This window comes from Streptomyces sp. NPDC005141 (genome assembly GCF_053599975.1).
Genome location: NZ_JBSFYW010000064.1, coordinates 1 through 52,798, shown reverse-complemented (window position 1 = coordinate 52,798; position 52,798 = coordinate 1). Strand labels below are relative to the sequence as shown.

At 69.7% G+C, this 52,798-nt stretch carries 44 protein-coding genes, 1 tRNA gene and 4 pseudogenes; 23 read left to right on the top strand and 26 right to left on the bottom strand.

Going from position 1 to position 52,798, the window contains the following annotated elements; all coding sequences use genetic code 11:
• The coding region (locus ACWD68_RS34530) for a Ku protein (protein WP_451810400.1) at positions 1–558 on the top strand (558 nt) is incomplete at its 5' end.
• Between the two features lie 577 nt (positions 559–1,135).
• Here the strand turns inward: ACWD68_RS34530 and ACWD68_RS34525 are convergent.
• Positions 1,136–2,125 carry an aldo/keto reductase gene (locus ACWD68_RS34525; RefSeq protein ID WP_451810399.1) on the bottom strand — a complete coding sequence of 330 codons (990 nt, stop codon included), beginning with the start codon at positions 2,123–2,125 and terminating at the stop codon, positions 1,136–1,138.
• 166 nt (positions 2,126–2,291) lie between these two features.
• Between ACWD68_RS34525 and ACWD68_RS34520 the strand changes: the two are divergent.
• Positions 2,292–2,399: pseudogene (locus tag ACWD68_RS34520) on the top strand (IS5 family transposase); the annotation flags it as partial.
• Between the two features lie 14 nt (positions 2,400–2,413).
• Positions 2,414–2,626 carry a hypothetical protein gene (locus tag ACWD68_RS34515; protein WP_451810398.1) on the top strand — a complete coding sequence of 71 codons (213 nt, stop codon included), beginning with the start codon at positions 2,414–2,416 and terminating at the stop codon, positions 2,624–2,626.
• 266 nt (positions 2,627–2,892) lie between these two features.
• On the opposite strand, the gene ACWD68_RS34510 is transcribed toward ACWD68_RS34515, so the two are convergent.
• Positions 2,893–2,966: transfer RNA gene (locus tag ACWD68_RS34510), tRNA-Met, on the bottom strand.
• A gap of 134 nt (positions 2,967–3,100) precedes the next feature.
• Between ACWD68_RS34510 and ACWD68_RS34505 the strand changes: the two genes are divergently transcribed.
• On the top strand, positions 3,101–3,460 hold the full coding sequence (locus tag ACWD68_RS34505; protein WP_451810397.1) for an FAD-linked oxidase C-terminal domain-containing protein: 360 nt from the start codon (positions 3,101–3,103) through the stop codon (positions 3,458–3,460).
• A gap of 37 nt (positions 3,461–3,497) precedes the next feature.
• Here ACWD68_RS34505 and ACWD68_RS34500 read toward each other — a convergent pair whose 3' ends face one another.
• Positions 3,498–3,893, bottom strand: a complete 396-nt coding sequence (locus ACWD68_RS34500) for a hypothetical protein (protein WP_451810396.1) — start codon at positions 3,891–3,893, stop codon at positions 3,498–3,500.
• A gap of 1,562 nt (positions 3,894–5,455) precedes the next feature.
• Between ACWD68_RS34500 and ACWD68_RS34495 the strand changes: the two genes are divergently transcribed.
• The 12 genes and pseudogenes from ACWD68_RS34495 to ACWD68_RS34440 all read left to right on the top strand — a co-directional run bounded on the left by ACWD68_RS34495 (position 5,456) and on the right by ACWD68_RS34440 (position 17,659).
• The gene (locus tag ACWD68_RS34495) at positions 5,456–7,318 is read left to right on the top strand and encodes an ABC transporter ATP-binding protein (RefSeq protein ID WP_451810401.1); all 1,863 of its coding nucleotides are present in this window, start codon (positions 5,456–5,458) and stop codon (positions 7,316–7,318) included.
• A complete protein-coding gene (locus tag ACWD68_RS34490) occupies positions 7,315–7,761 on the top strand; it encodes an NUDIX domain-containing protein (RefSeq protein ID WP_451810395.1) in 447 nt (148 codons plus the stop codon). The genes ACWD68_RS34495 and ACWD68_RS34490 overlap by 4 nt, the downstream gene beginning before the upstream one ends.
• A 5-nt stretch (positions 7,762–7,766) precedes the next feature.
• Entirely contained in the window at positions 7,767–8,285 is a 519-nt protein-coding gene (locus tag ACWD68_RS34485) for an HIT family protein (RefSeq protein WP_451810394.1), read from the top strand.
• Complete coding sequence (locus tag ACWD68_RS34480; protein WP_451810393.1) at positions 8,285–9,319, top strand: phosphotransferase enzyme family protein; 1,035 nt, start codon at positions 8,285–8,287, stop codon at positions 9,317–9,319. Before ACWD68_RS34485 ends, ACWD68_RS34480 begins: the two co-directional genes overlap by 1 nt.
• On the top strand, positions 9,303–10,691 hold the full coding sequence (locus ACWD68_RS34475) for an MFS transporter (RefSeq protein WP_451810392.1): 1,389 nt from the start codon (positions 9,303–9,305) through the stop codon (positions 10,689–10,691). The genes ACWD68_RS34480 and ACWD68_RS34475 overlap by 17 nt, the downstream gene beginning before the upstream one ends.
• Before the next feature lie 55 nt (positions 10,692–10,746).
• Entirely contained in the window at positions 10,747–12,042 is a 1,296-nt protein-coding gene (locus tag ACWD68_RS34470) for a protein-L-isoaspartate O-methyltransferase family protein (protein WP_451810391.1), read from the top strand.
• Entirely contained in the window at positions 12,039–12,908 is an 870-nt protein-coding gene (locus tag ACWD68_RS34465) for a class I SAM-dependent methyltransferase (protein WP_451810390.1), read from the top strand. Before ACWD68_RS34470 ends, ACWD68_RS34465 begins: the two co-directional genes overlap by 4 nt.
• Positions 12,905–14,362, top strand: a complete 1,458-nt coding sequence (locus tag ACWD68_RS34460; protein ID WP_451810389.1) for a phosphotransferase — start codon at positions 12,905–12,907, stop codon at positions 14,360–14,362. Before ACWD68_RS34465 ends, ACWD68_RS34460 begins: the two co-directional genes overlap by 4 nt.
• Positions 14,359–15,435: a GNAT family N-acetyltransferase gene (locus ACWD68_RS34455; protein ID WP_451810388.1), complete on the top strand. Its 1,077-nt coding sequence runs from the start codon at positions 14,359–14,361 to the stop codon at positions 15,433–15,435. The genes ACWD68_RS34460 and ACWD68_RS34455 overlap by 4 nt, the downstream gene beginning before the upstream one ends.
• Positions 15,384–15,539: pseudogene (locus ACWD68_RS34450) on the top strand (M15 family metallopeptidase); the annotation flags it as partial. The gene ACWD68_RS34455 and the pseudogene ACWD68_RS34450, both read left to right, overlap by 52 nt.
• Positions 15,540–15,581: 42 nt before the next feature.
• Positions 15,582–16,265: a class I SAM-dependent methyltransferase gene (locus ACWD68_RS34445; protein ID WP_451810387.1), complete on the top strand. Its 684-nt coding sequence runs from the start codon at positions 15,582–15,584 to the stop codon at positions 16,263–16,265.
• Positions 16,266–16,954: 689 nt separating this feature from the next.
• On the top strand, positions 16,955–17,659 hold the full coding sequence (locus tag ACWD68_RS34440) for a DEAD/DEAH box helicase family protein (protein ID WP_451810386.1): 705 nt from the start codon (positions 16,955–16,957) through the stop codon (positions 17,657–17,659).
• On the opposite strand, the gene ACWD68_RS34435 is transcribed toward ACWD68_RS34440, so the two are convergent.
• The 7 genes and pseudogenes from ACWD68_RS34435 to ACWD68_RS34405 all read right to left on the bottom strand — a co-directional run bounded on the left by ACWD68_RS34435 (position 17,601) and on the right by ACWD68_RS34405 (position 25,321).
• Complete coding sequence (locus ACWD68_RS34435; RefSeq protein ID WP_451810385.1) at positions 17,601–17,933, bottom strand: histone-like nucleoid-structuring protein Lsr2; 333 nt, start codon at positions 17,931–17,933, stop codon at positions 17,601–17,603. The two genes, ACWD68_RS34440 and ACWD68_RS34435, sit on opposite strands and share 59 nt — an antisense overlap.
• Positions 17,934–18,955: 1,022 nt before the next feature.
• Positions 18,956–19,285 (bottom strand): NUDIX domain-containing protein, encoded by a 330-nt coding sequence (locus ACWD68_RS34430; RefSeq protein WP_451810384.1) that lies wholly within the window; start codon positions 19,283–19,285, stop codon positions 18,956–18,958.
• Positions 19,286–19,575: 290 nt separating this feature from the next.
• Complete coding sequence (locus ACWD68_RS34425; RefSeq protein WP_451810402.1) at positions 19,576–19,977, bottom strand: hypothetical protein; 402 nt, start codon at positions 19,975–19,977, stop codon at positions 19,576–19,578.
• A 133-nt stretch (positions 19,978–20,110) separates the two neighbouring features.
• Positions 20,111–20,617 (bottom strand): annotated as a pseudogene (locus tag ACWD68_RS34420) (methyltransferase domain-containing protein); the annotation flags it as partial.
• A gap of 41 nt (positions 20,618–20,658) precedes the next feature.
• Positions 20,659–20,976 (bottom strand): hypothetical protein, encoded by a 318-nt coding sequence (locus tag ACWD68_RS34415; RefSeq protein ID WP_451810383.1) that lies wholly within the window; start codon positions 20,974–20,976, stop codon positions 20,659–20,661.
• Positions 20,977–21,553: 577 nt separating this feature from the next.
• Positions 21,554–21,964, bottom strand: coding sequence for an NUDIX domain-containing protein (locus ACWD68_RS34410; protein ID WP_451810382.1), 411 nt, complete (start codon positions 21,962–21,964; stop codon positions 21,554–21,556).
• A gap of 234 nt (positions 21,965–22,198) precedes the next feature.
• Positions 22,199–25,321 carry an NACHT domain-containing protein gene (locus ACWD68_RS34405; protein ID WP_451810381.1) on the bottom strand — a complete coding sequence of 1,041 codons (3,123 nt, stop codon included), beginning with the start codon at positions 25,319–25,321 and terminating at the stop codon, positions 22,199–22,201.
• 183 nt (positions 25,322–25,504) lie between these two features.
• Between ACWD68_RS34405 and ACWD68_RS34400 the strand changes: the two genes are divergently transcribed.
• Complete coding sequence (locus ACWD68_RS34400; RefSeq protein WP_451810380.1) at positions 25,505–25,672, top strand: hypothetical protein; 168 nt, start codon at positions 25,505–25,507, stop codon at positions 25,670–25,672.
• 113 nt (positions 25,673–25,785) lie between these two features.
• Here the strand turns inward: ACWD68_RS34400 and ACWD68_RS34395 are convergent, their stop codons facing one another.
• Positions 25,786–26,058: a DUF4158 domain-containing protein gene (locus ACWD68_RS34395; protein ID WP_451810379.1), complete on the bottom strand. Its 273-nt coding sequence runs from the start codon at positions 26,056–26,058 to the stop codon at positions 25,786–25,788.
• A 369-nt stretch (positions 26,059–26,427) separates the two neighbouring features.
• Here ACWD68_RS34395 and ACWD68_RS34390 point away from each other — a divergent pair, with 369 nt between their 5' ends.
• On the top strand, positions 26,428–26,901 hold the full coding sequence (locus ACWD68_RS34390; protein WP_451810378.1) for a hypothetical protein: 474 nt from the start codon (positions 26,428–26,430) through the stop codon (positions 26,899–26,901).
• 325 nt (positions 26,902–27,226) lie between these two features.
• Here ACWD68_RS34390 and ACWD68_RS34385 read toward each other — a convergent pair whose 3' ends face one another.
• Positions 27,227–27,892, bottom strand: a complete 666-nt coding sequence (locus tag ACWD68_RS34385; RefSeq protein WP_451810377.1) for a hypothetical protein — start codon at positions 27,890–27,892, stop codon at positions 27,227–27,229.
• A gap of 727 nt (positions 27,893–28,619) precedes the next feature.
• Positions 28,620–30,281 carry a hypothetical protein gene (locus tag ACWD68_RS34380; protein ID WP_451810376.1) on the bottom strand — a complete coding sequence of 554 codons (1,662 nt, stop codon included), beginning with the start codon at positions 30,279–30,281 and terminating at the stop codon, positions 28,620–28,622.
• Positions 30,282–30,798: 517 nt separating this feature from the next.
• On the opposite strand from ACWD68_RS34380, the gene ACWD68_RS34375 reads away from it, so the two are divergent.
• Positions 30,799–31,218, top strand: coding sequence for a hypothetical protein (locus ACWD68_RS34375; RefSeq protein ID WP_451810375.1), 420 nt, complete (start codon positions 30,799–30,801; stop codon positions 31,216–31,218).
• 99 nt (positions 31,219–31,317) lie between these two features.
• Here ACWD68_RS34375 and ACWD68_RS34370 read toward each other — a convergent pair whose 3' ends face one another.
• Complete coding sequence (locus tag ACWD68_RS34370) at positions 31,318–33,744, bottom strand: hypothetical protein (RefSeq protein ID WP_451810374.1); 2,427 nt, start codon at positions 33,742–33,744, stop codon at positions 31,318–31,320.
• A gap of 171 nt (positions 33,745–33,915) precedes the next feature.
• On the opposite strand from ACWD68_RS34370, the gene ACWD68_RS34365 reads away from it, so the two are divergent.
• On the top strand, positions 33,916–34,098 hold the full coding sequence (locus ACWD68_RS34365; RefSeq protein WP_451810373.1) for a hypothetical protein: 183 nt from the start codon (positions 33,916–33,918) through the stop codon (positions 34,096–34,098).
• 250 nt (positions 34,099–34,348) lie between these two features.
• Here the strand turns inward: ACWD68_RS34365 and ACWD68_RS34360 are convergent, their stop codons facing one another.
• Genes ACWD68_RS34360 through dnaK form a run of 9 tightly spaced genes read right to left on the bottom strand, consistent with a single transcriptional unit; the run spans position 34,349 to position 43,617 of the window.
• Positions 34,349–34,615, bottom strand: a complete 267-nt coding sequence (locus tag ACWD68_RS34360; protein ID WP_451810372.1) for a hypothetical protein — start codon at positions 34,613–34,615, stop codon at positions 34,349–34,351.
• On the bottom strand, positions 34,603–36,390 hold the full coding sequence (locus tag ACWD68_RS34355) for an FAD-dependent oxidoreductase (protein ID WP_451810371.1): 1,788 nt from the start codon (positions 36,388–36,390) through the stop codon (positions 34,603–34,605). The genes ACWD68_RS34360 and ACWD68_RS34355 overlap by 13 nt, the downstream gene beginning before the upstream one ends.
• Complete coding sequence (locus ACWD68_RS34350) at positions 36,390–36,653, bottom strand: UBP-type zinc finger domain-containing protein (protein WP_067378125.1); 264 nt, start codon at positions 36,651–36,653, stop codon at positions 36,390–36,392. The genes ACWD68_RS34355 and ACWD68_RS34350 overlap by 1 nt, the downstream gene beginning before the upstream one ends.
• Complete coding sequence (trxA, locus tag ACWD68_RS34345) at positions 36,650–37,105, bottom strand: thioredoxin (RefSeq protein WP_451810370.1); 456 nt, start codon at positions 37,103–37,105, stop codon at positions 36,650–36,652. Before trxA ends, ACWD68_RS34350 begins: the two co-directional genes overlap by 4 nt.
• Positions 37,102–39,741, bottom strand: coding sequence for an ATP-dependent chaperone ClpB (gene clpB / locus ACWD68_RS34340; protein WP_451810369.1), 2,640 nt, complete (start codon positions 39,739–39,741; stop codon positions 37,102–37,104). The genes trxA and clpB overlap by 4 nt, the downstream gene beginning before the upstream one ends.
• Positions 39,732–40,139 carry a chaperone modulator CbpM gene (locus ACWD68_RS34335; RefSeq protein ID WP_451810368.1) on the bottom strand — a complete coding sequence of 136 codons (408 nt, stop codon included), beginning with the start codon at positions 40,137–40,139 and terminating at the stop codon, positions 39,732–39,734. The genes clpB and ACWD68_RS34335 overlap by 10 nt, the downstream gene beginning before the upstream one ends.
• Positions 40,136–41,089, bottom strand: coding sequence for a DnaJ C-terminal domain-containing protein (locus ACWD68_RS34330; RefSeq protein ID WP_451810367.1), 954 nt, complete (start codon positions 41,087–41,089; stop codon positions 40,136–40,138). Before ACWD68_RS34330 ends, ACWD68_RS34335 begins: the two co-directional genes overlap by 4 nt.
• A 6-nt stretch (positions 41,090–41,095) precedes the next feature.
• Positions 41,096–41,707: a nucleotide exchange factor GrpE gene (locus ACWD68_RS34325; RefSeq protein ID WP_451810366.1), complete on the bottom strand. Its 612-nt coding sequence runs from the start codon at positions 41,705–41,707 to the stop codon at positions 41,096–41,098.
• An 8-nt stretch (positions 41,708–41,715) separates the two neighbouring features.
• Positions 41,716–43,617 carry a molecular chaperone DnaK gene (gene dnaK / locus ACWD68_RS34320; RefSeq protein ID WP_451810365.1) on the bottom strand — a complete coding sequence of 634 codons (1,902 nt, stop codon included), beginning with the start codon at positions 43,615–43,617 and terminating at the stop codon, positions 41,716–41,718.
• A gap of 283 nt (positions 43,618–43,900) precedes the next feature.
• On the opposite strand from dnaK, the gene ACWD68_RS34315 reads away from it, so the two are divergent.
• Positions 43,901–45,667 carry a PucR family transcriptional regulator gene (locus tag ACWD68_RS34315; RefSeq protein WP_451810364.1) on the top strand — a complete coding sequence of 589 codons (1,767 nt, stop codon included), beginning with the start codon at positions 43,901–43,903 and terminating at the stop codon, positions 45,665–45,667.
• Here the strand turns inward: ACWD68_RS34315 and ACWD68_RS34310 are convergent.
• From ACWD68_RS34310 to ACWD68_RS34300, 3 genes are all read right to left on the bottom strand, one after another.
• Positions 45,550–46,248, bottom strand: coding sequence for a LysR substrate-binding domain-containing protein (locus ACWD68_RS34310; RefSeq protein ID WP_451810363.1), 699 nt, complete (start codon positions 46,246–46,248; stop codon positions 45,550–45,552). The two genes, ACWD68_RS34315 and ACWD68_RS34310, sit on opposite strands and share 118 nt — an antisense overlap.
• Before the next feature lie 111 nt (positions 46,249–46,359).
• The gene (gene uvrA, locus ACWD68_RS34305) at positions 46,360–48,828 is read right to left on the bottom strand and encodes an excinuclease ABC subunit UvrA (protein ID WP_451810362.1); all 2,469 of its coding nucleotides are present in this window, start codon (positions 48,826–48,828) and stop codon (positions 46,360–46,362) included.
• A 511-nt stretch (positions 48,829–49,339) separates the two neighbouring features.
• A complete protein-coding gene (locus ACWD68_RS34300; protein ID WP_451810361.1) occupies positions 49,340–50,455 on the bottom strand; it encodes a hypothetical protein in 1,116 nt (371 codons plus the stop codon).
• A gap of 513 nt (positions 50,456–50,968) precedes the next feature.
• On the opposite strand from ACWD68_RS34300, the pseudogene ACWD68_RS34295 reads away from it, so the two are divergent.
• Positions 50,969–51,157: pseudogene (locus tag ACWD68_RS34295) on the top strand (hypothetical protein); the annotation flags it as partial.
• 392 nt (positions 51,158–51,549) lie between these two features.
• Positions 51,550–52,671 (top strand): hypothetical protein, encoded by a 1,122-nt coding sequence (locus tag ACWD68_RS34290; RefSeq protein ID WP_451810360.1) that lies wholly within the window; start codon positions 51,550–51,552, stop codon positions 52,669–52,671.
• Positions 52,672–52,798: the final 127 nt, after the last annotated feature.

Sequence of the window (52,798 nt, the reverse complement as noted above, 5' to 3'; positions counted from 1 at the left end):
AAGCCCTACACCCTCCTGAGGCAGGCCCTGCAGCGGTCGTCGAAGGTGGCCGTCGCGAAGTACGCCTGGAGCGGCCGTGAACGGCTGGGCCTGCTCCGGGTCCGCGACAACGTCATCGTGCTGCACGCGATGCGTTGGGCCGACGAGATCCGCGACCCGTCCGAGCTGAAACCGGACGAGGTGGAGCTCACCGATGAGGAGATCGCCCAGGCGGCGCAGCTCATCGACCGGCTGACCCGCGACGACCTGGAAGGCGAGGAGTTCACCGACCGGTACACGCAGGCGGTGGAGCGGCTCATCGACGCGAAGCGGGAGAACCGCGAACCGCCCACGGCCGAGGAGCCCGAGGAGCCGGCACAGGTCGTCGACCTGATGGCCGCACTCAAGGAGTCCGTGGCCAAGGCCCGCAAGTCCCGAGGCGAGGACGCCACCGTCCACGACATACCCAAAAGGAAGACCACAGCCAAGAAGACGACGGCCAAGAAGACGGCAAAGAAGCAGCCCGCCAAGAAGGCAGCCAAGAAGACGACGGCACGGAAACCGCGCCGCAGCGCCTGAACCTGCTCACCCGGATCCACATCCCACACTGCGGCCGTCGGCAGCAGGGTGGCCGTGCGGCCGGAGGTCTTGCCGTCTCTCCTGCCGCGTGGACCGGAGAGACGGGGCCTGGGGACTGCTGCAACTACCATCGCCCCACGGCGACCTCGGCGGCCAGACGCCTTACGAACGCCTCAAGCAGAAGACCACGGCAAAGGCGTAATCGGTGATCGTCAGTGGCACACCGACAACGGTGTACGTCCCAGCCCGGGGCGAAGGTCGCGTTCTGCTGCGCCTGGAAGCCGACGCTGTAGTCGTTCATACCGAATCGGAAGTCGCCGTCATTCCTCGCCTGGTCGAGCCCGTGCCCGAAGTTCGCAGGCTGGCCGCCGAAACGGCAGCGGATTCGCGGGGTTCACGACACAGCCCCGGCTTGCGCGAGTTGAGGAACGGTGTGGGGCCGGAAACGCACGTGGTCCGGGCCCTCACCGCTTTCGTTCGTGCAGTCAGTGCTGCCCAAGCGGCCGTGCTTTTGGCGCTACCCGGATGCCGGTGCCCCCTGGCAGCCGCGTGCCCTCTATCCGGCCACACACCCGCTCTAACGATTGACGGCTCGCATCCCTGCCTCGTCGTACCGCTCACCCGCCGCCTCGGGCAGCTCCGCATCGATGCGGGCCAGGTCCTCCTCGGTCAGCGCGATGCCGACCGCAGCGGCGTTCTGTTCCAAGTAGGTGCGGCGCTTGGTGCCCGGGATCGGTACCAGGTCCTCGCCCTGGGCCAGCACCCAGGCGATCGCCAACTGGGCCGGGGTCACGTCCTTCTCGGCGGCGATCTCCTTCACCTTTGCCGCCAGCCGCAGGTTCGCTTCCAGGTTGGCGTCCTGGAAACGCGGGTTCTCCCGGCGCCAGTCGTTCGCGTCCAGCTCATCCGTCGAGGTGAACCGCCCCGCGAGGAAGCCGCGGCCGAGCGGCGAGTACGGCACGAAGCCGATGCCCAGCTCACGGCAGGCGGGCAGTACCTCGGCCTCCACGTCCCGTGACCACAGCGAGTACTCGCTCTGCACCGCAGTGATCGGATGCACCGCGTGGGCGCGCCGGATGGTCTCCGAGCCCGCCTCGCTCAGGCCGATGCACCGCACCTTGCCCTCGGCCACCAGTTCGCCCAGCGCGCCGACCGTCTCCTCGATGGGGACGTTCGGGTCGACCCGGTGCTGGTAGTACAGGTCGATGTGGTCGGTCCCCAGGCGTTTCAGGGAGCCGTGGACGGAGCTGCGGACGTGCTCGGCCGAACCGTCCTGCGGGCCGACCGTGCTGATGTCACCCGGCACGGCGTTGTCCATCCGGTAGTTGAACTTCGTCGCGACCACGTACTCCTCGCGATGTCCCCGGATCGCCTCGCCGACGAGCGACTCGTTGGTGAGCGGCCCGTACATCTGCGCGGTGTCGAGAAAGTTCACCCCGAGGTCGAGGGCGCGCCGGATGGTCGCGATGCTCTCCTGCCGGTCGGTGGATCCGTAGAAGGCAGACATGCCCATACATCCCAGGCCAATGGCCGATACCTGGAGATCCCGCAGAGTGCGTTTCTGCATGTCGTGTCCCAGCCTTTCCCTGTCGTTCGGGCGCACGAAGCCCCTCATCGATTCAAGCGGCGAATCCCAACGCCGGCATCCCGTGAGAGGCGGACGGCGCCACGGGCCTCGTGCGCGTAGTGGTGTCTGCGACGCTACGAGTTCGAGCGCACTCCAACGCAAGTCGATCGATGCGCAGAGCGTGAAGACCTCGGCGAACGTCGCTGAGGACAGGCAGGGCGTCGACGCAGACAGGAAAATCAAAGGACGCAAGCGTCACGTGACCACGGACACGCCGCGTTCCTGCGGATGCAGTGCCTGAAGAGGACCTGCGACATCCAGCTCGCCGCCCAGGCCGCCGGCGCCTCGCTCGTCGTCCCGCCGCACGAAGTGTGCGAACACATCGCCCGGCAGTTCGAGGGGAGGGCCGAAGGCGATCTGCACGACAATGCCGCGCTCGAAATCGCATGGACCACGATGCTCCGCCTGCCCGACCGGATCACCCCCGACTACCGGGACTGACCGGACCCCGCACGTCGTGCCGGCCCGGCCGGGACCGTCACGAGTCCGGCCCGCCGATGGAACCCCCACCATCAGCTGCTGCACGCCGGACTCACGACCGAACCTGCCGCCAAGGCCGCGCCGCGCCGGCACGACGCCGCACACCGCCCGCGAAGCCAGGCTGCGATGCCCAGCTGCCTGGCCTCGTACCAGACAGGAGCCAGAAGGGCGATCGCCCGGGAAAGCGAGAGGGCCCGGATCGTGTGGATCCGGGCCCTCTCCAGCAGTAGCGGGGACAGGATTTGAACCTGCGACCTCTGGGTTATGAGCCCAGCGAGCTACCGAGCTGCTCCACCCCGCGTCGGTATCCCCCACCGTACGCCATCACAGCAAGCACCGAAGACCACCATACGACGCAAGATCCTTTAAGCGGCGAAGCCGATGTTTCGCCCCTTGCCCGCCCGGGCCTACTCACCCGAAGACGATGTCCAGACGATGTCCGGGTCCAAGCGTCGGCGGACAGTGCCGCCCGGCTGGCACAAGTCAGTCGCGTGCCACGTAGTAGACGTTCATTGCCGCCTGACCCACGGCCACCCCGACGGCGCCCCCTACTTCACCGTGGCCGTGGCCGGCCGCCCCGGCGACGCAGTCCAGGTCTGGGACGACATCAAGGCCTCCGCGACCGACGTCCCGCACCGCCACCTCAGCACGATCACCCACCATTACGCCGTGGGCCGCGACCACCGCCCCGGCTGCGACCTCCAGCGTCCCGAACCCTTCGTGCTGGCGCTGCAAGCCGCCAACACCAGCCTCGACCCGCACCGCACCCTCAACCCGAGTGTCCTGCCCGACTGACGAGCCGAAACGCGGAAAGCGAGCGCCCCGAGCCTGATCAGGCGGAGGCGAAAGCCTCCGCGGGGACATCGTCGAGGACGAATCCGTTGTCGAGCCGGACGCGGACCGTGACGCGGAGCATCCGTCGCTGGTAGGCGACCCACTGCTCTTCCAAGGCCCCCACCTGCTCCTCCAGTTGCTCTCTGCTCGCCGGCGGCATCTGGTGGCCGAAGTCCTCGAGGAGCGACTTGAGGCGCAGGTACTCACGGACCTCCTGGCTCTGCTGCCGATGATGCTCGTCCACACGCTCGACAGCGCCCTCGATGCCTGCTGCCAGGGCCACAGAGGCGGCGAAGGCACCCGTCTCCTCCGGCGGCTCCCCGGCTGGGGTCACCGACCCGGCCAACCGGAGATCCGCCGCCAGCCGCACCCGTTGACCCACGTTCAGTGTCATCGATCCTTCGTCTTCCTCGTCCGTCACCGGCGATCCAGTACACGTGGGCTCGCCAGGCGTACCGGAGAGGACAGGATCATCCCACCCTCACCTCCGGTCCCGACACGATCGAAGCCCTCGCCGACGCTCGCCTGCGCGACAGCCGCACGACGGGCGAACAGGCCGGCTGTCCCCGACCAGCACAGAAGCTGGTCCCACACGGGAGGGGAGACAACCAGGGCTACACCCCGAGCGCCTGTGGCGCGCCCTGCCGCGGCCGCCCTGCCCGGGCCTTCCTGACGCGCGCCCGGCCCTGCCGGGCGCTGCACGTGCCGCCGAAAAGTCCACGACAGCAGAGGAAACCAGGAGGCTTCTCGCCTACTACCGGGAACGTGCAACGCGAGCCAACGACTGCGTAGTCGGGCTGACGGAGCCTACGCCTCGCGAGGGCTGGCGAGGGCCGGTCGACACGAGGAGTCGCTTGGGGTGTCTCAGCAAGCAATCCCTTGACGACTCGTCAACGATCTCGGACACGCCACTGGTTCCTTTCCATCGCCGCTGTCCATAAGGCGGCGGACGCAGCGGCCACTGGCTGGCAGGTCGCCCACTCTTGAGCCAGGTGCAGTTCCTCGTCACCTCGGCGCGGGCCCCTGAACGCGGACGCACGGTGCCACGGGGTCATCGCAAGCCGAATGCGTACCAAACGTACCGACGCATCTCCCGGGAACGGCTCGGATGTGCAAGCACGATCCGTGCAGGCGCCCGGCGTCGAAGGTGCTGATGCTAGCCGTCGGCGGGCCCGTTCACGGGACGCCGCTCCGGTCGACACCCCGGCCATAAGGCACTTCAAGCCACATTGCCGAGCGCCCAATTCCAGGCTGCGCCAGGGGAGTTCGAGAATCCTTTCTTCCGGCTTACCTCCAGGTCATTGGCCCGCAGCAGCACGGCCGGGCCGGGGAGCGCCGCCGATTCGGATTGTCCGGATCGCGGTGCCGTCCCCGCTGATTGTCGGTGCCATGGGCGAGGGTGCCGTCCGCAGAGCAGACCCACGCCCGCCGAAGGAGACCGGTGCCGTCGACGCCATGCAATCCCCCGCTTGGACTCTGGCCGTCCACTGTCCCCTTGACGAGTGAATCGAACGGGCAGGTGCCATGCACCTGAGCCGACAGCACTTGCCCTCCCCCGCGGCATCGAACTTGCACTCGACCAGTCGCCCGGGGCTGCCCGTATCCGCCCCGTGATCAGGGACGTTGTGCGGGTGCTCTGCTCATTCCCCGCTACCAAGGAGAATCCGTGAATCCCGTCCGCGTGTTTACCGCCCTTCAGCCCGTGTTCGAGAATCCCCCCGCTCAGGCCACTGCGTTCCGGCGTCCCGTCGACGTGCGTCGCGCCCTGTTCGCCTCCGCATCACGACCGTCATCAAGGTGGGCAGCATGAGCGAGCCCACCGATGCATCAGCCGACAGCGTCCCGGGGCCGCGCACCACCCCCGTGGCGATCCCAGACGCGACGCCGCCTCCCGAACCGCAGAACGAGGCGGACGCCCGACCCGAAACCGATCCGGGCGCCGCCTCAGAGCCGCAGATGCGCTATGTCGACCTGACCGGCAGCCGCGAAGCGGCCGGCCGCTCCATCCGGATGCGGGACATGGCCCGGCGCCTGCCCCAGCTGGTGCGCCGCTCACTGGCTCTCGCCTGGCGGGTCGACCGGAGAGCGACCACCGGTCTCCTGCTGTGCCAAGCTGCCGCGGGCGTGACGCAGGCCCTCGGCCTGGTCGCCATCAGCGGCACCCTCACCGCACTTTTCACCAGCGGAGACGTCTACCACCGGCTCCTCGAAGCCTGGCCGTCCGTAGCCCTTCTGGCCGGAGCCTCCGCAGCGCGCGCCCTTTTGGGGATCACCGTCGGCTGGCTGTCCTCCCGTCTTGGCCCGCTGATGTCGCGCGAGGCCGAGCAGATGCTGCTCACCGGCTGCGCCGAGGCCGAGCTGTGCGCCTACGACGAGCCCGACTTCAACCGCGACCGCGAGGCCGCGGACCGAGGAGCACAGGTCACTGGTGACCTGATCGACGAGGGCCAGGACCTGATCGCTTCGAGCGCCAGTTTCCTGGCCGGGGCGGTGGTCCTGGCCGGCGTGCACTGGGTTCTTCTCCCGCTCCTGGTGACGGCCAGCCTTCCCCAGGCCCTGGCCCAGGTCAGTGCCGCCAGGGTGCGCTACCTGGCGAACCTGCGCAGCAACGGTGACCAGCGCATGCTGACGGTGCTGCGCTGGCACATCTTCACGAAGGACGCCGCCGACCAGATCCGCGCCGGCACCATGGCCGGCTTCCTGTCCGGCCGGTACCGGCAGACGGTCGCCCGGATCAACGGTGAGGACCGGGCCGCGGCTGACAAGGCCGCCCGGATGGCCCTGTTGGGCGCGCTGTGCGGAGGGCTGGGATCGGCGGTCGTGTGGGCGGCGGTCGTGTGGCTGCTCGCGAGCGGCCATATCACCGTCGGGCGTGCCGGGACGGCCGTCTTCGCTCTGCAGACGGCAGGCATGTCGGTCCGCGGCCTGGTGTCTGTCGGCGCGCGCGCCGTGCGCACGGGCCTGTACATGGACGACTGGAGCGGCTTCCTGGACAAGGCCGGCGGCTTCCGTATGCGCCGGGGCCCGCACCGTCCTGAGCCGCCGACGACGATCGAGATCAAGTCGGTCACCCACCGGTATGCCGGCAAGGACCGCGAAGCGCTGTCCGACGTCTCGCTCACCTTGCGCCGCGGCGAGGTCACCGCCCTCGTCGGCTTCAACGGTTCGGGAAAGTCGACACTGTCGAAGCTGGTCAGCGGCCTGTACCTGCCCACGGACGGTCAGGTGTTGTGGGACGGCGTCCCCACCTGTGACGCCGACCCACAGGCACTGTGGCAGCAGGTCGCCCTGGTGCCACAGGACTACGCGCACTGGCCACTGACCGTGCGCGAGAACGTGACCCAGGGACAGTCCACGGCACGCGGCGACGCGGCAGTACGTGAGGCGTGCGAGGCGTCCGGTGCCGACGAGGTCGTCGACAAGCTCGGTGCCGGCCTGGATACCCTCCTGGCCCGCGAGTGGCTCAACGGGGAGGAACTCAGCGGCGGTCAGTGGCAGCGCATCGCCCTCGCGAGGGCCTTCTTCCGCCAGGCCGGACTGCTGGTCCTGGACGAGCCGACCGCGAACCTCGACCCCCGCGCCGAGTACTCCATCTTCCAGCGGCTGCGGGGTCTCGCCCGGGACCGCGTGGTGCTCCTGGTGACCCATCGCATCACCAATGTCGCTGTCGCCGACCGGATCGTGGTCCTCGACGAAGGCAGGATCGTCCAGGAGGGCACCTACGCGCAGCTCGCTCAACAGTCGGGCTTGTTCCGGCAGTTGCTGTCCTACCAGATCACGTCCGAGTCCAACGGCGAGAAGCACGGGACACCCGCATGAGCCGCCGCAGTGCCACCTCGGCGAGCCCCGCCGTGACGGCCGCGCCCATGGCCACGGACTTCTCCGCCCCTCTCATGCTGTCCCGAGGTGATGACGTGCCGCCCACCCGTCCCGACATCTGTGGGACCGCCGAGGCGTATCTGGCCCGGCATCCGCTTGAGCGGGAGGCCAAGCATGAGGGTGCTCTGATCATCGAGCCCGGCGACGTCGAGCTCGTGCACCTGGTCCACCTCACTGACTCGCGGGGCGCCCGGCCGCGGATCGGACTGGTTTTCTGGGCCCGGTCCTGGTCCGGTGCCCCGGAGTTCCTGGAACCCGACCAGTGCGTGGACTGGCAGTGGTGGGATCCGCAAGGTCTTCCGGCTGGGGTCGTGCCCTACGCCCTGCTGGCGACCGATGGCATTCTCGGCGGGCGCCGCCTGTACTCCGAGATGGGCTGGTGAGCCTCATGACGCTCCCGCAGCCGAGTGCGGCCTCCTGGCCTGAAGACTTCCTCGCACACCGCTCCGGCCACAACTGTGCGATGTGCGGCAACGACTGGCAGGCCGACGACATCGGGTGGGGATTGCTGCTGCACCGCAACGAGGTGTCCCAGTCCTACCTCTGGCGATCTGGCGAGGTCCGGGGCTACGCCATCGTGATCTTCACTGCCCGGCACATTGCCGAGCCCACCGAGCTGTCGGAAGAGGAAGCGGCCGCCTTCTGGCGCGACACCCTCGCCTTGGGCCGAGCCCTCGAGCAGCACTACAGGCTGGTGAAGATGAACTACTTGCTGCTCGGGAATGCGGTCCCGCATGCCCACTGGCACTGCGTTCCGCGACGCGAGGCCGGTACGGACCCGGCCCCGGGCGGACCGCTGCCCTTCGACGTGCTCGATCTCGGGTGCCAGAACGAAGAGCAACTACAGACGGATGCCCGAGCGCTGCGGCAGCTGCTGAACTACCCCGGTCGATCGGTGGTGCGGTGATGAGCGCGCCGTCGGACGTGATGGTCGTGGCGGAGATCCTGCCGCGGTTCTACCGGATCATCCCCACCGTGGTCGACAGAGGTCCCGTGGGGACCGCGACCCGCAACTACGTGGCCCGGGACAGCGACGCCAGCCGGTGGTTCGTGAAGGCCTACCGGGCGGGCGCCGATCTGGACGCGGAGCGCCAGGCGCTGGAGCTCTGCCAGTTCGCGCGGCTCGGCGGAGTCCCGGTGCCGGCTGTGCGGCGGACCCTGGACGGTGATCTCATCGCGACCGCCGAAGGGATGGCGGTGTCCGTCGCGGCGTACGTCGAGAACGCGGAGACAGCGGAAGGCGGCCTGTTCGGCGACCGGTGGGCCGCGGTGGGCGAGACGGTGGGCCGCCTGCACCGGACCCTGGCCCGTCACCCGGCCGGACCGCCGCGCCGCGTACCCGCCCGGGAGGTCTGCGACATGAAACGGGCCCGGCAGCGCCTCGAACGTCTGCTGGCCCGCTTCGCCAAGAGGCCACCCACCTCGGGGTTTCCCGCTTGGGCACGGGAGACCGCAACGCAGCGGCTCGACGCTCTGCCCGCCGTGGCCGCCGTACTCCAAGCGCTGCCGGCGGCCTTGACGGTGCAGACCATCCACGGCGACCTGGCCTCGCCCAACCTGCTCTTGCACGGACAGCATGTGGCGGCAGTGATCGACTTCCGGCCGCCGCGGCACCGCAGTCCCGTGTGGGAGCTCGGGCGGATCGCCCTCGACCCGCGCACGGTCCTGGCAGAGCCGGACTGGCCCACCGGCCTGGCCAGCGCGATCGCCGCCTACCAGGCAGCCAACCCGGCCCTGCCGGCCGAAGAACTGCTCGCCGTACCCCGGGTCGCAGCCGGGTACCTGGCCTGCTCTGTGTATCCCCTGTCCGAGGCCGTCGACGACCCGGCGGCTGTCACCCCAGACCTTCAGGCGTACGGCCGGAACCGGCAGGCGGCCGTGGTCGAGCTGTGCGAGCGCCTGGCGGAAGCCGAGGAGGTGCTCCATGACCTCATGCGCTGACCCCTCCTCACCCGGCAGCCGGCCCTCGCTGTGGCGACACCGCGACTTCCGCCGCTACCTGACGGGTCAGGCAGCCAGCGTGACCGGCAGCTCGATCAGCGCCATGGTGATCCCCGTGCTGGCGGTACTTGAGCTGGACGCGACCACCGCCGAGGTCGCCTGGCTGACCTTCCTGGGTCAACTGCCGCCCGCACTGCTGGCCTTGCACGCCGGGGCCCTCGCCGATCGCCACTCCAAGCGGAAGCAGATGATCATCGGCGATCTCGTCAGCGCCGCCGCGCTGGCCAGCATCCCGGCAGCGGCCGCACTGGACAGGCTGTCCCTGGCCCAACTGATGGTGGTCGCGGCCATACAGGGCGCAGCGGGCGTGCTGCACGATGCCGCCGCGATCAGCCTCCTGCCCAGCCTGGTCGACCGGTCCCTGATCCAGCGGAGCAACAGCCGGATCGGCGGGATCTTCGCCGTCGCCGCCACCGCGGGCAGCAACCTCGGCGCCGCCCTGACCGCACTCCTCGGCCCGGCCCGGGCACTTATCGGGGACGTCATCTCCTACCTCATCAGCGCCTGGTGCACCGCCCGCATCCTGGCCCCCGAGAGCCCCCTGGCACCCGCGCAGGGGCATCGGCTGCACACCGAGATCGGTGAGGGCCTGCGGTACGTGCACCGCGACCACCGGCTGCGCACCCTGACCCTGGTCAACGCCACAACGTCGGGCGCCCTGGCGCTCCTGAACACCCTGTGGGCGCTGTACCTGCTCCGGCCCCTCGCGATGGGGACGACCGTCTTCGGCGTGGTCCTGGGACTCGGAGCCCTGGGCGCGGCGGTCGGCGCGCTGGCTGCTCCGACACTCGCGGCGCGGTACGGGCCCGGCCCGATGATGCTCGCCGCTCTCGCAATCATCCCGCTCACCCAGATCCCTCTGCTGCTCGCCTCTCCCGGCCTCGCCTGGCAATTCGCCATCGGTACTGCCCTGTTCCTCCAGCTGGCCTGTGCCGCGGCCGCGGGAACGACCCAGCGCTCCATTCGCCAGGTCATCACCGCCGACGGCATGCAAGCCCGCATGCAAGCCGTGAGCACCTGGCTCACCTCCGGTGCGCGGCCGGTTGCCGCACTCCTCGCCGGCGGACTCGGCACCTGGACCGGCGTGCGTCCCACCCTGATCGTCGGCACCTGCCTCCTCGTCGCCCCCGTCGTGGTCCTCTACCGCTCGCCGCTGCGCAGCCTGCTGGAAATGCCCGGCTCGCGCTCTGCGCCTCCTCCTTCACCAGGCGCCCTCGCGCAACCGGCGCCATCACCGTTGGGGCCGATGGTGCCCAATCCCGCGGCCGCCGGAGATGCGCGGCACGACCGCTCCTCGGGAGGGAGCCCGTGAACACGGAACTGAACACAGCCGGTGAGCGAAGTGCCGAGATGGGCTGGGGCGAGCAATGAGCACTCTGGACCCATGCCCCGCCGCCGGCGACCAGGCACCGGGACGCTCAGCAGGCCCGGCCGGCGGCGCCGCACCGACAGATGCGGAAGCGGATCCGGCAGCCGCGCGGGCGGCGATGGCCGCCCGGCTCGAGGAGGAAGGGGCTCTGCGGCCGGGCCCGGTCCGCGACGCCCTGCTCATGCTGCCCCGTGAGGTACTGATGCCGCAGGCGTACGTACGGCGCACCGCCCCGGGCGAAGAACCGCCGCGGTGGGACCTGCTGGACTGGTCGGCGCCGCAGGACCGCCCCGAGCTGCTGGAGGTGCTGTACGGCGGGGCCAGTGTGCTCGTCCAGCACGACAGGGAACCGCTGCTGGGCCGGGCGCGTGGGACGCGGTCGGGTGCGTCGATCACGTCGATGTCGACGGTGATGGGCCTGACCGCCTCGTTGCTGGAGGAACTCGATCTGCGCCCCGGTCAGCGGGTGCTGGACGTCGGGACCGGCGCGGGGGTGACCGCCGCAGTGGTCTGCCAGGTCTGCGGAGACCAGGGGGTGGCCACCCTCGACCGGGACCGTCACCTCACCGGCGCGGCTGTGGCCCGGCTGGCCGACCTCGGCTTCCGGCCGGAGGTGGTGTGCGGATCGGGCGAACAGGGCCTACCAGAACGGGAGTTCGACCGGATCTTCGTGTCGTACACGGTGGAGTGTGTGCCGACGGCCCTCGTCGACCAGCTTGCTCCCGGGGGCCGGCTGCTGGCGCACGTCAGCAGCGCGTCCCCGTCATGGCCCGGCCTCGCCGTCGTCGAGCGCACCGCCGACGGGCAGATTCAGGCTGAGTTGCGGGCCGTGGAGTTCGCCCATCGTGCCGGGCACGGCATGGAGCGGATCTGGCTCAGCAAGGAGTTCCGGCAGCGCATCGCCACTGAGCCGGGCACTTGGACGCAGCTGAGCATGCTGGCGCCGCCGGCGGACGACGACCGGGGCCTGTGGCTGGCCACGGACCACCTCCTCGGCGGCGGCCTGGTGCGGGACTTCGGCGCCAAGCATCTGGTGATCGGTGCACCCGGCTGCGGGTCGTGGCTGCGGGTGGAGGCTGCGGAGCGCTGTCGCTGGAACGTCACCACCCACGGTCCGCGCAACATCTGGAAGGAGATCCAGGATCTGGCCGGTCGGTGGCGGGCGGCCAACAGCCCCAGCCGCTACCGCCTTGTCTTCGATCCCGACGGTGGCCAGCGGGCCGTATCGGCGTGCGGCCGTCTGTCCTGGCACCTGCCCACCCCCCGCCCGCTCGACGAGGGAGCATCCACGTGACCTGTCCCGGCGATCCCTTCCCGAGCCTGCCTCCGGGCAAAGGGGCCCTGTCTACGGCGGCAGCCGAGAAGTACGACCGCTACCGGCCGGGTGCGCCGACCGAGGTGGCCGAGCTGCTGGCCGACACTGTCCGGAATCTTCCCCATCCGACGCTGCTGGACCTGGGCACCAGCACCGGGCAGGCCCCCCGGGCTCCGCTGACGGCGCTCCCCTTCCTCGCGTACATCGAAGCGGTCGACTGGAGTCGGCCGATGCTCGACCAGGCCCGGGCCGCTCCCACGCGTGTGCTCAGGGAGTACACCCTCCAGCTCGTCCAGACCTCAACCGACCTCTACGAGCCCCTCGCCCCACGGCCCGGGGCGGACAGATGGACGCCGGACCTGGTCACCTGCTGTCGGGCCTACCACTGGATGGACGGTCCGGACGTCCTGGCGATGGCGCACCGGGTCGCCGCCCCGCAGGCCACGCTGGCGATCATGGGGGACGGAAGCCTGTGGACATACGAAGCCGACTGGACCCGGACGCTGCGCGACCTGATCCAGCGCTACCTGGGGCCCAGGCGTCGTGCCGGAGCGCTCGGCGACTACCCCGAGCCCGGCCGCCCTTTCCGCGAGGACCTCGCCGGCTCGGCGTGGAGCGACGTGACCGAGCACCGGGTCCCCGCCACACGGTCCTGGACGCCGGAGGTGGTGCTCGGCCATCTGCGCAGCACGTCCTTCGCCGGGGCCGACCTGTTCGGGGAGCGGCACGCATCGTTCGAGGATGAGGCCCGGGCGCTGCTTGCCGAGCTCGCGGCAGGCGGATCGCTGGTGGAGGAGGCCGTGTTCACGGTCCTGCCCGCCCGGCGTCCGGGTGGGGCGCAGTGAGCGGGCAGCGGCACACCGAGCCGGTGGACGTCCATCTGATCCTGCGCCGGGAGACCGCCAAGGGGCCGGAGGTTCTGCTCTCGCGGCGGGCCGGGCAGGTGTACGCGGCCGGCCTGTGGCACCTGCCGTCGGGGCATCTGGACGGTCCGCACGAGGACGTCGTCGCCGCCCTGGTACGTGAGGCGCAGGAAGAGACCGGTGTCGTCATCGACCCGGCCGACGTGCGGGCCGCGGTGACCGTGCACCATCGCAGCCCCGGCGGTTCCTCCCGCTCTGGATACTTCTTCGAGGTCCGACAGTGGCAGGGCGAGCCCCGGATCGCCGAGCCGGACGTCTGCGATGCGATGGAGTGGGCGCCCCTTAACGCTCTGCCCGCCGGGATGGTGGCGTACTGCCGTGCCGGCCTGGACGCCTACACCTCTGGCGCACACCTTGCCGTGCACTTCCAACTGCCCCGCGACCCCATCGCCTTCGACCCCGACACCGACCGACTGCGCCTCGTCCCGGACATGACCGGCCGGGCGTTAGCCCGCCGTCCCGACGCCCCGGTCGTGGAGTTCGCAGAGCAGGCGATCGGCCGGATCACCGAGTGGACGGATACGTCGTGGGCGCGCGAGGACAGCCGCGTGTGGCGGGCCCAAGGCGCGCAGGGCGGCACCTGGTACGTGAAGGTCCACCAGAACGACAAGTTCCACCGCAGGGAAGTACGCGGGCTACGCACGTGGGCACCGGCACTGGGGGAGGCGGCGCCCCGGCTGGTGGCCGCCGACGAGAAGCTGAGGACCGTGGTGCTCACCGCGGTGCTGGGCCGTCCGCTGCACGGCGCTGTGCTTGCCCCGCAGCAGGAGAGGGCTGTCTTCCACCGGATCGGCGCCCTGGCCCGCCGCATCCACCAGTCCTCTCCCCCACGGCCTGCTCCTGCCGGCAGCGGCCCGGCCGTTGCCAAGGCCGACCGGCATCTGGCCGGGGCGCGGTCTCATCTGCGTCCGGGCGATGAGGAGTTCGTCCGCGAGCTCGTCCGGCAGGCCAAGGACCTGCCGCCGCTGCAGTGGGTGGAGACCCACGGGGATTTCCAGCTCCGCAACATCCTCTGCATCGCCGACGCTGCCGTCCCCGACGCGGAGTACGCAGCGGACGATCCCGACGTCTTCGTCGCGGTGATCGACCTCGAGCGCAGTGAGCCCGGGCCGGCCGTACGGGATCTGGTCCGCCTGTCCGATGCCTGGGTCGGCCGCCCCGACCTGTTCGACGCGTTCCTGGCCGGGTACGGCAGGTCCCTGACCGATGCCGAGGAAGCACGGCTGGGCATCGACATGGCTCTCGATGCCATGAGCGGGATCTCGTTCGGCAGTGCCCACGGTGATCCCGAGTTGATCGAGCGCGGCCGGCGGACGCTGGCCCGGCTGCGCGCCGAGCACCACCCACCACTCTCTTCGACAGGAGATGCCCCGTGAACGCCAACACGGCACCCGTCGCCGCGACCGAACCGCAGGATGCCGCCGGGCGAACGCCGGTCCGCGCGGCAACACCCGCTGACGCCGAGGCCATCATCCGGATGCGCTCCGAGCACGTCCTGTCCGCACCCTTGAACGAGGAGTGGATCCGGCGGTGCACGGACGAGCTGGCACCGCGGCTGACCGAACAGGGGGACGCGCGGGCCTTCGTCATCGACACCCCGGACGGCACGATGGCCACCTGCGCCCTCGGCCTGATCCATCCCGTGCTCCCGGCACCGGCCTACCCCCGGGGCCTGGCAGCCCGCGTCCAAGTGGTCGCCACACAACCGGACTTCCGGCGTCGCGGCTACGCCCGGGCCGCGGTCTCGACACTGCTCGACCACCTCTCCGGCGTCGAGCACGTCACGCTGTTCGAGCTTCACGCCAGCATGGAAGCGCTACCGCTCTACCGTGAACTGGGCTTTACGGGCAGCCCGGCGCTGATGCGGATGACGCGGCTCGAACAACCGGCCGTCGCGAGCACCACGGAGAGCAGCCCCACCTGGCTGCCGCCCGCGCAGTACGCCGAGACAGTTCTCAAGGCCACCGCGTTCTCCTGCCTGTACTTCACCGACGAGGACGACCGGCTCCTCCAACTGCACTCCGTCTACTCCCCCGCGCACCCCTGGCAGCTGGTCGGCGGAACGATGGACAAGGGCGAGCGCCCCTGGGAGACGGCCGTGCGCGAAGGCCGGGAGGAGACCGGCCTGACCGTGTCCGGCCCACCCCGGCTGCTGGCCACCGTCTACGGACTGCCCGGCGCCAAGTGGCCCTACAGCACGATCGGGACGGTCTTCGACGGCGGCCGACTCACCGCGGCACAGATCCGCGGCATCACCCTGAATCCGCAGGAGCACGACGAAGTCCGCGTCCTGCCTCTGGCCGGGTGGAAGACCCTGATGCCGCCCCGCGACTTCGCGCGCCTGAGCGAGGTGCAGGAGGCCCGCCGCACCGGCGAGGCCGCGTACTTCGGCACCTGGCCCGCACGAACCGGGCCACGTTGGGCGGGGCGCTGTCCGCCGCAGACTTGATCAACTACGGCACGCAGTGGTGGCACTGGTCGTTCGGCGACCGGTACTGGGCACTGCAGACCAAGCAGCCGGCCGCCCTCTACGGCCCCGTCGAACTGCCCTAACACCGCACCGCCGGCCCGCCTTTCACCAACGAGGAGCGATCTGTGGGATCCACCCCAGCCAAATGGTCCGAGCATTACAACGACGGCCGCGGTTTCCGGCGGCTCGGGGACGAGGAGAAGGGCCTTCTCGTCGAGCACGCGCCGGCGCCCGAGGGCGGCCGCGCTCTCGACGTCGGCTGCGGGACCGGCGAGATGGCCGCGTACCTCGCCTCGCTCGGCTACACCGTCGACGGCGTGGACTTCGCCGAGGGCGCCCTGACGCGGGCCCGCGCCGAGCAGGCCGAGGGGGAGGGGGTGCGCTGGCTCTGCCTGGACGTGGAGCACGAAGACCTGGCCGACCTCGCCGAAGACGGCTACGACCTGATCGTCCTGCGGCTGTCCGTCGCTTTCATCCGCGATCGCGCTCGTGTCCTGCGCCGTCTGGCCGCGCGGCTGCGCGAGGGCGGGGTGCTCGTCATCATCACGCCGGTCGTGGAGCACACCGCGGAAGAGCGGCGCCACATCGCGCTGGACGAGAACGAACTCGCCGCGGTCACCGACGGATTCGATCGCGTCGAGCGGTTCGACGCGAAGGGCCTGGCGGTGCTGGCCTTGCGCGGACCGGCCACCTCGTTCAGCGCGGAGGAGAAACTGCGGCCCGAGCCGCAGGCAGGCCGAGGGACCATCCCCAAGACGCGACCCGTGTCCACCGTGAACCGACGCTGTACTTCGCCCAGCAGGCTGTAGAGAGCTTTTGGGTGGCCTGGCAACAGGACGTCGGACGCGTCCCTCGGGACGGGCCGGCGGCCGGGAGACGGGCAGGGAGCCCGCGGTGGCGGCCCTGGCCGCGAACGGCGCGAGCACGCGGTGATGGTGGCGCTGGAAGCGCTCCGGGAGACGGGCGGACCTCGTCACCGTCTCGCCGCTGAACTAGCGCGGGAGCACGGGGGCGTCGCACGCACCTGGCAACGCGCCGTGAACGAGGCGCATCAGTGGTTCGAGCAGGAGCGCAGTGCGGAATTCACGTGACCGCCACGGGTGGCCGGCGCAACGGCGAAGCAGCCCGGTACTGTCCAGATGACATCACCATCCCAGCGGCCTCTGCTCTTCTGCACCCGCCCCGCCTCCTACTCACTCAACTGCAACCCGCAGGGGAAAAGCGGCTCCAGAGGGGATGTCAGCATTCCGACCACGCGAGAATTGCTGGGATGAGCTGCGGGGATGCCCACTGGGGCTCCGGTTCTCGCGCAGGAGATGCCGCAAGAGGTGATGCAAGAGATGTCGCAGGAGTAGCTGCAGGAGATGGTGCGGCTGCGTACTGTCCGACCGCCCCGGATCTCGTGGGCCGCGCGCGGTACACAACAGCACGCCGGCTCGCCAACCCCACCGCCTGAAGGCCCCGATGCCTAGCTCACCGCCATGAGAAAGGGATTCGCATGCCGCACCAGGCGCTGCGCCCGCATCAGATCGAAGCCGTGGACTCGGTCCTTCGCGTCCTCTCCGAGCCCTCCGGTGGCCACATGCCGCCCGAAGGACTCAGGGCGCAGGTGATCGCCGCGACCGGGTCCGGGAAGACGCTGATTGGTGTGGAGTCGGCGAACCGCCTGTCGGCGCGCCGTGTGCTGGTGTGTCGGCGACGGCTGATAAGTGGACCAGTAGCGACGATTGAGTTCGTGGTCGACAGTGCGGATCCGCAACTCGACAGCACTGCAAGGACCAGCCCAGCACTGTCGAAACTCGTGAACATCTCACCAGGCGGAGACGGCCGAACGCCTCTCCCAAATCGAAGCGCTGTCCGTCTCGTAGACGAAGCCATTGGAACTGATGGACTGCGCGCAAGGGTGCAGGATGCTCACTGCCACGGGAACGTACGGCTCGTCGAGCGAGTCCGTCCTGAGTCCTCTCCGGGCCGCGGGCCGAAGAATCGCCCAGCGTACCTGACCTACGTCATCGGCCAGGTACATCTTTACGGAAATTCCCGCGCCCCCGCTCCCGCCATGAACGATCAGGAGCGTCTCGACAAGGAATCTATGTGCGTTTTCCCCGGGCCGCCCACGAGGTACGGAACGAAGGTCTGTGCAGTCAGCGGGACTTATCATAAGCCTCACGAATACTGGACGGAACGCGTCCTCGGTCGTTGACCTGATAGTTGTTCTCCCGAGCCCAGGCTCGGACCTCCTCCGCACTGGGCCCGTCGGCCGGCGCCTTGCGCACACGCCCCGCCCCGCTCGCCCGACCGGTCTTGCGACCCTTTTCGATGAAGGGAGCAAGCGCTTCGAAGAGCTTGTCGTAATTATCCGAGACCAGATCGATCTCGTAATTTACGCCGTCAAGGGAAAAGGTATGCGTCCGCACTTCGTCGGATTCCGCACCGGTGAGGTCATCCGTGTAAACGGTAACGATCTTCTGAGCCATACGGGAATGATACCCGCTTTTTTCTCGGTGTCTACCTCGAAGATTCCTCAGGACCGGCAGATCCAGTACCGACACGCTGACACATCTGAGAACAAGGGAAACGGAACAATGCAGCGGTCGCGCCCTGTTGTAGATCTTGCGTCAACGTCGGCGCCGAGCGGCCCGCCCTCGGCACCGATACGGAAGCAATGAATGCATGCGCCGCTCCCCGCGTCGTCCAGTGCACGGACCGAGATGAAACTCGCTTTCCACCGTTGCGCAAGGCCGACGAAATGCCCGTCGGTCACGGGAGCACACCGCTGGAACGCCTTCAGCCGCGAACTCAGGGGTCGCAATCGGGACATCCTGGGCGGCGCTGTAGCGAGAATCCATAATCCGCGCCTCTCATGCCATCATGGTCTGCTTCGGTCGCATGCCACCGTCACGAGCAACAGACAAGACGCACCAGGCAGGAGCTACCACTGCCTCCTCGCCGCCGACACCGCTGAATGACCCGGCCCGACCGTCAATGCGCAAGTCCTCGATGACTCGCGAGACTGCTCAGCCACACGCCCAGCACGACGGTGCAGCCTCGTTGTGCAAGCAGCGGCCGGACCCCGCCGATGGCGCGGGTAATGGTGGCGCCGTCCAGGCCGAACCAGCAGGCATGAATCGTGCCATGAGGCAGATTCACCAGCGGGCCGGCAACCGGTCAACAGCTACGACGAACTTGTGCTTCGAGAACGCCCGACTCCCCGTTCACCGCCCAGACGTCGACGGCGGCATTGAGGGTGGGGCGGTGCCGCCTCCGACCGTACGGCAGGGCCGAAGGCGGCGAAGGCAGTTCAATACCTGGGCCGGTAGGACGCTCCGGGCCACCTAACGCGGGGCTGCCGCTTGCGATGCCCACCGCTTCCGCGGCCGGCCGACCTGCACGTCACGGTGCTCGGCCCAATCCGACAGCGATTCGTCGTCCATCGGGGCGTTCCTCACGGTGGTTGCTCTTCCGAAGGGTGTCGACCTAGGCGCGCAGGGGCGGGTTGTCAGCCGTTCGCAGGACGATGATCTGCGAGGAGCAGGGCCAGCGGCCCCGCGGGAAGGAGGAACCGCCCGTCGTGCACGGCCCGCAGCGCCTCGGCCATCGACCACCACGACAGCTTGAAGTCCTGCTCCGTCTCGGTGAGTTCCTGGACGCCGAGGGCCAGATCGCGGGCCTCGTAGATGTGAACGCGCGCCGGAGAGCTCAGAGTGATGGCGTGCGAGCCCAGCTGCCGCCACTGCCCGGCGGTCACTCCAGCTTCCTCGCGCAGCTCGCGGCGGGCGCAGTCCAGCGCACTCTCCCCGTGTTCGCGGCGCCCGCCGGGCAGTAACAACTACTCGCCTCCGTGGGCTGGGAAGTCGGCGCTCAGCAGTGCAACCAGGCCATCTGCGTCGAGCGCCGCGACCACAGAGGCGTCACGCATGGATCCATCGCTCATACGGATCGAGCCTAGCGGTCAGTTGTGCACCCATGCGGCGAAAGGAACATTCCGCACGGCGGCGTGGGTGTAGCGGCCGTGGAAGTTGTGTCACTGGCATCCGGGGGCGGGCGTGGCTGCCAAACACAAGGCCCCGCCCGCCCCGACAGGGCAGTGGACAGGCAGGGCCGTTCTGGCTGACGCAGTCAGGACGCGACCGGGAGAGCCCAGCTTGGTCCATCTGTGTCCTCGTAGAACACGGTCTGGCGGGTCGGCGTGACAGTCAGCAGGAAGGCGTCGCGCTCGGGTTCGTGTCCGAAGATTTTCGCCAGGTCCTCAATGGTGTCCCACAGCTTCTGCGGGCCGACCTGCCGCACGGAGCCCGAGGCGTGGGCGATGGCGGTGGAGCCGTCGGGGGTCCACAGTCCGACGGCATCGAAATCTCCGTCCTGCGTCGGCCAGCTGCAGGATGTGTAGCCGGGCAGGGCCAGGGATGCGGGGAACTTGAGCCGCCCCAGCAGGTCCGCCGGCGGGACGCTGGTGGCGGTTGGGCTCTGCTTGAGTGCGGCGTCGAACTGGGGCTCTGATACGCCGGTGCGCCGCGCCATGGAGTGCGCCGGGATGGTGAGGAAGTGTCCGGTGGCGTGGCCGACGGCTGTGACGGTGGGCGCGGGCGACGCCGTATCCGATCGGGGCGACGATGACGGCGTTGGGGGCTGCCTGCTGCAGGAGCAGTTTCGGGATGGCGTGGAGGCCGACAGTCGAGATGATGCGGTCGTACGGGGCGTTGCCGGGGTGACCCTTCGCGCCGTCGCGGACCGCCAGGGTCGGGTTGAAACCTGCCTGCTGAAGACGTCAGGCCGCCGTGTCGATGAGGTCAGGGTCGATGTCGATGCTGGTCACGTTTGCATCGCCGAGCCGGTGGCAGAGCAGCGCGGCGTTGTATCCGGTGCCGGTCCCCAGTTCGAGAACGCGGTGGCCTTCGCTCACGTCCAGGGCTTCGAGCATGGCCAGCATGATCGACGGCTGGCTGGAGGAGCTGGTAGGGACACCGCGTTCGTCGAGCTGGGTGGTCAGGGCCGTGTCGCTGTGGACCGTTTCCAGGTAGGCCGGGTCCGACCGGGTGAGCGGCTGCCACGTCCCGGTGCTGTCCTGCTGGTGGAAGCGGGGCACGAACAGGTGGCGGGGTACGGAGGCGAAGGCGTCGGCCCATTCGCTCGGGTGCTCTGCCGTGAGATCGGCGGCCATGCGTTGTCGTGCGGCAGCGGTTGCGCCGTCGTCGGGCACGGTCATGTGGTGGCTCCCATCAGGTACTTGGCGTGCGCCGCGGCGATCGGCAGGCCGGTACGATTTTCGACCCATCCCCGGGTGCCGGCGGGGTTGTTCTCGAAGAACACCCACCGCCCCGTGGGAGTGACGGCGAAGTCGAATGCCCCGAAGGCGATGCCGTAATAAGCGAGGAACCGGCGCACGGCGGTCGCGGTGGGGTCGGGGACGTCGACAGTGTCGTATTCGATGTGGTCGTAGTCGGTTCGCCAGTCGGTTCCGGCAGCCTCGCTCGTCGTGGTCAGTTTGCCGCCGAAGACGTGGCCGCCGACGGCGATCATTGAGCGGGCCGTCCACGTCCTTCGCGAAGGCCCGCGCCGCGTCGCGGCTGTTGGTGATGACGCTGTGCGGCACCGACATTCCGCAGCGGATCGCGCGACAAGCTGCTGCTTTTCCCGCCGGGCAGTGGCCAGGCCCGGGTCGGCTTCACTGTGGGTGCCGACGCGGCGGCGAAGCTGCCCGGCGTCGCCCAGACGGCGTCGCCCTCCCTGCGGCTGTGCTCGTCTGCGCTCGCCCCGCCCCCGTCTCACTCATCTTCAACCGGCCTGGGAAAGCGGCTCCAGAGGGGATGTCAGCATCCCGACCACGGCCGAATTGCTGTGGTGAGCTGCGGGTATGCCCGCTGGGGCTTCGGTTCTGCGCAAGAGATGACGCAAGAGATTTCGCAGGAGATGCTGCAGGACATCGTGCAAGAGATGTGGTGCTCTCCGGGCCGGCTGCAGGAGAGCTGGCTAGCGTCATCGGGAGCGGCGGATGACGTGGAGGTAAAAAAGCTCACCACAGCCAACTCATCAACTGCGAAGTTCGGGATTCCAGCAACGAGTCTCGCCACGCGGCGACTACAGGCCGACCCGTGGCTCAGCTGGCGAGCGCGACGGGCTGTTCGGGCGTACGACCCTCGGCGACCGCCGTCACCAGGTCGGCGAGACCGACGGGATGCACCGTCTCTCGAGTGGACCGCTGTTCGGCCGCTGTCCACCAGCGGCACTCGCGGATGCTGTCCGTCTGCGTGGCGCCGGAGAGGTCAACGGCGCTGCCCGCGACGCGGGCGAGGAAGTACCGCTCGACCTGACGGACTTCACGGCCGCCCACGAGGTGGTCCTTGCTGCGTTCTGCGAGCTGCGGGCCCAATTCGACGGCCTTCTCGTCGACCCCGAGTTCTTCCCGCAGCTCACGAAGCATCGCCATGGCGTAGGTCTCGCCTTCCTCCAGAGATCCGCCGGGGGTTGCCCAGAGGCCTTCTCTGCACCAGTCAAGTCCGGGTGTCACTAACGAACGTGTCACCAGCTCCAAATAGCGAGGTCCTGCTGGTGAGAGCGGTCTGCGGTGTGAATCTCAGGAGCCGACGCGGGCGCGTTCCAGCACTCGGTACTCCGTTGCCCGCTCACACGGATAGCCCCCGTTCACCGGACAGATCAGCGGACCCCCTAAATGAGACGGTGAGCGCGCAGGTCGCTGCTCTCCGCCGCGCAAGATCGCGACTGCCCGTTGGGGGATCATCCTCTAACGAACACTTCCACGTCCTCCGTCTTCCCTGTCGAGCCGGGCCAGTGTCTCGGCCGCCCGCACGCGGAAGTCGTCGGGGATGTCGTCGTCGGCGAGGTAGGCCAGGTGGGCCGCACCGGCTTCCCTGTCGACCCGGGCCAGTGCCTCGGCCGCCCGCACGCGAGTGTCGGCGGGCAAGGAGATGTCGTCGGCGAGGCGGGCCAAGCGGGTCGCACCGGCTTCCTTGTCCAGCTCGGCCAGTGCCTCGGCCGCCTGCACGCGGGTGTCGCTGTCCAGGGTGATGTCGTCGGCGAGGCGGGCCAAGCGGGTCGCACCGGCTTCCTTGTCCAGCTCGGCCAGTGCCTCGGCCGCCCGCACGGGGTAGGCGCTCTCCACGGGCTCGTCGGCGAGGCGGGCCAGGTGGGCCGCACCGGCTTCCTTGTCCAGCTCGGCCAGTGCCTCGGCCGCCTGCACGCGGGGGTCGCTGTCCAGGGTGATGTCGTCGGCGAGGCGGGCCAGCCGGGCCGCACCGGCCTCCCCGACCACCCGGTCCAGAGCCTGCGCTGCCTGCACACGGATGTCGTCGTGCAGGGCGGTGTCGTTGGCGAGGCGGGCCAGGTGGGCCGCGCCGGCTTTCCTGTCCAGCTCGGCCAGTGCCTCGGCCACTCGCACGCGGAAGACGCTCTCCAGGGTGGTGTCGTCGGCGAGGCGGGTCAGCCGGGCCGCACCGGCCTCGTTGTCCACCCGGGCCAGTGCCTCGGCCACCCGCACGGGGAAGTAGTTGCCCAGGGTGGTGTCGTCGGCGAGGCGGGCCAGGTGGGCTTCAGCGGCCTCCCCGTCCACCTCGGCCAGTGCCTCGGCCGCCTGCACGCGGGTGTCGCTGCGCAGGGTGGTGTCGTCGGCGAGGCGGGCCAAGTGAACTACACCAGCCTCCCCGTCCACCCGGGCCAGTGCCTCGGCCGCGTGCACGCGGGCGCTATACAGGGTGGTGTCGTCGGCGAGGCGGGCCAGGTGAGCCACACCAGCCTCATGGTCCACCCGGGCCAGTGCCTCGGCCGCCCGCACGTGGAAGTGGACGCCCAGGTTGTCGTCGTCGGCGAGGCTGGTCAGGTGAGCCACACCAGCTTCCCTATCCAACTCGGCCAGTGCCTCGGCCGCCCCCACGCGGGAGAAGCCGTACAGGGTGATGTCGTCGACGAAGCGGCCCAGTTGGGCGGCGGTGGGGCGGGGAGGGAGGTTGGTCCTCAGGAAAACCTGCGTGGTGAGCATCCGGCAGACTTTTACTCCTCCGTGTGCGGTGAGTTCCTCCAGATACTGGGTGGTCTCGGCTGTGATGCAGTCTTGAGGGACGAGGAGTCCGTCGAGGAGGAAACCGAGGTAGGAGTGATCCAGGTCAGGTGGTTCCAGGCGACCGCCAGCCGGAACGTTTGGCGAGGCGATCAGGTCGTTGAGGAGTCGGGTACGGCTCTGCTCGTCGCGGGTGGCGTGGCGGGCGGCGTGGTACTCGAGGAGGGTCTGGTGGAGGAAGTCGAAGTCGTCCGCGCGCTGGGTCAGGATGCCGGTGGGCCGCAGGAGGTCAGTCAGGAACGAGTTCCACAGGCTCTGTTCCACCTTCGGCGGGCGGCTCGCCTGCTGGTGTGAGGCCAGTATTTCGACAGCGGGCACGGTGCTGCCGTTGATCCTTTCGTGGGCGAAGTGGTCGATCAGTTCCGGCAGGTGATAGCACACTCGTTGCGCAGCCTGCTCGGCGGCCTCCTTGTCCCGGGGAACTTGGTAACGGTCTTTCAGCTCGCGGATCGCCTTGTCGTGAGTATTCGCGACCTGCTTGTGCCTGTTTTGCTCGTAGATCAGTTCGACGAATGACTCGTACGCCCTGGTACGGCCGTCGGGCAGGGGACGAGCGGGATCGGCCGCGTAGAGCTGGCACAGCATGAAGGACATCAGCGGGGTACGGGCCAGGACCTCCAGGCGTGAGCGCTTGAGCCCGGCCATGAATGCCTTGGCGTGGCGGACGGGGTCATCCAAGGGGCGGAACCAGTGCGTGGCGTAGGTGAGCAGGTCATCGCGGGAGAAGGGCTGTAGTTCGTAGCGCGGCACATGCCGGCGCAGTGCGCCGAGTTCCACTGCGGGCAAGGGGCGGGTCGCTACGACGAACCGGTACAGTCCCGTCCCGGCCGCGGCAGCGCCGGCGAGCATCGTCAGAACAGCGCTGCGGGTATCGGCGTCGGGGATTTCGTCAAGGCCGTCGACCAGCACGAGCCACGACACCCCGGCGCGTGGCGGGTGGCGGAAGAAGTCGGCTGTCAGCTCGTCGAGCAGCCCGACCTGCCGCAGGTCGCCGGTTACGGCCTTGGCGAGGGCCGTGGGCAGCGGGTCCGTGCCGGTCAGGGCTGCTGCGCTCACCATCACCGGGATCGTCTTCCCGGTCATGCCGCCCAGCCAACCGTCGGCGGAGTCCGCCAGGTGAGCACGGAGCAGCGTGGACTTGCCGCCGCCGGGTCCGCCCAGCAGGACGCACGTGGCCTGGTCTTCCCCGAAGACCTCGGTGGCGGGCACCGTGGGGCCAGCTTGGTTCCCGGACGCCGGTCCGTTGCCCGGGCCGGGGCTGCCCTGGTCGTCCTCAGCCGGGGTGCGTGCCTGCTGGCGCACGTACACATCGGCCAGCGCCGGTAGGCTCGGGGCGCCTAGGACCCCTGGATAGGGATGCTGTCTGGCAGCGTCACGCGCCGCCGTCAGGTATGCGACCACCAGCGGCGCGTTGGCTGGTGCAGAGGCGCGGGGCCGGGTGTCTTTGGCCTGCTCCCAGCGGTTCTTCCACAGTTCCTCGGTGGCCATCCACCGTGCTGTTGCCTGGCCGCGGGAGGGGCCGCTGAGGGTGTCTGGTGACGGCTGTCCGGACCACTCCAGCAGTACCTGGACGAGGGCCCACAGGGATCTGAAGTCCTTTGCCGGGCTGCCCGCTTCGAGCCAGCCGCCCACCGTGGTGGGCCCCAACCTCGCCAGCCCGGCCTGCTCCAGTCGGCGGTTTGCCTCGTCGATCGCCTCCGTGCGGTTTCTGCCCTGAAGCGCCGTCTCCGCCAGTTCCCGCAGCGCCTCGCGCAGCGCCTGCCGCCCCGCACTGAAGTCCCTTTTCTTGCTCACCACGCTCATTCCCACTCGCCCCGGATCCGGCGGATCCGCTCAGGGCCGGACTGGATACACGCGTGACCTGGCCTTTTGCCGATGTCGTCCGCTCGGTCCGGCACGTCTTCGCTGTTCCGGGCCGCTCTTGTGGGATGGCCCTCGTGCCGTTCGTCGGACGGCGGCACGGACGGAGGGACTGCCATGGACGTCACCGCCTGGGCCCTGGTGCCCGTGACCGGCATGCTGGTCACGGCCACCGCGGCCGTGCTGATCGTCGTCGTCGCGCTCAAAGGCACCGCCTCGCGGGACCGCGCCACGGTCCTGAGGGCTGTCGCCGAGGTGATCCTCGCCGTGCGAGGCCGCAGGTGAGGGCCCGCCTTCGGCCCCCGCTGGCCGACCGGGTCGAGCAGCCCGGACCACTGAGGTTCGGCCAGCTCGTCCTGGAGCATCAGGGAGAAGACGTACACCACCCTTCCTCGATCTCACGCTGAAGGTCGCGGTCGCGCAGAAAGCGGGCGACGGTGAGAGTCGAACTCAGCGGCCGGCATTTTCATCCGCCCAGCGACGAACTCGACCACCTCGTCCGCCAACCCCCTCCCGCCCCGGGGGAACCGCCCGTGCTGTGTGTAGTGCTTCAGCAACAGCGCGAACCCCAGCCTCGTCGCGCCCCGCTTCCCCGCCACGAACTCCAGTTCATCGTCAAGCACCGTCCAGTGCTCGACCAACTCGTCCATGCTCACCGGCTGCCGCCCCATGGCCGCTCATCATGCCAAAGAACCCCCTGGTCCGAACGGTTGCTTCATCAAAGCTCTACCGATTTGGGGCTGGTGACACGTTCCCGGACCGATCAATGGCTGGACGCTGCCGCCCGTCGGCAGACGCAGCGTCTACAAGCAGCAGCTCACTGGCGGGCGCCCGCGCGAACGACGTGTCGTCATCAGTGACTTCGTCAATTGCCGGGATCCGGTGCGGCCCGAGACGTGTCGGGAGGCCGTCGACCTGGCCGAGGCGCTGCTGCCCACAACCCCAGGCGTCACCCGTGCCGTCGTCCTCGTCACGACACCACCCAGTTTGCGCTGTGGCGCACGCTGCTGTCGGGGACCGAACCAACCTCGGCCGCGCCAGTGGTGCTGCGCCGCCACGACCGCCGCAGCCTGCGTGTCTGGGCTCAACGCGTCAACATGTTCCACACGGAAGACCGCCTGGACCGTCTCCACGAGCTGACCGGCGGCTGGCCACTCCTGGTCAGCCGAGCCCATCGCCTGCACGGCGAACTTGGTGACCCCGACGAGGTGTTGCGCCGCTTGGCAGACCTCCGCACGGAGCGAGCCGAGGCCCGTGCCTTGGCCGAGGCGACCGGCATGTACGCGGACCCGTTGATTACCACTGGATACCGGGCCCTCGACGACGAGTTCAGGGACGGCCCATTCGATCTGGAGGGCGCGGTAACCGCCGTGGCGCTCAAGATCGAAGACGAGGACGAGCACGAGGCACGGTGGATCGTCAATTGCCTCGACGCTCTTCAGGTTCTCGAGCGCGAGGACGCCACATTGCGCCTGGAGCCGGTATTGCGCCAGTGCATGGCGCTAGACACGTGACGTTGAGTGCCCACCGGTCCGGCTGCCCGCATGTTCGGGCAGCCGGTTATCCGGGCAGCTCCGCCGCAGCCTGGTCCGGGCCTAGGAGGCGTGCTGCTCCCCTCGCACGCGGGGATGGTCCCGTCGAGTCCAGGGGCGGCTCGGGCGTCCTCGTCTGCTCCCCGCGCACGCGGGGATGGTCCCATCTTGACCTTGTCCACTTCGATCTCGAAGAGCTGCTCCCCGCGCACGCGGGGATGTTCCCTCCCGCCGCCGGTCGCCCGCTCGAAGGACTGCTCCCCGCTGTCGGTCCAAAACTGACGATCGCCGTTGACACCTGTCGGGGTCACGACGAGCGGACCGGGTATCCCGTCGCGCGGATCTCGTCACGGACGTCGGCGAGGGAGATCTTCGGGTTCAGGCGTCTGACGATGTCCTCGTCCAGCGGGCGCTGCTCGTAGATGTCCCGCACCGCGTCGAGGTCCACGGGCCGTTCGTAGTAGTCCTTCGCCCATGATCGGAACGCCTGCGGTGTGCGCTCGGTGAGCATCGCGAACATCCATCCGGAGCCGTCGGGGTCTCTCTCCCCCTCGGGAAAGTCGATCCGGCCCGTGCGCCACCGGTCGTCCTCCTTCTCGCGCCAAAGACAGCAGGTGACCATGGGCATGTCCTCGTCCTGGAAGGCCGGTTCCTCGACGGCGGAGCGGAACACCTCGGGCACCGTGTCCAGGACGCCGGGCCACACCTCGTCGTCCGCGTACGGGCTCATCGCCGACTCATGGTCGAAGCCCCGGATGTACGCACCGGCCGCCGAGAAGACCACGTCGTACTCGTCGCCGCCGCCGTTGCGCATCGAGAACCACTTCTCGCCGTCCCGTCCCTGCGCACCGAAGGTGAAGTACCGATAGGCGCCCCCGTGATTGAGCACGGCCTCCGCGACGGCAATCGAGAGGCACAGGTCGTGCAACTCGGGCAGGTCAGGCAGCGAGGCCGCCACGTCATGAACAGTCATGACGTCATCCAAGCGCACACCACCGACAGCGCTGCAAGCGCCGTCGCGCGCCACCCCCAGCGCGGCGGACGGCAGGTCCGGCCGACCTGGGCTCGGTGCACGCGCGTCTCTGGCGGCTGGAGCCCGACCCGCATTGCCTGGGCGGCTAGCGCGTACTCGCCGATGGCGCCGACGTCGGCGCCATCGCCCCGGTCCACCACCGCAAGACGGAGACTGTCCGCTGGACGGCCGTGCATTGGCGGCGCACCCTCGGACGCGGCCCGTCCCACACGGACCGGGACATCGCCACCCGGGTCGTCATCGCGGCCGAAGAGGCCTGGGGCCCGCTGCCCGACTTGGACGACGAGGCCTACGACCGGATCCCGGCCGGCTCGCGCAGCAACCTCTACGGCACGGCCAGCCAAGTCGACCTGCGGCGCGGACGGCTCGCCCAGGTCCAGCCCAGCGCCTACCGCCAGCAGCTCCACGCCGCGATCGGCCAGGCGCGGCCTACCGCCACCGGCCGGATCCGCGGCCAGCACCTGGCCGTCCTGCTCGACGCCGCGCGTGAGGATCTCGGCGCCCCGAACAGCACGCCGACTACCCGACTACCCAGTTGCCGCACCCGGCAGCGGTGTGACTCGACTGCGACACCCCCCACACGGTCGGACCTGAACCGGCCCCGAGCCGCGTGGGTCCATACCGGCACCCGACAAACATGCTGGCGCCAGGGACAGTGGCCCGTGCCTCAGGCCAGCAGGGCCAGCGCCGCGACCCACAGCACGGCCAGCGCCAGGGCCGCGGGCCAGAGCGGCCGCCCGCGCTCGGCCCCGCTGCTCTCCCCCGTCGGTCTGAGCCCGGGGTCGTCGCGCATGACCGTGAGCTCGGCCGCTAGCGTGTCGTAGGGATGGGTCAGGCCGCGCCGCCGCTCCAGCCACGTCCACTTCGGCGCCCTGACCGACCAGTTGTCGTCCCGCCAGCGCAACTTCAGCTCGAAGGACTGACGGCGCACGGAGCGGAAGTCGTCCCACGGAATGTGCCGGGGACCGCGCAGCCCGGTGATCCACAGGCCCGTGCTGTCGGCCGTGATGCGCCAGGCGAGCTTCTGGGGGACGCGCACGGCGCCGTAGAGGCCGATCGCGGCGGCGAGGGCCAGCTCCCACGGAGACGGGCCCCAGTCGGTGAACCAGGCCCCGCAGAGCCAGCCGCCCCACTGCACCAGCAGCGCCGCCGCGAGCCAGTCGAGCCAGCCCGCCTGCCAGCGGCGCACCGGTACGGCGGGCCGCCCCGCGTCGCGCTCCCTGACCTGCTGCTCCAGATGGCGGCCGCGGGCCTCGCGGGCCTTCTGCCGGGTGATGCGCCGCAGGCCCGCGCCCGGGGTGAGCGGGCGGACCGGCCCCGCCGACCACTCTGTGAGCGGGGGCTGGGCCGGATCCTCGTCGGCGCTCACGACCACGACCTCGGCTCCGTCGAAGGGAGCTCCGTAGAGGACGGCCTCACGGACCGGGCCCGGGGTGTCGTCGTCCACCGCGTCGAACAGCCGCTCCAGTTCCTCGTCGGCCTCGTCCGGCTCGTCCGGCTCGTCCGGCCCGTCGTCGGCCGCCTCGGTGTCGCCGTCGTACGACGTCAGTTCCACCGTGAACAGGGGGCGCGCCGCCGCGAGGTCGTTGGCCGCGTACACCTCCGTGGTGCCCTGCGCGTCGTCGCGCACGAGGACCCGCAGGACGGGCGCGGGGTCCCGGCGCAGCGCGACGGCGCGGTGGCGGCCCAGCCAGGCGGAGGCCAGCGCGGTGGCGGCGAGGCCGGCCAGGTAGCAGGCCAGGATCCGGGAGCCGTCGCGGTCCTCGGCCGTGCCCCACATGTCCGCGGTGGCGCCGGTGACGACGGCGAGGCCGAGCACGACGAGGCCGAGCGGGCGCAGGAACCGGCCGCGGCGCACCGGTGCGTCGGCGTCCGGGACGCGTGCCGTGACGTCGGCCGCGGCCCGCAGCGCCCGTTCGAGCTGGGTGCTCCTGGCCCGCAGTCGCACGGCGACGGCGGTCCAGGACACGAGGACGACCAGTGCTCCGGCCAGGGTCACGACCCAGGGCAGCGAGGGGGCCTCCACGGCGAGCCCGACGAGCAGCGCGGGCGCCCCCACCCAGACGAGCTCGGGCCGCGCGAGCACCCACAGGGTGTACGCGGCGAACCCGGCCGCGACGAGCGGCCACAGTCCGCCGAGCATCACGGCCCAGGCGCCCGCGCAGAGCGCGAAGGTGGTCGCCGCGGCGGCGACGGACCTGCGCACGGCCGGGAGGGTCCAGCGCGGCGCCAGTGCCGCCGACCAGTCGGCCGCCGGACCGGCCGTCCAGTCCCGGCAGCCGTCGGGTATCGCGGCCGCGGGCAGGCGCAGCGGCTCGTCGTAGGACACATGCACTCCTGGATCAGGTGGGAACACCGGCGGTGGCGGTGGCGGCCGGAGCCCGGCCGCCGGACGCCTCCGCCCGCGCTGAAGGGTGTCACCTTCTCGTACGGCCGCGCGGGTCGATCGCCTCAAGCCGGTCCCGAGCCGCAGCACCGCGTCGAAAGGCAGGGGGCAGCTGGGGCGTGCGGCTGGCGTTCTCGAGGGTCAAAGGGATGCGAAACCGCGACCGTCCATGAGCTCGCCAACGTCAAAAATCGATGTCGGCTTCGTGGGCGCGTGTTGACGGCGGCGCGGAAATTTGCGCCATTCTGTCCACTACCTCCTATCGGCTGGCGTTGGTAGGTGTCGCTTCCGGGGAGGGCTTCTGGCCGGCTGATGAGCCGAGGCGCGACCGGCCCTGTGCGGGGCGGGCGTTGGCGGATGATGGCTGGCTCTGCCCGTGTGACTGCCCCTGTGGCCCTTCGTGTTGGACGGTCACGTGTTTCAAGTTGTCGAGCCGTCAGGAACAAGAGGGTGACACGACATGCCAGTCGAATCGTTGAAGGCCTTGGCAGCGCGAGCGGTGGCGCAGCTCGATCAGACACAGTTGCACGCACATCAACTTCCGCAGGAGATGTTCGACTTCTCCCAGGCGGTCAGGACTCTGCAGCCGCAGTTGGAAGCCGACGGGGCACGGTTCAGCGAGCTGTCCGACCATGTGGATGATGTCATGGAGGCGATTCAGGCCGAGGACTGGGGCACCGTCGTCGCACGGGCGGGCTGGCTGCTGCCGCGCCTCGCGGACTTCGCCGCAAGCGTGGCGGCTCAGGAGACCCAGACGGCGAACCTGGGAGTCTCCATGTCTGGCTACACCAACAATTACGCCGCCATGCGGTCCGTCGCCGAGCAGTGGCAAACTCATATCGCGGAGCTGCATCAGAGGGCGGTGGACCATCTGGCCTGATGCCGGCCGACGCGGACCCGGATGGCCGGTCGCGCCTTGGGGTGACCGTGTCACAGGAGCCGGCCGACGTCCTCGCCGCCGGCGTGGGACTTCTCGACGTCATGGTCTCTTGCAGGACGAGCAGGGTTCCGTCGGTGCGGATCTCGGGTGTTCTCCGCGGTACTTCGTGACGATGTCGCGGTTCAGGCCCATTTCCTCGGCGAGTGCTGGGTCGTCGAGCGGTTGCGGGGGCATCCGCCAGATCAGTTGGCCGAACAAGGCCCGGAAGAACCAGCCAGTCGCGTAGTACAGCTGCGCGTAGGCGGGGAATCCCGCATCCGCGACGTCATGGAGTTTGGCATGCTGCATCTGTTCCACGCGCGGCCGGATTCCGGCGGGAAGCAACCAGGTCGCAGCCGTCGCCATCCGCACCGCGGCCGACGACGGCGCGGAATCGCGTTCAACGGTGACCGTGGGCTCGCCCGGCGTTGCGGATCCTGACCGCAGCATCTGGTCGAGTGCTCTCTCCAGCTGTTTCACCTGGTAACGGAAGTACATCTTGTCGCCGGGGAGGTTGGGGCCGGTGGGTTTGGTGAGTCCGGTGAGGAAGCCTCCCGTGGGCCGTTGGGGAAAGTACTCGCGGTGGAGGCGGAGATCGTGGTCGAGCCTGTCGACGAGCCTGCGGACATATTGAAGCGACCGGAGCTCGGCGAAGGTGTCACCCTGGTCCAGGGCGCGGCGAAGAGCTCGGGTGCGGATGATCACCGGGGTGAGTTGGTCGTAGTAGAGGTGGATGGTGCCGAAGTTCAGTTCTGCGTGGATTTTGCGGATGCGGAAGCGGGCGAGTTGCTGGGCGAGGTGGTCCCGTGCCTCGCGCAGGTCGTCTCGCTCGGCGAGCAGGAGGTCCCCGGTGCGGCGCAGTTCGTCGAGCAGGGTGACGCCGTCGAAGGGCAGTCCCCGGTCCTGCCTGGCCAAGATCTCTTTCAGTTGTTGTTCGCCGCGCTTGAGCAGCGCGAGGTAGCGGCGGCCGTTGTCCTGGGTAAGGGCGTTGGTCACCGTCGCGGCGATGACCTTGTCTGTTGCCAGTCGCGCCAGGAGCCCGAGGGTCCGCGTGACCTGGTCGTCGCAGGGCAGATCCAGCGCCATGTCGAGGAGTCTCGGTTCCTCGCCGCGGCAGACGTGCAGGATCAGTTGTTCGCCGAGGGGGTCGGGGCGCAGCGGTGCGTACGCGCCGGCGCCGGTGGACTCTTGGTCCCGGTTCCGGCCGCGCAGCCATCGGTCCACCTGATCTCGCAAGATGGTTTGGTGGGTCAGTCCGGGTAACCGGGTGAGTATCGCCTCGGCTTCGTCGTCGGTCCTCGCCCCTCCGGTGAGTGTCACCATGGCCACGCACCGGCGGAGCAGCGGGATGTGCCCGCTCAGGGCTCCGTTCGCGCCGTCGCCCCACATCTTGAATTCGTGGTTGAGTACCCGGTCGAGCGGGGCTCCAGTGCCGCGTCGCGAGTTCGGCCCAGTCCAGACCGCGTCGAGCGCCGCGCACAGCACGTCCAGCGGCCCAGCGGCGGGGTCCTCGGCCAGAGGGCCCAGGTCGGCGCTTTCCGTCCCTGTCGGGTTGGACCGATGCCCGCGGCTGAACGCGGCCACCGCGGCGTCGAACAGTCGTTTACGCGCGGCCGTGGTCAGTTTCGGGAGAGCGACCGTCTGCGTCTGTTCCAGGGCGTTCCATACGTCGTCGCGGGCTTGTTCACCGAAGCATTGCCGCAGGTCCCGCAGCGCTCGCTCTGGGTATTCGGCGGGGCGGGCGAGCAGGAGGACCCGTACCCGCTCCTGGGGTGAGCACGCGACGTCCTGCAACCGACGTGCCAGTACCTCGGGCTTTGCTCCTCCGAACTCGTCGACCACAAGGAGCCGGTCGCCTCTTGCGGTGTCGATCCTTCGGTCGTTCAGCTCTACGAACCCTGCCGCCCAGCCTGCTTGGGCCTGTGCCTTGCACACCGTTATGGCGTATCGGGTCTTGCCGGCACCTCCCGGCGCCTCCATGTAGCGGACCGCCAAGGGCTCAGGGCTGTCGCACCAGGTGGCGAACTCGGCGGTGACCTCGGGAAACAGATACGGCACTATCTCGAACTTGGCGAGTAGCACGGAGGTGGACATCTCTCCGCCTCTTGGTTCGAGGGCGGAGACGCGCCACGGCTGGTCGAGGAGGCCGCCAGGATGCTTACGCGCCCTGTTGCTGCGCTCGTGCTCGCGGTGCCGGCGTGCCGCATGCCATCGATGTTCCCACCAGGGCCACCTCATCATCCGGTGATCGCCCGTCTTTGCGGCGCATGCCTCCAGGAGTTCCACCAGGAAGCGAAGCGTGCGTTCGTCGGGCGGCAGTTGCTTGCCGGTGAGCCATTCGCTCAGGCGCTGTCGGCTCAGCGTGAGCGGAGGGTCCTGTCCCTTGCCGTGTTTGATCAGCCACGTGTACGGAGGAGATCCTGCGTCTTTGTAGAGTCGGCTGAGGCTGGCCATAAAGGCGTCTGCTGGTGTTTTCGGATCGTTCACCGCCACCCCTCACGTGTCCGGGCGTCCGTATCCGGACGCCCGGCGGATGCCGCTGTCGACGCTGCCGAACTGCCGGTTTCCCCACCGTATCGACTGACCGGGGTTGTCAGGTAGATGGGATACCGGGATCACTGTGGTCTTCGATCCCTGCCGACTCGAGGAGTGCCCTCCATGTCGAACTCTGCCTCTCTGCTGCACGACTGCGTCGTCACCGTCGGCGTCGCGCCCCTGCTCTACACCGGGACTGTGACCACCGTGGCGCTCACGGCATTGCTGGCGACGACCCCCGCTCGGCGTCGCGCCGCCCGCGAGGTGCTGGCGATCCTGTTGCGCCCCCGGCAGGACCGGCGGTGAGAGGTGGATCACGGGCTGGGGTGCCGGGGGCGTTTGCCCTGAGCGTGGCGAGATCATCGAGGTCGACGCCGGTGGCCTTGATGGACTGCTTGCCCACCCGGTGACAGCCCGCGGGCAGACGCGGCGCCAGCCTGGCTCTGGCGCCGCGCCTCCACCGGACACGCGCCGCATTCCCCAGCGCCGAGGCCGTCACGGCCGCCGAGGACCTGCTGGCTGCCCTGGACGCCGACGAGCACAGACCGTGGTGTTCTCACCCGAACAACTGGACGCGGCCCTTGACCAGCGAGGCCAGGGCCTTTGGATCGCGCTCTCCCTCCACCAGTGCGTCCAGGATCGCCCGCGCGGACTTCGAGTACGCCTGGGAGGTCACCGATGTCAGCTTGATCCCGGCGTCCTGGAGCACCTTCTCCAGTCGCTGGAGCATCCGGGCTCGTTCCTGCGTCATCGCTGTCCGTGACCGCGTCAGATCCCGCAGATCCCGCAGATCCCGCATCTCCTGGGCGGTCATGCGAGCCAAGCAGACTCCTTCGGACGGGTGTGCGGTGAGCTGTCGGTGCCGCCGTGCGCGGCCGTGCGGCCCAGGTAGCGGTGCACGAAGTGGATGCTCATCGCGCCTTCGCCGACCGCGGAGGCCACCCGCTTTACCGAGCCGCTACGGACGTCCCCTACCGCGAAGACCCCGGGCAGGCTGGTCTCCAGGGTCATGCACGAGCGCCCGCGGCCGTGCCACCCCTCGGGGTAGGCGCAGGCTTCCTGGGCCTCCGGGCCGGTGAGGACGAAGCCGCGGGAGTCGAGGGCGACGATGCCGGCGAGCCACTCGGTGTGGGGGTCGGCGCCGGTGAAGACGAACAGGCCCCGTACCGCGAGTCGGTGGTGTCCGCCCGTGCGGTTGTCGACCACGTCGAGCTCCTCCAGCACCTCTTGGCCGATGACCTCGGTGACCTCGGTGTGCAGCATGACCTCCACCCGCGGATGGCGTTCGACCTGCTCGACCAGGTAGCGGGACATGTTGGCCTCAAGGCTGGGTCCTCGGACCAGTAGGTGCACCTTCGGCGTGTACCCGGCGAGGAACAGCACCGCCTGGCCCGCCGAGTTGCCTCCGCCGACGACGGCCACCGGGTCGGTGCGGCACTGCTGTGCCTCATAGACGGTCGCCGAGTAGTGAACGCTCGTTCCCTCCAGGCGTTCGATGTTGGGCACCTGGAGCCGGCGATAGCGGGCGCCCGTGGCCAGGACGACGGCGCGGGCGGCGATCTCGCTGCCGTCTGCGAACGCCACCACGTAGTGGTCCTCGTCCTTGGGATGGAGACCGGTCGCCTCCAGCGGAATGCTGATCCTGGCGCCGAACTTGTCGGCTTGGAGCACGGCGCGTTCGGTGAGTTCGGCGCCGGAGATGCCGGCGGGGAAGCCGAGCAGATTCTCGATGCGGGACGACGTGGCGGCTTGGCCGCCGGTGGCCATCGCCTCCACCACGGTGCTGCTCAGGCCCTCGGAGGCGGCGTACACCGCGGCAGCGAGGCCGGCGGGTCCGGAGCCGACGATGAGGACGTCGCCGTGACGGTTTCCGGCGGGCAGTGACGGCAGGCCGATGAGCCGGGCCAGTTCCGCGTTGCTGGGGTTGCGCAACAGGGTGGTGTCCCGCCAGATGACGAGCGGTGTCTCCTCCGGGCCGACGCCGAAGCGGCGCAGCAGGTCCTCGGCCTCCTCGTCGGTCTCCAGGTCGATCCAGCGGTGCGGCAGCCGGTTGCGGATGGCGAACTCGCGCAGCCGCCGGGTGTCGGGCGAGTAGCGCGAGCCGATGATGCGGAAGCCGGCGCCCTGTCCGACGAGCAGCGCGCGACGGCCCAGACAGGCGCGCAGCACGAGGTCCCCGATGGTGGAGTCCTGGGACACCAGGTGGCGCAATTGGTCCAAGGAGACGACGAGGATCTCGCCCGGCTCCCTGGCGACAGCGGTGTAGAAGGCCACCTGTCCGTGCAGCAGCCCGAGTTCGCCGATGAAGCGACCGGGGCCGTGCACGCGCAGCACGTGCTCCTCGGGAGTGCCGTAGTCCTCGACGACGGCGACGGCACCGCTGAGTACGACGAAGAACGTCTCGCAGCGCTCCCCCTCCTGGATCAGCACGTCGTTCGGAGCCATGCTCCGGCGCTGCCCGTGCTCCGCCAGACGTGCTGTCTGGTCCTCCGTAAGGCGCGGATACGCGCCGTAGGTGTCCGGGGTCTCCCAGAAGACGGCCTCGTCCGCTTCCTCCGGCACCGGTCCTTCGCCCGGCAGGGGCTGATCGCCGGACATCAGACGAACGCCTCGTGAACGTAGCACCAGCGCCATTCCTCGCCGGGCTGGAACGACTGCACGATCGGATGGGCGTCGGCAGCTGCGTGCCTGCGCGCGTGCTTGTTCGGCGAGGAGTCACAGCAGCCGACGTGCCCGCAGGTCAGGCAGAGCCTCAGGTGGACCCACGGGGAGCCGAGCAGCAGACACTCCTGACACCCTTCTGGGGTCAGCGGCTGGACCGGCCGGACAAGCGCGAGGTGGGGGTCTGCGTGCAGGGTCATCCGGATCTCCCTTCCCGGGCCGTGATCGACTGTTCCACCCACTGGCGCAGAGCGGGGGCGGGCGCCGCCCCCGTCTGCCGGGCGACCGTCTCGCCCTGGTCGAGGACGAGCAGCGTCGGTACCGCCTGGACCTCGAAACGCTGCGACAGCCGCGGGTTCTTGTCGATGTCGACCTTGACGAGTTTGATGCGGCCGGCGAGATCGGTGGCGACCTTCTCCAGTGCGGGGCTGACCATGCGGCAGGGGCCGCACCAGGTGGCCCACAGGTCGACCACGACGGGGACGTCGGCTCGCTCGGCGACCTCGGTGAAGTCGTCGTCGCCCGCGTCCACCATCCACGGCAGGGGCTGCTTGCAGTGGCCGCACTTGGGGCGGCCCTCCGCGGCCACGGGCACCCGGTTGGTGCGCCCGCAGTTGGGACAACTGACGGTCGTCGCCTGCATCGTGCTCATGCCGCCCGCGCTCCCTTCACGTCCTCGGGCTGGTCGTAGGTGACCACCAGCTCTCCGTGTTCGGCGTCGACGCGGACCGTCGCGCCGTCCTGGACGTCGCCGCGCAGCAGGGCGCGTCCGACCAGTGTCTCGACCTCGTGGGAGATGTAGCGGCGCAGTGGCCGGGCCCCGTACACCGGGTCGTAGCCCTGGTGGGCGATCACTTCCCGGGCGGTGTCGGTGAGTTCGACGGTGATGCGGCGTTCGGCGAGCCGCTGCCGCAGTTCATCGAACTGCAGTTCCACGATCCGCTCGATCTGCCGCTCGCCGAGCGGTTTGAACAGCACGATGTCGTCGACGCGGTTGAGGAACTCCGGGCGGAAGTGCCCGCGCAGCTCGCCCATCACCAGGGCGCGGGCGTCGGGCTTGATCTCACCTTCGGCGGTGGCGCCGTCGAGGAGGTGCTCGGAGCCGATGTTGGACGTCATGATGATCACGGTGTTGCGGAAGTCGACGGTGCGTCCCTGCGCATCGGTGATGCGGCCGTCATCGAGGATCTGCAGCAGGGTGTTGAAGACATCGGTGTGCGCCTTCTCGATCTCGTCGAACAACACAACCGAGTACGGCTTGCGGCGTACGGCCTCGGTGAGCTGGCCGCCTTCCTCGTAGCCGACGTATCCGGGCGGTGCGCCCATCAGCCGGCTGACGGTGTGCCGCTCCTGGTACTCACTCATGTCGAGGCGGACCATGTTCTCCTCGGAGTCGAACAGGGTCCGGGCGAGCGTCTTGGCCAGCTCGGTCTTCCCGACGCCGGTGGGGCCGAGGAAGATGAACGAGCCGATGGGGCGGCGAGGGTCGCGGATGCCGGAGCGCGCGCGGATGATGGCGTCGGCGACGAGCTTGACGGCTTCGTCCTGGCCGATGACGCGCTCGCGCAGGATCTCGTCGAGGCGTAGCAGTTTCTCGCGTTCGCCCTCCTGGAGGCGGGCGACTGGGATGCCGGTCCAGGCGGCGACGATCTCGGCGATCTCCTCCTCGGTGACGACCTCGCGCAGCAGCCGGTTCTGCCCTTGCTTGGCGGCCAGTTGCTCCTCCTCTGCGACAAGTCGGCGCTCCAGGTCCTGCAGTCGGCCGTAGCGGAGTTCGGCGGCGCGGTTGAGGTCGTAGGCGCGTTCGGCCTCCTCCGCCTCGTGACGGACCTGCTCCAGTTCCTGGCGCAGTTCCTGCACGCGGCGGATCGCCTGCCGTTCGGCCTCCCACTGGGCGTGCTTGGCGTCGGCCTCGCCGCGCAGGTCGGCCAACTCCCTGCGAAGCTCTTCCAGGCGGGTTTTGCTGGCGGGGTCGGTCTCCTTGGACAGGGCCGCTTCCTCGATCTCCAGGCGGGTGACGCGGCGGGTGATCTCGTCGAGTTCGGCGGGCATCGAGTCGATCTCGGTACGCAGCCGGGCGCACGCCTCGTCGACGAGGTCGATGGCCTTGTCGGGCAGGAACCGGTCGGTGATGTAGCGGTGGCTGAGGGTGGCCGCGGAGACCAACGCGGTGTCCTGGATCTTCACGCCGTGGAACACCTCCAGGCGCTCGCGCAGTCCGCGCAGGATGGAGATGGTGTCCTCCACGCTCGGCTCGCCGACCAGGACCTGTTGGAAGCGGCGTTCGAGGGCGGCGTCCTTCTCGATGTGCTTGCGGTACTCGTCGAGGGTGGTGGCGCCGATCATGTGGAGTTCGCCGCGGGCGAGCATCGGCTTGAGCATGTTGCCCGCGTCCATGGCCCCTTCGGCGGCGCCCGCTCCGACGACGGTGTGGAGTTCGTCGACGAAGAGCAGGATGCGCCCCTGGGCGGCCTTCACCTCGGACAGCACGGCCTTGAGGCGTTCCTCGAACTCGCCGCGGTACTTGGCACCGGCGACCAGGGAGCCCATGTCGAGGGCGAACACCGTCTTGTCGCGCAGGCCCTCGGGGACGTCGCCGCGAACGATGCGCTGGGCCAGACCCTCTACGATGGCGGTCTTGCCGACGCCGGGGTCGCCGATGAGGACGGGGTTGTTCTTGGTCTTGCGGCTGAGGATCTGGGTGACGCGGCGGATCTCCGCGTCACGGCCGATGACCGGGTCCAGCCGCCCGGACCGAGCCTCGAGGACCAGGTCGCGGCCGTACTTCTCCAGAGCCTCGTAGGCCACTTCGGGGTTGGCGGAGGTGACGCGCTGGTTGCCGCGGACCTGGGTGAGCGCGCTCAGGAACGAGTCCCTGGTGATGCCGGCCTGTCTGAGCAGTCGCCCGGCGGCGGTCGAAGAGCTCTCCTCAGCCAGGGCGAGCAGGAGGTGTTCCACGGACACGTACTCGTCCTTGAGGCGTTTGGCCTCCCGTTCGGCGGCGTCGAGCAGCCGGGAGAGTCGCTGGGTGACGAAGACCTGGCCGGGTGCCGCGCCGGGGCCTGTGACCTTCGGGCGGCGGGAGAGTTCCTCGCGCACGGCAGCGCGCAGTTCCTTCGGCTCGGTGCCGGCCTGTTGCAGCAACCGCGGGATCAGGCCGTCCTCCTGATCGAGAAGTGCGAGCAGCAGGTGTTCCCCGTCGACCTCGGTGTGCCCCATGCCGACGGCCGCGGTCTGGGCCTCCTGGAGGGCTTCCTGGGACTTCTGGGTGAGACGGTTCATGTCCATGGGGGTGTTTCACTCCTCGTGCCGCGGCCGCGCAGGGCGGCTTCGAGCAGGCTGATGCGGTCGAGCAGGTCGAGCACCAGGCCGATGGATGCGTAGTTGAGGCACAGTCCGGTGCGGAGCCGCTGGATGCGGGCAAGGACCGCCGGGGCCGTGGGGTCGAACACCAGCTGCCCCGCGGCGTCGCGTTCGGCGTCGACCAGGCCGAGGGCGACGAACCGGCGGATCAGATCGGGGTGGAGGCCCGAGCGACGGGCCACGGCGTCGAGGGAGAGCCTGGGGGCGGGCACGAGCGCGTACCGGACAGCCGTCGAGGCGGTGATGTCGGCGCCCGTTCGTACCGGACGGGCGCCCCCGCCGGCCCAGCCGATGCCTGCCGCTCCCGCGGGTCGGTCGTTCATCGCGTCCTCCTGGGGTCGAACGAGGAAGTGGCGGCGAGCTCCTCGAACAGTTCGCGCTCCCGGTCGCCGAGGGTGGGCGGCACCATGATGCGGAGTTCGGCATACAAGTCGCCGTTCGCGCCGCGCGGGTTCGGCATGCCCTCGCCACGCAGCCGCAGCCGCCGGCCGCTGGACGAACCCGCGGGCACCGTCACCTTGGCCGTGCTGCCGCCGGGCGTGGGCACCGGCACGGTCGCACCCAGGGCCGCCTCCCAGGGGGCGACCGGGACCTGGATGTGCACGTCGCGGCCGTCCAGCCGGAACCGGGGGTGGGGCTGGATACGCACCCGCAGGTACAGGTCGCCCGCGGCGGCGTCACCACTGCCCCGGCCGCCCTCTCCCGCCAGCCGGATGCGCTGCCCGTCGGTGACGCCCGGCGGCACGTCGACCTCGTACCGCCGCGGCTGCCCGGCGGGACCGGCGAGCGTGACGGTGCGACGGCCGCCTCGGTACGCCTCCTCGACGGTGAGCGGCAGCTCGGCCTCCTGGTCCGCTCCGGGGACGGCGCCTCGGGCGGCGCCGGCTCCGAACATGGAGCCGAACAGGTCCTCGATGTCTATGCCCTCCGCGCCGAAGTCGTCGCCGAAGCCGGTGGCGTATCGGACACGGGGGCCGCCCGCGCCCGCGGTCCTCCGACCACGGAAGCCGCCGCCCGCTCCGGCCGCGACCCGTTCGTCGAAGTCCTCGGGGATCTTGCGGAAGTCCTCGCCGAAGCGGTCGTAGCGGGCCCGGGTCTCGGGATCGGACAGAACGCTGTGTGCCTCGTTGAGGTCCTTGAAACGCTCCTCCGCCGCGGGGTCCTTGTTGACGTCGGGGTGGTACCTGCGGGCGAGTTTGCGATACGCCTGCTGGATCTCGTCCTGGCTCGCGCTCCGCGACACGCCGAGCACCTCGTAGTAGTCCCGTGCCATCGCCGGTCACTCCCGCTTCGCGACGGTCACCGCGGCCGGCCTGAGCTGCCTCTCGCCGTCCCCGTAGCCGGGGCGCAGCACCTCGACGACCGTGCCCGGTGGGGCGTCTGGGTCCTGGACGACGCCGACCACCTCGTGCCGGGCCGGGTCGAAGGCGACGCCGGTCTCCGCGTGCCGCGGGTAGCCGAGCAGTTCCAGGACGTTCACTGCCTGGTCGCGTACGGCCCGAATGCCCTCCACGATCGCGCCCGGATCGGCGCCGGCGTGGGTCAGGGCGAGTTCGAGGTTGTCGAGGACGGGCAGGAAGGCGGCCGCCGTGCGGGACCGCTCGACGGCCCGTTCGCGCTCCAGTTCCCTGGCGTGACGCTTGCGAAGGTTGTCGAGGTCGGCGAGTGCGCGCCGCCAGCGATCCTCCAGTTCCCGGATCGCGGTCGTGTACTCGTCCTCGGCAGGCGCGGGGCCGGCGGCGTCGGGCCCCGGTTCGCCGTTCGCCGCTTCGGGCCGGGTCGGCGGGCCCGGTTGCGGCAAATCCCCGTGAGGAGGGCGTACGGCGCCGTCTGGGACCGGTCCGACCGGATCCGAACCGGCCCGGTCGGGTTCCTGGGGGTGGGTGGGCATGGCGCGCCTCAGCCCTTGTCGAATTCGGCGTCGATGACATCGTCGCCACCGGGGCCGCCGCTCGTGGGACCACCGGTGGCGGCATCCTGGCCGGGACCGCCATCCGCGGTGGCGGCGCCCTGATGGGCCGCCAGCCCGGCGAGCATCTGCTGGAGTTCGGAGGTCAGGGGCCGCACGCGCTCCACGCCCGCCTCTTCCTTGACCGCCGCCCGGGCGTCGGACACGAGCATCTCGGCGCGTGCCTTCTCGTGCGCCGGCGCTGCGTCGCCCAGTTCGGTGAGACGCTTCTCGACCTGGTACGCGATGGCGTCGAGTTCGTTGCGGGCGTCGACGGCCTCGCGGAGTGCATGGTCCTTGCCCTGGTTGCGCTCGGCCTCCTGGACCATGCGTTCGACCTCACTGCGGTCCAGGTTGGAGCTCTCGCTGATGGTGATGCCCTGTTCCTTGCCGGTGTCCCGGTCGCGGGCCTTGACGTTGAGGATGCCGTTGGCGTCGATGTCGAAGGTGACCTCGATCTGTGGTTCGCCCCGCGGCGCCGGCCGGATGTCGGAGAGCTGGAACCGGCCGAGCACCCGGTTGTCGGCGGCCCGCTCGCGCTCGCCCTGGAGGACCACCACATCGACGGCGGGCTGGTTGTCCTCGGCGGTGGAGAAGGTCTCGCTGCGGCGCACCGGGATGGTGGTGTTCCGCTCGATGATCTTCGTCATCACTCCGCCGCGTGTCTCCAGGCCCAGCGACAAGGGTGTGACGTCGAGCAGCAGGACGTCCTTGACCTCGCCCTTGAGCACCCCGGCCTGGATCGCGGCACCCAGGGCCACGACCTCGTCGGGGTTGACGCTCATGTTGGGTGCCTTGCCGCCGGTCAGCCGGCGGACCAGAGCCTGGACCGCCGGGATACGGGTGGAGCCGCCTACGAGGATGACCTCGTCGATGTCGCTCTCGCCGACCTTGGCGTCGGCCATGGCCTGCTGGACCGGTCCCAGGCAGCGCTCCACCAGGTCGCCGGTGATCTGCTCGAACGTGGACCGCATGATCGAGTCGGTGAGGTGCTTGGGCCCGGAGGCGTCGGCGGTGATGAACGGCAGGCTGACCTGCGTCTGCGTCACCGAACTGAGCTCGGTCTTGGCCTTCTCCGCCGCCTCGAACAGTCGTTGCAGCGCCTGCGGGTCCTTCCGCAGGTCGATGCCGTTCTCCTTCTGGAAGTCGTCCGCGAGGTAATCCACCAGACGCCGGTCGAAGTCGTCGCCGCCCAGGTGGCTGTCGCCGGCGGTGGAGCGCACCTCCACCACACCGTCGCCGACGTCGAGGATGCTCACGTCGAAGGTGCCGCCGCCCAGGTCGAAGACAAGGACGGTCTCGTGCTCCTTCTTGTCCATGCCGTACGCGAGGGCCGCCGCGGTCGGCTCGTTGATGATCCGCAGCACCTCCAGTCCCGCGATCCGTCCGGCGTCCTTGGTGGCGGTGCGCTGAGCATCGTTGAAGTAGGCGGGCACCGTGATGACCGCCTCCGTGACCCGCTCTCCGAGCTGCTTGGAGGCGTCGTCCGCGAGTTTGCGCAGCACCTGCGCGCTGATCTCCTCAGGCGCATAGAGCTTGTCGCGCACCTTGAAGCGAGCCGCCCCGCCGTCGCCTTCGACGACGTCGTACGCCACCGCCCTGGCCTCGTCGGAGATCTCGTCGAAGTGCCGGCCGATGAACCGCTTGGCCGAGTAGATGGTGCCCTTCGGGTTGAGGATCGCCTGGCGCCGGGCCAGCTGGCCCACCAGACGTTCCCCGGTGTCGGTGAAGGCCACCACGGACGGTGTCGTGCGGTTGCCCTCACTGTTGGGCACGACGGACGGCTCGCCGCCCTCCCACACGGCGATCACCGAGTTGGTGGTGCCCAGGTCGATGCCCACTGCCTTGGCCATGAGGAACTCCTCCCGGTACGGCGCCTGCGTCGACTCTCCGGATCACGTTCGTTCAGGTAGGGGGTGGGACCTCCGCCGGTTTCCCACCTGTGCGCACGGAGGGTCTCGAGCACTCCCCAGGGTGACGAACCGGGTGGCTCCACGCCTGCGCCTGGCGAGTCAGGAATGCACGGGTCCGGTCGCCCCACGAGTACGAGAGGAAGAATCCGAACTTCTCGGATGAGCCGGCCTGGCAGCTGGTACCACCGCTCGCCTGTAGGCTTGGGGAGAACGGAGTGATCCGATGGCCAGCAGCCGGGCGCACCACCTGTACCGGGAGGACTGCCTTCCGCGGGGCAGCGGCCGGTGGCACCCCGCGGCCGCGCGGAGAGTGCCTCGCCCACCCGCTCCAACCCCGGCCGATCATGCCCTCCGCGAACTGATGGTGCTCTCCCGCGCTCTGTTCGACACCCCGGACGAAGGCGAGATCCTGCGCCTGGCCATGGACCACATAGCCGCCGCAGGGCCATACAGCGCCGAGGCCGGATACCTCAAGGTGGACGGCGACCTGGTCCCCAGCCCGAGGAACGGGCAGACGCATGCCTCGGCCGTGGGCCGGAGGGTGCGGGAGCTGGCCGGGCAGGACGGCCCTGTGACCGTACCCGGCAGGCCCTGGGGCCGGGCCCTGGGGCTACGCGGACTTGAGAGACTCCACGGCTACCTCGTGGTGACGTCCCGCTCCCGGCCCACCGAGGCCGAGCGATCCCTGCTCGCCACGCTCGTCCGGCACACCGCTGCTGCACTGTCAGTCGCCTTCGCATACCGACGCCTACGCGAGGACACGCTGGAACTGCACCGGCTGAGGGACGAACGCACAACCCTCCAGCGGCAGCTGATCTCCGTCGTGGCTGAGCTGAGGTACCAGCGGGCCGCTCACGCGCTCATGGCCGACGTCGCTGCCTCGAGCGGCGGCGAGGAAGCCATCACCCGCGCACTGCACAGGCTCACTGGACTTCCCGCGCTGGTCGAGGACCGCTTCGGTCGGCTGAGGTCGTGGACCGGCCCCGGCCGCCCCGACCCCTATCCCGAGCCGGACCCCGTGCGCCAGGACGAAACGCTGCACGCCGTCGCCCGTCAGGCCGGGCCGGTGCGGATAAAGGACCGGCTGATCACCCTGGTCCGCCCGCACGGCGAGATCCTGGGCGTGCTCGCCCTGGTCGATGCCCGGGACGAGGCCGACGAGCATACCGTACTCGCGCTGGAACACGCCGCCGCGTCGCTCGCCCCGGAGCTGGCGCACCTGCGCAATCTGGCCGAAGTGGAGCTGAGGCTGCACCGCGAGCTGGTCGACGACCTCCTGGCAGGGACGGACGAGGCGAGCGCCTACGCCCGGTCCGAGGCAGTCGGACACGACCTGCACCGCAGCCACTACATCGTCGTGGTGCAGTGGCCGAACCGGACTGCGGACGATTCCTTCGCGCAGACCGTGGGACGGGCGGCCTCTGGCGTGGGCATGCGTTCGCTGCTGACCCGACGTTCCGACCACGTGGTCCTGGTCGCGGACGACAGGCCGCCCGCCCGCGCGTTGTACGAGGCGCTCGCCCGGGAGACCGGGACACCGTCCGGGACGATCGGGGTGAGCGCCCCTTGCGACTCCCTGGACGACATCCCCCACCACTACGAGGAGGCGCGGCGCGCCCTGGACGTGCGCCGCCACTCCCGCGAGCGCTACGGCACGACGTTCTTCGACGAGCTTGGCCTCTACCGCATCCTGGGACCTGGCAACGATTACCGGGAATTGGAGACATTCGTCCAGGAGTGGCTCGGGCAGCTCATCGACTACGACTCCCGGCACCACACGGCCATGGTGGAGACCCTGTCCCGGTACTTCGACTGCGGCGGCAACTACGACGAGACCGCGGAATCCCTCGCGATCCACCGCAGCACGCTGCGCTATCGGCTCCAGCGGATCCGCGACATCAGCGGCAACGACCTCGCGAACGTGGAGGACCGGCTGAACCTCCAGGTGGCGACCCGAGTGTGGAAGATCGTGCTGGGCGGCCCCGGCTGATGCCTCGCTAGACATTTCGTGCGATCGGTGTCGGCAGCAGTTGGGCGGGCTGCCCTGTTACAGAGCTGCGGTGGGTGGGTGGCCCTTCCTCGCTTTGATCCAGGGAGGTCGCGTCGCGCCACCAGTGCCGCCCCCATGTCGATGTCGGGCACTTCCAGTGCAACCCGGCGTACGACGCCAGCCACCGCGAACGCCCGGTCGACCACCTCGCGGTTGCCGTAGCCCGGCGGGAAGTCCACGAAGGGCTCCCCCGCGAGGTCGGCAAGTGCCACCTCTCCCCGCTGCGCGAGCGGATGGGCGGCGCTCACCACCAGGACGAGCGGAACGGTGGCCAGCTCCCGTGCGTCGATCCCGGCGGGTTTGTCCTCGGGCAACGACAGGAAGGCCACGCCCAGGTCCCCGCTGAGCAGTGCGTGCGCCAGTCCCGCCGGTCCGGTCGTCGCCCGCCGCAGCCGGACGTCAATCGCCGGATGCCGCGCGGGCAGATGCCCGAGGAGCGCAGGCAGGTCCACCACCCCCTCGACCGAGGCCATGGCACCCACATCCACCGTGCCGCGCAGCGTGTCCTGCGCGGCGCGCATGGCATCCTGGGCCGCCTGGGCGGCGTGGAGGGTGGCCCGAGCCTCCGCAGCGCACCGCGCCCGCTCCAGTGATCCGGACCTGCTGCGACGTGCGCGCCCCTCGCGCCGTCGTCATGAGCGCGCGAGCCGGGCCGCGAGATAGGGCGCGGTGGCGCTGCGGCGGGCCCTCGCCACCTTGGCCGGCAGGCCCGCCGCGACCACCCGCCCGCCCGCGTCGCCGCCGCCCGGCCCGAGGTCGATGACCCAGTCGGCGGTGGCGATCGTGTCCAGGTCGTGCTCGACGAGGACGACCGTGTTGCCGGCGTCGACGAGCCGGTGCAGCTGTCGCAGCAGCAGCGCGATGTCCGAGGGGTGCAGCCCCGCCGTCGGCTCGTCGAGCAGGTAGAGCGCGTGACCGCGGCGGGCTCGCTGGAGTTCGGTGGCCAGTTTGATGCGTTGCGCCTCACCACCGCTGAGTTCCGTCGCGGGCTGCCCCAGTCGCAGGTACCCCAGTCCCACCTCGCGCAACGTCTCCAGACTGCGGGAGGCGGCCGGGACGGCGGACAGGAACTCGGCGGCGGCGTCGACGGACAGCTCCAGCACTTCCGCGATGTTCTTTCCGCGGTAGGTGACTTCCAGCGTTTCGGCGTTGTACCGGGCGCCCTGGCAGGTCGGGCACGGCGCGTAGGTGCCGGGCAGGAACAGCAGTTCGACCGCGACGAATCCTTCGCCCTGGCAGGTCTCACACCGCCCTTCGGGCACGTTGAAGGAGAACCGTCCGGCCGAGTAGCCGCGCGCCCTGGCCTCGTCCGTCGCCGCGTACAGCTTGCGCACCGCGTCGAACATCCCCGTGTACGTGGCAAGGTTGGACCGGGGAGTTCGGCCGATGGGCCGTTGGTCGACCCGGACCAGCCGGTCGAACGACTCGACCCCCGACGCGTCCTGGACGTCGACCTCCAGCTGCGCCTCGTCGGGCTCCTCGGCTGCGAGTCCGAGGTGGCCGCGGACGACCTCGGCGAGCACCTGCGTCACCAGCGTCGACTTTCCGGAACCGGACACGCCCGTCACCGCCGTCAGTACGCAGAGCGGTACGTCGACGGACACGTCGTGCAGATTGTGGCGGGAGACGCCGCTCAGGTGCAGCCAGCCGTGCGGTGTGCGCGGGCGGTGATCGAGCGGCTGGGCGCGCCCGAACAGGTACTGGCTCGTGGCCGACTCCCCGACCCGCTCAAGACCGGCGACCGGGCCGCTGTACAGCACGCGTCCGCCGCCCTCACCCGCGCCGGGGCCGATGTCGACCACCCAGTCCGCCCGCCGTACGACGTCCATGTCGTGCTCCACGACGAACAGCGAGTTGCCCTCCGCCTTGAGGCGGTCCAGCACGTCCAGCAGCGGTTCCGCGTCAGCCGGGTGCAGGCCCGCGGAGGGTTCGTCGAGGACGTAGACGACGCCGAACAGCCCCGAGCGCAGCTGGGTGGCGATCCGCAGGCGCTGCGCCTCGCCGGGCGACAGGGTCGTCGAGCGGCGCCCGAGGCTGAGATATCCGAGGCCCAGGTCGAGCAGTACGTCGACCCGCGCGACCAGATCGCCGCAGATCCGGACCGCGACCTCGGTCGTCTCCCCGGATCGGGCGGTCGACGTGGTGGCGTCGGCCTCGGACCGCCCCGCGACGGGCCGCAGCAGCGCCACGACCTCGGTGAGCGGCATCCCGTTGATCTCGGCGATGGAGCGTCCGGCGAAGGTCACGGCGAGCGCCTCGGGCCGCAGTCCGCTGCCGTGACACTCGGGGCAGGGCACACTCCTGACGAACCGGAGCGCCCGTTCGCGCATCTTCTCGCTCTTGGAGTCGGCGAGGACGTGCATGACGTGCTTGCGGGCGCTCCAGAACTTGCCCTGGTAGCCGTAGTCGACGCGGTCCTCCTCCGGCTCGATGTACACGGAGGGCTGCTCGTCCGTGTACAGCAGCCAGTCCCGGTCCTTCTTCCTGAGCCTGCGCCACGGTCGGTCGATGTCGATCCCCAGACCGCTCACGACACTGCGCAGGTTGGCGCCCTGCCAGGCGCCCGGCCAGGCGGCGATCGCCCCCTCGCGGATGCTCAGCGAGGGGTCCGGAACGAGCAGATCCTCGGCGACGTCGTGCACGACGCCCAGTCCGTGGCACTCCGGGCAGGCGCCGGCCGCGGTGTTGGGTGAGAACGACTCGGCCTCCAGCCGTGCGGCCCGGGGCGGATAGGTGCCGGCGCGGGAGTACAGCATGCGCAGCAGATTGGACAGGGTGGTGATGGTGCCGACCGTCGAGCGCGAGCTGGGTGACCCGCGTCGCTGCTGCAGGGCCACGGCGGGTGGCAGTCCGGTGATTTCCTGCACGTGCGGTGCGCCGACCTGTTGCAACAGCCTTCGGGCGTACGGTGCTACGGACTCGAAGTAGCGCCGCTGGGCCTCCGCGTAGAGCGTGCCGAACGCGAGCGAGGACTTGCCCGAACCGGAGACGCCGGTGAAGGCGACCATCGCGTCCCGCGGAACGTCGACATCGATGTTCCGCAGGTTGTTCTCACTGGCGCCCCGGACATGCACGAAGGGGTGGGTCGCGTCCTTGTTCACCGTTCCTGATTACCTGATCGCACCGGGAACCGCGCGGCAGGCGCCGCCACCGGGCCTCGCTCACATGAGCATCCGGAGAGTCCCGGTATGAGCCTCTCCCAGGGAACATTCGAGGGTGTTTCACCGTTCGTCCGTAATGTTGGCGTGAAGGGAACTGTGTCCCCGGGCCTCACACTTTGCCCATGAGGACGATCGTTCGGCTGAAGCCTTATGGAGCCCCCGCCGCGAGGCGACCGCCCTTGGCGCCCACTGTCGATGGGCCCTGGCTGGGGATCCCCCGAACCAGTCGGGGCCTTCGCCTGCCCCCTGCGGGCGCCCTTCGGCGAACGCGGTGGTTCGCCTCCCGGTGGCGCACTCGCCACGGCGGCTCAGCCCCAGGTAGCGAGCATGCGCCCCATGGCGGCCATGACCGAGGGCTCGACCCGCGCCCGCAGAGACTTTGACTGCCATTACAGACGTTGTTGTGCGGGGACATTGTGCCAGTCCGTTCTCATGGACAGAGCCAAGCGCTCTACGTCTCCCCCGACTGCTCTTCCCGCACCTTCTTCTCCTCTCGCAGCCTCTGCCACCGCTGGCGCTGACGCTCGCCGTACGCCGCGTTGCGGACAGTGCCGTCGTCTTCGAGTCCGGATCCGAACGCACCTCCGACCATGCCCATGGAGCTGACGAACCAGGCGAGCACGGCGTAGTCGTGGATCGTTGCGTCTTGCCCGACGACCCTGCCCAAGACCGACGAGTTCAGGATGAGCAGGGTCACGCCGAAGAGGACGAGGAACAGGACCAGATAGAGGGAGAGCACACCGAGGGTGATCGTCACGCAGGTGACTGTGTTGTAGAGGCGGGAGAAGGGGCGGGAGAGTGAATCGTGAGGGCGTTCCCAGAGCTCGTGATCGATGATGATCCATGCCGTGAGGGCGAGGAAGGACGCAACACAGGCCCCGAGCAGTCGGCCCACGTCTATGCCCGAGGAGATGGTCCAGGCCGAGGTGTTGACCAGGCCGAAGGCGGCGGTGGCGAAGACACCGGCCAGTGCCCGGGAGAGGGTTGCGAAGAGCCGCCAGGGGCGGTTGGCCCGCACCATGCCGGTGACGAGACTCAGATGGCCGCGCAGGCCGGGCACGATGAAGCGTTGCAGGCCATCATCGCTGGTCTCTGAGGTCTCGAGCCGGCCGGCTTCCTCCGGCGCCGGAGCGAGATCGGCCCGCTCGCGGGTGAGTCTGCCGATGACATCCGCGACGACATGCCGGGCGCGCCGTCGCATCCGCCAGGAGCCGAGCGCCGGCAGGGACACCAGCGCGATGCGGTCCTCCGGGCTCACCTCGACGCTGACCGGGCGCAGGCCGGCTCGTCGAGGCAGATCGGTGAGGAAGACTACGGCCTCCCAGTCTCCCTCGGGGAGGAAGGGACGTACGACTTCGACCGCGGAGGAGACGTCCAGTTGCTCGTCCGCGACCAGGGGTGCCGTGCGCGCCGTAACCCGCCAGTCGACGTCCGCGCGGACCCGCTGCCTCAGCAGCTGCGGCAGCTTGTCGGCCAGATCCTGGACAATCTCCGCCGCCACTCCGGGGTCGGCGACCATCACGATCCGCACCGCGTGCGCCGCAGTGGCAGGCAGGGAATCTGTCACGGCCTCAATCCGGTCGGGGTAGGCGCGACGGCCTTTCGGCCCGAGGTTCCGTTGTAACGCCCCTCCCATGTGGCGATCGAGCGCGACAGGCGCCTCGGCGCCAGGCGTCCCCCGTTCAGCCCGGCACCGGGTAGGCAGGTCGGCGGAGAAAAGAAGGCGGCGAGGGTCCGGAGGCTGACCCGCTCAACAACCTGCGACGAACGGATGCTGACGGATGTTAGGGGCGGAGCGGAGGGCCGGCGTCGCCGACCGATAATGCAAAACGCGGCCTGATTCAGTGGGCGCGGGCTGATCCGAAGGACCGCCGCGTGTTGCCCGGACCTCGGCACTGCGGCCAGCAGTGATGCCGCCGCACCGCGCGTCAACCGCAGTCCTGTGAACGTCTCCGCCCACACCTGTTCAGCACTCAACACCCCGGCCATACAAGGGAGATGCCCAGCTCAGAGGGTTGTGCAGCACCCTTTAACCTAGGCGGTGCACACTCCGCTGTCGGCGGATGCCGACAAGGTGGCGTTGCTGCTGGAGACCAGCCTTCCCGGGGTCTTCGCCGCCGGCGGCGTCAGGAGCGGCCCGGTCAAACGGGTGGCGTCGGCGGCCGGTGAGGGGGCCGTGGCTATCCGCCTCGTGCACGAGCACCGGGAAAAGACGGGCAACCTGGTCCGCACCGCGGGCCCCGAGGGCCCCGGCCGGTGGCAGGCCTAGAGAGGCACTCGGCATCGCGCTGGTGTCGGACGAGGGGACGCAACGACTGCGGTGTGAGCAGGAACGCCGCAGTGACATGGACGAGCAGGAACAGTGCGGCGTAGAGGCAGTAATGCTCATGAAGGTGATCACGGTGACGAGGTTGAACAGGAGGCGGGCCTGCTGCCGATCGATCTCGTCGCGGTGCCCGGGGTGGCGCGGAGCTGGTGTTCGCGGTGGCGCACGCAACCGTGGCCCGGTGGTGGAGCAGGCCCTGTGCAGGGAGGACGAGGAGACCTGACCGTACCGCCTGCACCTGCTGGCAGGGGCCAGCGTGTCACGCGGCGTCGGCGATACCTCGGGGGCATCCTGTGGGCACGGGCGATCGCGGGTGCAGCCGACGAGAAGGAGTCATGCGGGTGCCGTCTCAGGGCGTTACGGTCGTGGCTCTCCTGGCGGATCCCGACGCGCCCACGGAGATCGCGCAGCGCATGGCCCGGACACTTCCTGCTCGGCTCGCCGACAAGTCAGGCCAGGGACGACGGTTCGACGTCGAAGTGGTCAGTGAGCCCTTCACCGCAGGGACCGAGGACCCGCCCACCTTGATGCGCCGGATCATGGACCGCGGAAGAGCGGAGAGTTGGGACATCGTCGTGGCCCTCACCGACCTTCCGCTGCTCTCACACGGGCGTAAGATCGTCGTGGATCTGAGTCACGAACACGGCTTGGCCCTGCTGTCTCTTCCTCCGCTGGGGGGCTTGCGTCTGCAGACGAGAGCCCGGCGGGCCGTGGAAGAAGCCGTGCTCAGATTGGCGGGCCCGCGGGCCACCGGGGCTGAGGGACCTCCGCGGAGTCAGCCGCTTCTGGGGCCCTTCGTCAGTCGCCTCGCGCCTATTCACCCGGGCCAGGTCGGTGAGGAGGAGACCGCTGATCTTCGGTACGTCGTCAGCGGACCGCGCGGTTACCTGAGGGTGCTCGTCGGTATGGTCCGCGCCAACCGGCCGTGGCGCTTGGTGCCGGGCTTGTCGAAAGCCCTGGCGGCCGCACTCGCCACGGGAGCAGCCGCCACTGTGAACTCCACCATCTGGAACCTGGCCGAGTCCCTGAGCGCGCCACGCCTCGTGATCGCCACGGTCGGGTCCGTCGCGCTCATGATCGGCTGGCTGATCGTGGACGCGCAGCTGTGGCATCGATCAGCAGAGGTCTCGCGGGAAGCGAGGCAGAGGGCGAGGCTCTACAACGCCTCGACGGTCATGACCGTGGGTATCGGGGTGCTCGTCTGTTACGTGGGTTTGATCGTCATCAACTTGGTGTGGGCCCTGTTCATCCTCAACGACCAAGTGTTCGCCTCCACGACACGAACCCCGCTTCACGCCGCGGAATACTGGACGTTGTCCTGGTTCGTCGCTTCGGTCGCCACGGTGGGCGGGGCGCTGGGATCAGGCTTGGAGAGCGACGAGGCGATCCGGGCAGCCGCCTACTCCAAGCGCGAACAGGAGCGCCGCCGAATACTCCAAGACGACGACGGCGACTAGAGCCAATGCCGTTGCTTTACGGGTCTGGGGCAGGTGGTTGGGGTCGTTTGATGTGGATGGCTTGGGTGCCGGCGTGGGTGGGTTGGGGCCAGGTGTGATGCTCGGCCCGTTTGAGCCAGTAGTTGGA

What these genes read in the sequence shown, in the direction of transcription:
- ACWD68_RS34525 (WP_451810399.1), bottom strand. Translation starts at nt 2,125, where the DNA reads ATGCAGAAACGCACTCTGCGGGATCTCCAGGTATCGGCCATTGGCCTG.
- ACWD68_RS34515 (WP_451810398.1), top strand. Translation starts at nt 2,414, where the DNA reads ATGCAGTGCCTGAAGAGGACCTGCGACATCCAGCTCGCCGCCCAGGCC.
- ACWD68_RS34505 (WP_451810397.1), top strand. Translation starts at nt 3,101, where the DNA reads ATGTCCGGGTCCAAGCGTCGGCGGACAGTGCCGCCCGGCTGGCACAAG.
- ACWD68_RS34500 (WP_451810396.1), bottom strand. Translation starts at nt 3,893, where the DNA reads ATGACACTGAACGTGGGTCAACGGGTGCGGCTGGCGGCGGATCTCCGG.
- ACWD68_RS34495 (WP_451810401.1), top strand. Translation starts at nt 5,456, where the DNA reads ATGCGCTATGTCGACCTGACCGGCAGCCGCGAAGCGGCCGGCCGCTCC.
- ACWD68_RS34490 (WP_451810395.1), top strand. Translation starts at nt 7,315, where the DNA reads ATGAGCCGCCGCAGTGCCACCTCGGCGAGCCCCGCCGTGACGGCCGCG.
- ACWD68_RS34485 (WP_451810394.1), top strand. Translation starts at nt 7,767, where the DNA reads ATGACGCTCCCGCAGCCGAGTGCGGCCTCCTGGCCTGAAGACTTCCTC.
- ACWD68_RS34480 (WP_451810393.1), top strand. Translation starts at nt 8,285, where the DNA reads ATGAGCGCGCCGTCGGACGTGATGGTCGTGGCGGAGATCCTGCCGCGG.
- ACWD68_RS34475 (WP_451810392.1), top strand. Translation starts at nt 9,303, where the DNA reads ATGACCTCATGCGCTGACCCCTCCTCACCCGGCAGCCGGCCCTCGCTG.
- ACWD68_RS34470 (WP_451810391.1), top strand. Translation starts at nt 10,747, where the DNA reads ATGAGCACTCTGGACCCATGCCCCGCCGCCGGCGACCAGGCACCGGGA.
- ACWD68_RS34440 (WP_451810386.1), top strand. Translation starts at nt 16,955, where the DNA reads ATGCCGCACCAGGCGCTGCGCCCGCATCAGATCGAAGCCGTGGACTCG.
- ACWD68_RS34435 (WP_451810385.1), bottom strand. Translation starts at nt 17,933, where the DNA reads ATGGCTCAGAAGATCGTTACCGTTTACACGGATGACCTCACCGGTGCG.
- ACWD68_RS34425 (WP_451810402.1), bottom strand. Translation starts at nt 19,977, where the DNA reads ATGGCGCGGCGCACCGGCGTATCAGAGCCCCAGTTCGACGCCGCACTC.
- ACWD68_RS34415 (WP_451810383.1), bottom strand. Translation starts at nt 20,976, where the DNA reads ATGATCGCCGTCGGCGGCCACGTCTTCGGCGGCAAACTGACCACGACG.
- ACWD68_RS34400 (WP_451810380.1), top strand. Translation starts at nt 25,505, where the DNA reads ATGGACGTCACCGCCTGGGCCCTGGTGCCCGTGACCGGCATGCTGGTC.
- ACWD68_RS34395 (WP_451810379.1), bottom strand. Translation starts at nt 26,058, where the DNA reads ATGGGGCGGCAGCCGGTGAGCATGGACGAGTTGGTCGAGCACTGGACG.
- ACWD68_RS34385 (WP_451810377.1), bottom strand. Translation starts at nt 27,892, where the DNA reads ATGACTGTTCATGACGTGGCGGCCTCGCTGCCTGACCTGCCCGAGTTG.
- ACWD68_RS34375 (WP_451810375.1), top strand. Translation starts at nt 30,799, where the DNA reads ATGCCAGTCGAATCGTTGAAGGCCTTGGCAGCGCGAGCGGTGGCGCAG.
- ACWD68_RS34365 (WP_451810373.1), top strand. Translation starts at nt 33,916, where the DNA reads ATGTCGAACTCTGCCTCTCTGCTGCACGACTGCGTCGTCACCGTCGGC.
- ACWD68_RS34355 (WP_451810371.1), bottom strand. Translation starts at nt 36,390, where the DNA reads ATGTCCGGCGATCAGCCCCTGCCGGGCGAAGGACCGGTGCCGGAGGAA.
- ACWD68_RS34350 (WP_067378125.1), bottom strand. Translation starts at nt 36,653, where the DNA reads ATGACCCTGCACGCAGACCCCCACCTCGCGCTTGTCCGGCCGGTCCAG.
- trxA (WP_451810370.1), bottom strand. Translation starts at nt 37,105, where the DNA reads ATGAGCACGATGCAGGCGACGACCGTCAGTTGTCCCAACTGCGGGCGC.
- clpB (WP_451810369.1), bottom strand. Translation starts at nt 39,741, where the DNA reads ATGGACATGAACCGTCTCACCCAGAAGTCCCAGGAAGCCCTCCAGGAG.
- ACWD68_RS34335 (WP_451810368.1), bottom strand. Translation starts at nt 40,139, where the DNA reads ATGAACGACCGACCCGCGGGAGCGGCAGGCATCGGCTGGGCCGGCGGG.
- ACWD68_RS34330 (WP_451810367.1), bottom strand. Translation starts at nt 41,089, where the DNA reads ATGGCACGGGACTACTACGAGGTGCTCGGCGTGTCGCGGAGCGCGAGC.
- ACWD68_RS34325 (WP_451810366.1), bottom strand. Translation starts at nt 41,707, where the DNA reads ATGCCCACCCACCCCCAGGAACCCGACCGGGCCGGTTCGGATCCGGTC.
- dnaK (WP_451810365.1), bottom strand. Translation starts at nt 43,617, where the DNA reads ATGGCCAAGGCAGTGGGCATCGACCTGGGCACCACCAACTCGGTGATC.
- ACWD68_RS34315 (WP_451810364.1), top strand. Translation starts at nt 43,901, where the DNA reads ATGGCCAGCAGCCGGGCGCACCACCTGTACCGGGAGGACTGCCTTCCG.
- ACWD68_RS34310 (WP_451810363.1), bottom strand. Translation starts at nt 46,248, where the DNA reads ATGCGCGCCGCGCAGGACACGCTGCGCGGCACGGTGGATGTGGGTGCC.
- ACWD68_RS34290 (WP_451810360.1), top strand. Translation starts at nt 51,550, where the DNA reads ATGCGGGTGCCGTCTCAGGGCGTTACGGTCGTGGCTCTCCTGGCGGAT.